This is a genomic window from Arthrobacter saudimassiliensis, assembly GCF_059090665.1.
Map to the genome: position 1 here is coordinate 1 of NZ_JBNHFX010000005.1, position 55,242 is coordinate 55,242.

The window sequence follows — 55,242 nt, forward strand, 5'->3', positions numbered from 1 at the left end:
TTTGTTGGGGTTGGCCGCCATGCTTCGGGCGCTTTTCCAGCGTCCCGGCCGCGGCGACTTCCAAAACATTACACGCCCTCCGGCACCCGCGCAAATCCGGATCCTGCCGCCTGTTCGACGGCCGTCTCCTCAAGGCGGCGGACCCTCAAGTGGAGCAGGTGTCCCAGCAGCAGCGTCAGCTGTCGGCGCGGGGTGCTGCCCTGTCCGTGGGGCGTCGAAGCCGGCAGGCGGTCCTGGAGCAGGCGGCGCCGGGCCCAGTGCCGTTCGGCGTCCTGCGCCCGCTCGCGGACAATCTGCTGCGCCAGCTGCATCTCCATCAATCCCATGCCTCTTCCTTTCCGTTGTGCCGCGCCGGCGTCTGGCGGTGCCGTTTGCATCACCGGGGCCCTCCGCGCGGCGGCCGCCCCCGCTTTCCACCCACGCTAGAAAGCGGGCCGAGCGCGGGCCACCGCTTTGCGGACAGGTGCGGTCCTCGGGCAGCTGTCGCCCAACGGGCCTTTCCCCGGCCCTCGCCGGGCACGTACATTCGGTGCTACGGATGCACCCGCCACGCCAAGGAGGCGACATGGCCAAGACCAGCACCGAAGCGCAGGACGCCGCTGCCCGCAGCGACGGCAGGGACCCGGCACCGCGTTCCAGGAACGGCAGCCGCGGCGGAAAGGGTCCAAAGGCCGTAGAGGCGCAGCCCTCACAGGGGCTTGCCGTGGATTACGCCGGCGAGCTGGACGAGATGCAGGAGCTCACGGCCAAGACCCGCAAGCTGGACAGCAGGCAGCGCGAGGAGGCGTGGCGGCAGCACTATCCGTACGACACCAAGCTCGGACGCCGGCCCTACGAACGGCAGAAGCGGGCCCTGCAGATCGAGCTGCTGAAGATGCAGCTGTGGGTCAAGGAGACCGGGCAGAAAATGCTCATCATCTTCGAGGGCCGGGACGCCGCCGGCAAGGGCGGGGCCATCAAGCGTTTCGAGGAGCATCTGAACCCCCGCGGTGCCCGGATCGTGGCGCTCGAGAAGCCCACGCCCCAGGAAAGCTCGCAGTGGTATTTCCAGCGCTACGTCTCCCAGCTGCCCAGCGGCGGGGAGATCGTGATGATGGACCGGTCCTGGTACAACCGCGCCGGCGTCGAACGCGTCATGGGCTACTGCACCCCGGCGCAGTACCTGGAGTTCATGCGGGAAGTGCCCGAGCTGGAGCGCATGCTCGTCAACTCGGGCGTGATCCTGTTCAAGCTCTGGTTTTCGGTGAGCCGGGCGGAGCAGCTGGCCCGCTTTGCCGCCCGGGAGACCGATCCCGTCAAGCAGTGGAAGCTCTCCCCCACCGATCTGGCCAGCCTGGACAAGTGGGACGCCTACACGGAGGCCAAGGAAGCGATGTTCTTCTACACCGACACCGGTGACGCGCCGTGGACCGTGGTGAAGTCCAATGACAAGAAACGCGCCCGCCTCGAAGCGATGCGCTTCGTCCTGCACAGCGTGGACTACCCCAACAAGGACCCGCAGGTGGCGCACGCTCCCGATCCGCTGCTGCTGGGCCCGGCGTCGAGCCTCTTCGAGGAAGAGGAAGGCCACGACCTCGGCGCCTTCCCGGTGGTGAAGCCGCAGCCGTAGGCTGTCCCGGCGGCGGCGCCGGCCTCCCTGACGCGGCACGCAGCACACACCGGAGCCTCAGGGACTGCGGCGCAGGTTACATACAATGAGCGGATGACTCCTACCCCCGCCGCAGCATGAGCTCACGCCTGCACAGCCTCGTGGTGGAGAGCCTGGGCCGGCGGGTGGTCTCCGGCGAGCTGCCCCCGGGACACACCATGCTCTCCGAGCAGCTGGAGGCCGAGCTGCAGGTCTCCCGCTCCGTGGCCCGGGAGGCGGTCCGGGTGCTGCAGTCGCTGGGGCTGGTGGAGACCGTCAAGCGCGTCGGCATCCGGGTGCTGCCGGCAGCCGGGTGGAACGTCTTCGATCCGTCCGTCATCCGCTGGCGGCTCGCCGCCGACGGCAAGGGGGCCCAGCTGCGCTCACTCACCGAGCTGCGCTCCGCCGTCGAGCCCGCCGCCGCCGAACTCGCGGCCCGGTACTGCCCGGAGGACCTCGCCGCGGAGCTGATGGGGGTCGCCGCGCAGATGCGCGCCGTGGGCCGGGCCGGTGACCTGCAGCGCTTCCTCGACCTCGATATCCGTTACCACGCGCTGGTCCTGGCGGCCTCCGGAAACGAAATGTTCACCCGGATGGAATCGATGATCGCCGAGGTGCTGCGCGGCCGCACCGACTACGGGCTGATGCCCGACCGCCCCCACGAGGAGGCGCTGCAGCTGCACGTGGACGTCGCCTACGCCATCCAGGGCCACGATCCCGACACCGCGCGGGAGGCCATGGACCGGATCATGCGCCGCACCGTGGCGGAGGTCGAGAGCGTCTGGGCGGACGAGCCACGGCTCTTCACGGAGCCCGACGCCGCCGTCTGATTCGAGCTGCCCCACCCGAAAACCGATAGTGTGAGCTGGGCTACGCGCAGCCGCGTGCCACGGCGCAACGCGAAAGGGTAAGGGCATGTTCCTTGGCATCGATATCGGGACCGGCAGCAGCAAGGCCGTTCTGACGGACGCGGAGGGCACGGTTCTGGATCAGGCCGCCATCCGTCACGAAATGTCCATGCCGCGGCCCGGCTGGGCCGAATTTGACGCCGACGGCGTGTGGTGGGCCGAGGTCTGTCAGCTCAGCCGGACCCTGCTCGCGGACCGTGACGCCGCCGCGCTGCAGGGCGTATGCGTCAGCGGCATGGGCCCGTCGCTGGTCGTCACCGACGCGGACTTCCGCCCCCTGCGCCCGGCCATCCTGTACGGCATTGATACCCGCGCGCACCGCGAAATCGAGGAACTGAACACCGAGTTCGGCTCCGAGGCGCTCTTCGCCCTGGGCGGCAAGATGCTGTCCTCGCAGTCCGTCGGCCCGAAGCTGCGCTGGCTGCAGAACCGGGAGCCGGAGGTGTTCCGCGCCGCCACGCACTGGTTCGGCCTCAATTCCTTTATCGTCGCCAAACTGACGGGCGAGTACGTGCAGGATCACCACTCGGCAAGCCAGTCCGACCCGCTTTACGACATGCATGCCGGCGACTGGTCGCGACAGCACTACGGCGCTGTGGCTGGACACCTTGAGGTTCCGCGCCTGGCCTGGCCGTTGGAAGTCGTCGGCCGGGTGCACCGCGCCGCTGCGGAGGCGAGCGGCATACCGGCCGGCACTCCCGTCTGCGCCGGCACCATTGACGCCTGGGCAGAGGCGTTCAGCGCCGGTGCGCGGAAGCCGGGCGACACCATGCTGATGTACGGGTCAACGTTCTTCTTCGTACAGAACCTGCACGATTACCGGGCGCACGAAAAACTGTGGACCACGACGGGCGTAGACAAGGACTCGCTGTGCATCGCCGCCGGCATGTCGACCTCAGGCAGCCTCACCACCTGGATGCAGAAGCTGTTCGGCAACCCCTCCTTCGAGGAGCTGCTGGCCGAGGCCTCCACGGTGCCGGCCGGCTCGGACGGGCTGCTGGTGCTGCCCTACTTCGCCGGCGAGCGCACGCCGATCTTCGACGGTGACGCGCGGGGCACCATCACCGGACTGACCCTCAGCCACACGCGGGGCCACTTGTTCCGGGCCACCTACGAGGGCGTGGCCTACGGGGTGCGGCAGATCCTCAGCTTCATGGGCGCCGCGGCGGAAGAGACCAGCCGCCTGGTCGCCGTCGGGGGCGGCACGCAGTCCCGGCTCTGGCTGCAGATCGTCAGCGACGTCACCGGACGCGAGCAGTCCCTGCCCCGGCAGGCCATCGGCGCCAGCTATGGTGACGCGCACATGGCGGCCATCGGCACCGGCGCGGTCAGCGCGGAGACCGACTGGGCGGTCATCAAGGAGACCGTAGAACCGAATCCGCAGACGGCCGAGCTGTACGACGAGCTGTTTGACGCCTACGACGCGCTGTACCCCGCCACCCGGGAGACGATGCACCGGCTCGCAGCCGTCCAGCGGCGATAGCTGCAGCGCCCCCGGCAGCCCCGCAGATTTCAGGAGGCGAGGATAGCCTCCAGCGCAGCCGCGGCGGCCAGCACCGCGTCATCCTCCTGCGCGCCGCCCTGCAGGGTGATGCCCTGCGGGCGACCGTCCGATGCCGGGAGCATCGGCTGCGTCAGCATGGGGCAGCGCAGGACAGTCCCGGCCGTTGTATTGCGGGTCATCAATGGAAAGACCTCCTGTTCGAAGCCCAGGTGCATCACGGTGCCCCCTGTCCCAATCGGTGTTGCCGGCCGCGGTGCGGCTGGAAACAGCAGCAGCGAGACCCTGTGGGCATCGAGCAACGCCCGGTAGCGTGAGCGTGCCTGCCACAACATGCCAACGGCGCGCCGGTAGTCCTCCAGCTGCGGTGGCTCCTGGTCCAGGGCTTGCAGCAGGCTCTGGACATCCGCGGACGCCACGCCTTCCACCAACGTTTTCCAAGCCTCGCCGCCGGGCAGGTCCAATGCCTCTGCCGCGGCGGCTTCCAGCAGTTGCCGGGATTCCCAGGCCACGAGGTGCCACTGTACTGCGCCGACCAGTTCAAGGACCGACCCCAGGCTCAACGGAACGAGTTCGACTCCTGCGCCCGCAAGCCTCTCCTGCGCCGCAGCAAAGGCAGCCGCGGTGTCCGGATCCAGCGCTGCCGTCAGCTCCGCGGGAACGCCCAAACGGTGGGGCAGCGACGCCTGCAGATCCCCGGTGCGTTGCCGCGCCGCAGTGCCCGCGATCCAACCGTCTACGGTGGCGAGGTCGGCCACGCTGCGGGCAAAGGCTCCTGGTGTGTCGCGGCTGTGTGACAGCCCGACCAGCCCCTCGCCCGGCCACCGTCCCACGGTCGGCCGGAAACCGACCACCCCACAAACTGAGGCAGGAATGGAGACGGATCCCCCCGTATCCGTGCCGAGGGCGACAGGAGCATAGCCGCGCGCCACCGCCGCCGCACTGCCCCCGCTGGACCCGCCCGCGGAGAAACCGGGAACAACGGGGTTGCGGACAACCCCGAACCCGCCGTTTTCGCTCGTAATGCCGTAGGCAAGCTCATGCATATTGGCGGTGCCGGTGACCACGGCTCCTCGGGCCCGCAACGCCGACACCACCGGCGCGTCGATGCGTCTGCGGTTTTCGGCCAGCACCGGGCTGGCGGCCGAGAGGGCGTATCCGGCCACCGAAATGTTCGCCTTGACCACCAGCGGGAACGGCCGTGTTGGTGCATCCGCCAGCTGGCCGCGCAATGCCGGTGCCTCGGGCCGTTCGCACCAGGTGCCCTCCTGGTCGTCTGCACCGAGCACGTCCAGAGCCGCCGGATCTTCATCCGCTGCCCGGCGCAGCAGCTGCCCCCATTGGCGGGAATCAATGAGGGTGGATGACATAACGCTGTCCATGGCTGTGTTCCTCCGGTTTGGATCTGCTGTCTGCGCCCAGAATGGCAGAAAGGCCGGGCACTACGGCATCGGCACTATTGCCGATACCACCGGACCATGGCGGCTGTTACCTGGCTTCGATTGGACGCATCCAGCTTGGTGAAGATCCGGCTTGTGTGTGTGCGCAGCGTGCCTTGGGCCAAGCCCAGCTCGCGCCGGATCTCCTTGTCCGACGCACCGGTGCTGATGAGGCGCGCCACCTCGGCCTCCCTGACTGTGAGGGTCCGAGTCCTGGCCGCCATACCCCTGGACCAGGTGCGCTCCAGCAGGTCGCCGGCGCGCTGCAGCAACCGCAGCTCCCGGTCGCCAAACGGCCGGCCGCCCGCGGAGCGCCAAATCCGAAAGTCGAACGAGCCCGGACCAGGATCTGCGGGAAAATAGTTCATCCCGTACCACAGGCCGTTGGCCTGCAGGAAGTCGCGGCCGAACTCACGCCCGGCGGTATCGGCAGCCACCCGGCGTGCATCTGCGGCGACCGCTCCGCCGCAGCGCATCAGCTCCGGGGTCAGCGTGTCGCGGTGCCGGTAATAGGACCGGTACCTGCCGAAGAGCTCCGGCGGCATGTTCAAGGACTGGACTTCGGCGAAAGGGCCGGATTCGTCCACAAGAAAGGAACAAAAGTAATCAGCCTGCAGCGACTCGAGCAGCAGCCGACCAATCACAAGACGCCGCTCGTCATCATCGGCGCCGGACAGGGCAACATCCACGATATCGCCGAGCCGCGCGTCCAGGAGCACCGCGCTACCCCCGCTGCTGGCCCACCGTGGCCAGAATCGCCTCCGCAGTGTGCTCGTCGGTGACCAGCCGGTTGATGACGCCCAGCCGCGCCGCGGCCAGGATGCTCAGCGCCTTGTGCCCGCCCACGGCCACCGCCACGCAGTGCTCGATCCTCCGCAGGACCTGCACCGGCGTGCGGATCATCCGCTCATGCCCGGGGAAGTCCAGCGCGCGGCCGGAAATGTCGAAGAAGTTCAGGCAGACGTCGCCGACGGCGTGGGTCAGGGCCTCGCTGTCGGTGGGAATGGCCGGGGAGATGGAGCTGCGGGTGCTCGTCGGCGCGCCGATGCCGACCAGCGCGGCCGCGGCGCTCTCCCACAGCCGCTGGATGCGCTGGAAGCCGGGATCGTGCTGCAGCGCCTCGAACATCACCGGCGAGGGCTTGGCCTCGGCGAACAGAAAGGTGGGCTGGGCCTGCGTCTGCTCCGCGACGGCCCGGGTGATTTCATTGGTCTGGTACCAGGGCTCCGGCTCCGCCTGTCCCCCCACCGTGGGGGCGACGACGACGCCGTGCAGCGAGGGCAGCTCGGTCCGGCTGACCTCATAGACGGTCCGCCCTGACGAAACCAGCAGGACGTCGCCGGGCACCAGCTGCATGTCCACCATGGCCTGGCGCACCTGCGGATTCAGTCCACGGCCCAGCTGGTGGGACTGATTTCCGGACGCCACATAGACCCGGGGCAGGCCAAGAGCGGCGGCGGTGCGCGCGGCCAGGTCCTCCATGCCCTGCTGGTCCGGGTTCACCACCCGGATGCGTACGATTCCGTTCTCCCTGGCCTCCGCGAGCAGCCGGCTGACGGTTGCCCTCGAGACGCCCATCCTGGCCGCAATCTCGGCCTGGGTCTCGTTGTGCTCGTAGTAGGCCCGGGCGGCCTCGTAGGCCGGATTGGCTCCGGCGGCCTCCGCAGGCCTGGACTGGGCGGGCACACGCACACCTTCCGTGGAAGTAGACAAATCGAATCGCACTGTAGCACCCGCGGGACGGTGTGCCCTCTGCCGGGAAACAGCTGCCAACCTACCCGGATATGAACATGTGTTCACTGTGAACATTTGTTCTTGACACATGTTCAGATCCCGGTACGGTGGGGACGTTATCTAAATCACGACGGAGTGAGGAGCCCCATGGCTGCAACCGCTGAACTTCCGGAAACCATGTCGGCCGTGGTGTGCCACGGACCGGAGAACTACACACTGGAAGAAGTCCCGGTCCCCCGTATCGGCGATGATCAGATGCTCATCCGGGTAGAGGCCGTTGGAGTCTGTGCCAGCGACCTGAAGTGCTACCACGGCGCCGCGAAGTTCTGGGGCGACGAAAACCGCCCCGCCTGGGCCCAGAAGGGCGTCACCCCGGGCCACGAACTGGTCGGAACCATCGTCAAAGCCACCGATTCGGCGCTGGAACTTCACGGCGTGGCTGTCGGGGACCGCATCGCCTGCGAGCAGATCGTCCCGTGCGGTGAGTGCCGGTACTGCCAGCGCGGCCAGTACTGGATGTGCGGCCCGCACGATATGTTCGGCTTCCGCAACTACAACGGCGCCATGGCCGAATACATGCTGGTTCCGGCCAAGGCCCGCGTGCACAAGGTCTCCTCCGAACTGCCCCCGGCCCACGCTGCCTTCGCCGAGCCGCTCTCCTGCTCCCTCCACGCCGTCGAGCGCGCCAACATCACCTTCGACGACGTCGTGGTCATCGCCGGGTGCGGCCCGATCGGCCTGGGCATGGTCGCCGGCGCCAAGGCGAAGAGCCCCCTGAAGGTCATCGCCCTGGACATGTCCGACCACAAGCTGGAGCTGGCCCGCAAGTGCGGCGCGGACCTGACAATCAACATCTCCCGCGAAGACGCCGTCGGGAAAATCAAGGAACTCACCGACGGATACGGCGCAGACGTCTACATCGAAGGCACCGGCCACCCCTCCGCGGTGAAGCAGGGCCTGAACCTGCTCCGCAAGCTCGGCACCTACGTCGAGTACTCGGTCTTCGGCTCCGACGTCACGGTCGACTGGTCAATCATCAGCGACGACAAGGAGCTGAACGTCTTCGGCGCACACCTTGGCCCGCACTGCTGGCCGGCCGCCATCAAGATGATCGAGTCCGGCGTCCTGCCCCTGGACGAAATCTGCACCGACCAGTTCCCGCTGGAGAAGTTCCAGGACGCCCTGGACATGGTTGCCGATTCCAGCGGCGAATCCGTGAAGGTCTCCATCCTGCCCAACTGACCTCCCCCTCCTCCGCCGCGGCAGCGTTGCCGCGGCGGAGGAAGGCATGGTCCGTCAGAAAGAACACCCATGAGCACTGTTGCGCCCACCCCGGCCCCGCCGGAAACCCGCTTCGACAAGCTGGGCATCCCGAACTCCCTCAAATGGGGCTTCCTGGCCGTCCTGGTCTTCATGACCGGCAACGGCGTCGAGTCCAACTTCATCTCCCCGCACCTGAGCAACGCCCTCGGCTCCGAGGCGTACCTGGTGCCCACCATCATCACCCTCTACGGCGTCTCCGTGACCATCGGCTCCTACCTCTCCGGTGCGCTCGCCGACCTCTGGGGCCCGCGCAAGGTCATGCTGCTCGGCTTCCTGGTCTGGGTCATCTTCGAGGTGCTGTTCATCGGCGCCATCGCCACCGAGTCCGCAGCCGCCGTGATGATCACCTATTTCTTCCGCGGCTTCGGCTACCCGCTGTTCGCGTTCGCCTTCCTGGTCTGGATCAACGCCGTCGCCCCGCAGGAGCGCAGCGGCACGGCCGTCGGCTGGTTCTATGTCATGTTCACCGGCGGCCTGCCCACCCTGGGTTCGCTGGTGGCCGTCGTGGCCATCCCCGCGTTCGGCGGCGGCTTCAGCGGCGAGACCGGTGCCATGTGGATCTCCATCGCCCTGGTCCTCGCCGGCTTCCTGATCGGCTTCCTGGCCGTGAAGGAACCCAAGGGGCGGATGCGCCTGGCTCCCGAAGGCGAGACCGCTTCCGCGGTGATCTTCAGCGGCCTGCGGGTCATGTTCAAGGAGCCGCGCATCGCCGTCGGCTTCGTGGTCCGCCTGATCAACACGGCGCCGCAGTACGGCATGTTCATCATCCTGCCCGCCGTCATGGTGGACCAGCTCGGCTGGAGCCAGTCGCAGTGGCTGATCATGACGGTCATTGTCTACGCGTCCAACATCGCCTTCAACGCGGTGTTCGGTGCCATCGGCGACAAGTGGGGCTGGCAGCGGACCGTGCGCTGGTTCGGCGTCGCCGGGTCCGCCCTGGGCCTGCTCGCCTGGTGGTACGTGCCGCACCTGGTGGAGCCGGGCTCCGACTGGGGCTACTGGCTGTCCGTCCTGGCCGGCGTGACCTTCGGCATCCTGCTCGCCGGCTTTGTGCCGATGGGCGCGATCATGCCGGCGATGACCCCCAACCATAAGGGCGCCGCCATGGCCATGTACACCACCGCAGCCGGCGGCGCGGCCTTCCTCGGCTCCGCCGTGGTGGCTGCCGTGTTGCCCTGGGGCGGGAACGTGGGCGTCGTCTGGGCCTTCGTGGCCCTGTACGCAGTGGCCTTCTACCTGACCCGGTACCTGGCGGTGGAGCAGGCTCCGGCCCGCAGGCAGGCCTGACCCGCACCGCCCACCCCCTGAGCAAGAAAGCAGCGACATGACCAGGATCTTCAACGACCCGAGTGAATTCTGTGAGGACCAGCTCGCCGGTTTCACCGACCTCTACGCGGACCGGCTGCGGGCCGTGCCGGGCGGGGTGGTGGCCCTCCCCTCCGGCGAGCCGCAGGTCGCTGTCATCGTCGGCGGCGGCTCCGGCCATTACCCGGCCTTCGCGGGCCTGGTCGGCCCTGGCTTTGCGACCGGAGCCGTCGTCGGCAACATCTTCACCTCTCCCTCCGCAGCGCAGGTCTACTCCGTGGCGAAGGCCGCGGAGCAGGGCCGCGGCGTCATCCTCACCTTCGGCAACTACGCCGGAGACAACATGAACTTCGGCATCGCGGCCCGCAGGCTGCGCGAGGAGGGCATCGACACCCGCATCGTCACGGTCACCGATGACATTGCCTCGGCCGCCGAGGAGGAGAAACGGCGCGGCATCGCCGGCGACTTCACGGTCTTCAAGGCCATGGGCGCCGCTGCGGCCGCCGGGCTGGACCTCGACGACGTCGAGCGCGTGGGCCGCGAGGCCAACGCCGCCACCCGCTCCCTCGGCGTTGCCTTCTCCGGGTGCACCATGCCCGGCGCCGAGCAGCCCCTGTTCACCGTGCCGGAGGGGCACTTGGGCCTCGGCCTGGGCATCCACGGCGAGCCGGGCATCCGTGATGAACCGCTGCCCACCGCCGATGAGCTGGCGGAAACGCTGGTGTCCTCACTGCTGGCGGCGGCGCCCGACGGCGCAGGCTCCCGGGTGGGCGTCATCCTCAACGGCCTGGGCACCACCAAATATGAGGAGCTGTTCCTGCTCTGGGGACACGTCGCTCCCCGTCTGCGGGATGCCGGCCTTCAGCTCATCGAGCCTGAGGTCGGTGAGCTGGTCACCAGCCTGGACATGGGCGGCTGCTCGCTCACCCTGTTCTGGCTCAACGATGAGCTGGAAACGTACTGGCGGGCCGATGCCGACACGCCCGCCTACCGCAAGCAGGCTGCCCCGCTGGCCGCACTGGACACCTCGGTGCTGACCCGCGGGCAGGCAACCGGTGAAGCGGAGCAGGTTCCCGACGCCGGCACGGCCTCCCGTACCTTGGCCGGGCATGTGCTGGCCGGCCTGCGGTCCGCGGACCGGCTGCTGCGCAGCCACGAATCCGAGCTCGGCGCCATCGATGCCGTCGCCGGCGACGGCGACCACGGCCGCGGCATGGTCAAGGGCGCCGCCGCCGCGCTCGCCGCCGCCGAAGCGCTGCCGGAACACGCCGGCGCCGGCTGGCTGCTTCGCACCGCCGGACGCGCCTGGGCCGCGCAGGCCGGCGGCACGTCCGGGGTGCTCTGGGGCGCCGCGCTGGAAGCCGCCGGATCCTCATTGGACGAAGAGGCCGCAGCGTACGAGGCCGCCGACGCCAGCCGCGCCGTGGACGCCTTTACCCGGGCCATCCAGGAACTGGGCGGCGCCAAGGCCGGGGACAAGACGCTGCTGGACGCGCTTATTCCTTTCGCCGACCAGCTGCGCTCCGCCGTCGGACAGGACAGCGCGGGGCAGGACCGCGCTGTCCGGAACAGTTCCGGCCAGGAGCTGGCGGAGGCCTGGCGGGCAGCGGCACAGACGGCAACCGATGCCGCCGCTGACACCGCGCGCCTGCGCCCCCAGGTCGGCCGGGCCCGCCCGCTGGCCGAAAAGAGCATCGGCACGCCCGACGCCGGCGCCACCTCCATGGCGCTTCTCCTCACCGCCGTCGGGAGCGAGGTTCTCACCGATGATTCAGCTGCCGCGACGGATCCGACGGATCCGACCGATTCGACGGCCACCACTACAGAGAAGGACAAGGTGCAGCAGTGACTACTCATGGACTCCGCATCGTCGTCGGCAGTGACGACGCCGGCCTCAGCTACAAGCAGGTTCTCAAGCAGGACCTCGAGCAGGACGACCGTGTGGCCGGCGTCGTGGACGTGGGCGTCACCGGCGATGAAAACACCGCCTATCCGCACGTAGCCGTGGAAGCGGCCCGGATGGTCGCGGACGGGCGGGCGGACCGTGCCCTGCTGATCTGCGGGACCGGTCTGGGCGTGGCCATTTCGGCCAACAAGGTTCCCGGCGTCCGTGCCGTCACCGCCCATGATTCCTACTCCGTGGAGCGCTCGGTGCTGAGCAACAATGCGCAGGTGCTGTGCATGGGAGAGCGCGTGGTCGGCCTCGAGCTGGCGCGCCGCCTGGTCCGCGAATGGCTGGGCTACACCTTTGATCCCACCAGCGCCTCCGCCGCCAAGGTGGACGCGATCTGCTCCTACGAGGCTGCATGATGGCCGGGCAGTTTGCCGGCCGCACGGCGCTCATCACCGGGGCGGCACAGGGCATCGGCCAGGCCACCGCCGCGTGGTTCGCCGCTGAAGGCGCCGCAGTGGTGGGCGTGGACCGCAGCGAGACAGTGCAGCAGGCGGTCCAGGCGCTTCCGGGCAGCGGACACCACTTCATTGTGGCCGATCTCTGCGAAGCGGGCGCTCCGGCGAGCATCGTCGCCGACGCCGTCTCAGCCTCCGGCCGCATCGACATCCTGGTCAACTCGGCGGGCATGGCCCTGCTGGACGCCGCACTGGACCTCAGCGAAGATGCCTGGCGGAAGACCCTGGACCTGAACCTCACGGCCACGTTCCTAATGTCCCAGGCCGCGGGCCGGGTGATGACCGAGCAGGGCTACGGCAGGATCGTGAACCTTGCCTCGCAGGCCAGCGTGGTGTCCTTGGACCGGCACGTGGCCTACTGCGCCAGCAAGGCCGCCGTCGTCGGGATGACCAAGGTGCTCGCCGCGGAGTGGGCCGCCAGCGGGGTGACGGTCAACGCCATCTCCCCCACGGTGGTGGAAACCGAGCTGGGCCGCAAAGCGTGGGCGGGCGAGGCCGGCCGGAAGATGCGGGAGCAGATTCCGGTGGGACGCTTCGCGCAGCCCGAGGAGATTGCGGCGCTGATCGGCTACCTCGCGTCCGAGCAGGCAGCCATGGTCACCGGTGAGAACATCGTCATCGACGGCGGCTACACCATCGTCTGACTCCCGCCGGCCCGCGCAGGGCCGGACACGAACACAGCGACACACGCAGGAGGCTCCCGCCGCGGCGGGAGCCTCCTGCGTGTCTTCTGTTTGTGGCCCGCCGGCCCTGGACAGGGCGGGCCAGGGCCTAGAAGTTCGTGGCGACCAGGAAGATGGCCAGCGCGAAGACGAAGCCGACGACGCCCAGCAGCGCCTGGCCGACGGTCCAGGTCTTCAGCGTCGTCTTGGTGTCCATGCCGAAGAACCTGCTGACCAGCCAGAAGCCGGAGTCGTTGACGTGGCTGGCGAACACCGAGCCGGCAGCCAGGGCAAGCACGATCGCCGCGGTCTCCACGGGGTTGTAGTCGGGGTTGCCCGCCACCACGGGAGTCAGCAGGGCAGCGGCCGTGGTCAGTGCCACGGTGGCCGAGCCCTGGGCCACCCGGACGACGGCGGCGATCACGAAGCCGGCCACGATGACCGGCAGCCCGATGGCATCCAGCGAGTCGGCGATGGCGGTGCCGATGCCGCTGGCCCGCAGGACGCCGCCGAACATGCCGCCGGCGCCGGTGATCAGGATGATGGTGCAGACCGGGCCCAGGGCGCTGTCCACGACCATTTCGGTGAGGCTGCTCGGCTTGCCCTTGCGGGCACCGAGCAGGAACATGCCCAGCAGCACGGTGATCAGCAGCGCCACCGGGGTCTCGCCCAGGGCGCGGAGGACCTGCACCCAGGTGTCGTCCGTGGAGACCAGGCCGGCGGTGTTGGCCATGTTGAGGCCGGTGTTGAGGAAGATCAGGAGCAGCGGCAGCAGCAGCAGCGTCAGGATGGTGCCCAGCTTCGGGGTGGAGCGGAACTCGTCCAGCTCCGAGCCCTTCGGGGCGTCCAGAATGGCCGGGACGGGAATGTCGAACCTGCGGCCCAGGAACTTGCCGAAGAGGTAGCCGGTCAGGTACCAGGTGGGGATGGCAATGATCAGGCCGAAGATCAGCACCAGGCCGACGTCGGCGCCCAGCAGGCCGGTGGCGGCCACCGGTCCGGGGTGCGGGGGCACAAAGATGTGCATGGCGGAGAACGCGGCGGCGGCCGGGAAGGCGTAGGTCAGCAGGGAGCCGCCCATCCGCCGTGCCACGGCGAAGATGATCGGCAGCATGACGACCAGCCCGGCGTCGAAGAAGATCGGGAAGCCGAACAGCAGCGAGGCCACGGACAGGGCCAGCGGAGCGCGCTTCTCGCCGAACCGGCGGATCAGCGCGTCGGTCAGCACCTGGGCGCCGCCGGAGATCTCCAGCATGCGGCCGAGCATCGCGCCCAGGCCGACCAGCAGGGCCACGCTGGCCAGGGTGCTGCCGAAGCCGCTTTGCAGGGTGGGCACCAGGTCCGCAGCCGGGATGCCGGTGGCGACGGCGGTCAGCAGGGACACCAGGATCAGCGCCAGGAAGGCATGCACACGGAACTTCATGATCAGCACCAGCAGCAGCGCAATGGCCGCGACGGCGATGAGCAGAAGCCCGGACGTGCTCAGCGTCCAGTTCAACTCGAGATCGGTCATCTTCGTCCTATCAGGGTGGGGGTGATGCGGCCGCGCGTCAGCGCCCGGCCGGTGCGAGGGCCGAGGCGACAGCCTCGGCGATCTCTTCGGGGGAAAGCGTGATGTCCAGCCGGATACCGGCCTCATCCTGCGCCAGGGGCTCCAGGGTTTCAAACTGAGAGTCCAGCAGGGCCGCGGGCATGTACTCATGGTTCCGCTGCGAGAGACGGTCGGCGATCAGGGACTGGTCGCCCTGCAGATGCACAAAGCGGACGTCCGGCGCCAGGTCGCGGATGAGGTCGCGGTAGCGGCGTTTGAGCGCGGAGCAGGCGATGACGGTCGGCTGGTTTTCCGCCAGCCGGTCCGCGAGCGTCCGGCCGATGGTGGTCAGCCACGGATGCCGGTCCTCATCGTCCAGGGGCTGGCCGGAGGCCATCTTCTGCTTGTTCTCGACGCTGTGCAGGTCATCGCCGTCGATGAAGGGCAGTCCCAGCCGGAGGGCGATGGCCCGTCCGGCTGTGGATTTCCCGCAGCCCTGCACGCCCATGACGATCAGAGGCGGCAGCTGTTCCCGGGTGGACGGCATGGCGATACTCCCTCAGACGCTCCATTACATCTGATTTGGTGTGGCCGCGGCAACAATAAATCAGATTTATCGCGTCAAAGATAGCACAGGCAGCTGTGAGCGCCGTCGCGCTTGCGGGCTGCCGGCTCCGGCGACGCCGGCCACGGGGGGCCGGCCTGCCCGGATGCGCGCCCGTCCGCGGCTGCCGCCCTGTCAGCGCACCGCCTCCCTGTGGAAACGTGGCCCCATGGGCATGCTGCTGCTCGCGGTCCTCGTGGGCATCGTGGTGGGAGCCGTCGTCGGGCTGGTGGGTGCCGGCGGCGCGATCATTGCCGTCCCGGCGCTCGTCTATCTGGTCGGGCTGGCCCCGCATGAGGCGGTGCCCACCTCGCTGATCGTGGTGGGACTCTCCGCCCTGGCCGCGGTGCTGCCCCGGGCCCGCACCGCCGTCGACTGGCCCCTGGCACTGATCGTCGGCCTGGCCGGCTTTCCCGCCTCCTGGGCCGGCGCCTGGCTCGGCCGGCGGCTGGACCCGGATGTGCTGATGCTCCTGTTCGCCGCGGTCATGGTGCTGGCCGGGCTGCGGATGGCCCTGGCCCCGCGCGCCAGGCCCGCCCCGGCGGTGTCAGGACCCCGGCGCACGGCGCAGGGCATCGCTGTGGGGCTGGCCGTCGGTTTCCTCGCCGGACTGCTCGGGGTCGGCGGCGGGTTCCTCATCATTCCCGCGCTCACCCTGGTCCTGCACCTTCCCATCCACCGCGCGGTCGGCACGTCGCTGGCCGTGATCGTGCTGAACTCGGCGTCGGGGTTCGCCGCCCACGTCCCGGAACTGGACCTGGACTGGCCGCTGACGGCAGTGTTTGCCGGCACGGCCGTGCTCAGCTCCCTGGCCGCAACCTCCGTGGCAGCCCGTTTGGACGACCGCCTGGTGTCCAGGGCCTTCGCCGCGGTCATCTTCGCCGTGGCGGCGTGGGTGGGAATCACCGCGGGTGCCGGGCTGGTCTCCGGCAGGGCCTCCGGCCCGGTGCCCGACGACGCCGCGCCGGCCACCTGGGCGACCCCGCCGTCTGCCCGGCCGCCGAGCGATGCCGAGGCCGACGCCGCGCCGCTCACCGCCGCTCTGGCGGCCAGCCGCCTGGATGCCGGTGAGCGGAAGATCCAGGCGACCGTGCGGAACCACACCGGCGAGGCGCTGGTGCTCCGTTCGGCCACCCTGCGTTCGGTGCTGCTCGCCGCGCCGGCCGCGTGGACCTCGCCTCGGCCCGAGGGCAGCCTGCTGCAGGCCGGCGGGTCGCTCAGCCTGCCGATCCGGCTGGGCGCGCCGGACTGCGGCCCGACCGCTGATTCCCCGGGCCCCGGGGAGCCCGACGACGGCGGCGGGCCGGCGGCCGAGCTCGAGCTGACGCTGGCCGACGGCACCGGGCGGACGGTCCTCGCCGGCGATGTGTTTGGCGACCTCGCCGAGCTGCAGGACGCGGCCTGCCTGCGCCGGGCCGCGGACGCGGTGGCGTCGCTGTCCCCGGATCCGCTGCTGGAGATCGCCCCCGACGGCCGCAGCGCCGTCGTCCGGCTGCGTTCGATCCCGTTTGCCGGCCCGCCCCTCCCCCGGTCCGCGGCCGGTGTCGGGCCGTCCGGCACCGCGGGTTCCGGACTCACCCTGCGGCAGGTCGGGGAAACGACGCTGCTCCGCGAGGACCCCGCCCGCCCGTGGCCGAGCGGGGTTCCGGTTCCCGCTGACCGTCCCGCCGTGTTTGACCTCGGGGTGCTGCCGGCGCGCTGTGATGCGCATGCGCTGGCGGAGGACAAACTGGGCACCCGGATTCCGGTTCGGCTGGAAGCCGGCGGGCGCACCGGCACCCTGCGGCTGGATCCGGCTCCCGAGTTCACCGCAGCGGTGTACACCTTCGTGCGCGGGGCCTGCGCCCTGCGGGAACAGGGCCCATGAAAAACGGCTCATGAGAAACGCAGGCCACCCCATTGTGACCTGCGTTACGTCGATGCTAGCGAGGTCGCTGCCGGAAAGCGAAACGTGCCCGGGGCCGGGCGTGGCAGCCTTCCGGGGCAGGCCGGAACGTCGGTGCGTGAGACGATGGGCGCATGGTCCACTCCCCGCCGCTTGTCGATGTTCAGGACATCATCCGGGTGGTCGGCGGAGCGGCGTTTCAGCGCGGGCAGGCGTATGCGCGCACCGGTGCCGTCGAAGGCCTGGACTGGGACGCCGCCGCCGGAGTGCTGCGCGCCCGGGTCCAGGGCGGGGCCTCCGTGCCGTACCGGACGCTGCTCCAGCTCGAGCGCAAACGCCAGGGCGACTACCGGCTGCAGGACAACCACTGCAGCTGCCCGGTGGGCTTCGACTGCAAGCACGTGGCCGCCGTCGCCATGCAGAGCAACACCTCCCATCTGCTGTCCCGGCACCGGCCCGCGGCGACCGAGGCCCGGGTACCGGAATGGCAGGCGTCCCTGCAGGGGCTGCTCGACGGCCGCCCGCCCGCCGGCGCGGAGCCCGCCGTGCCGCTGGCCCTGCAGTTCGAGGTGCGTTCCCAGCCCTCGCCCTCCATCTGGGGCGCCCCGAAGCCGATGGGCACCTCGCCGCTGCGCCTGGGCGTGCGGCCGGTGGTGCGCAACAAGCGCGGCAACTGGGTGAAGAACAACCTGGCCTGGTCCAACATCGCCTACCAGACCCACGGCCTGAAACTGGACCCCGACCAGCACCGCTGGTTCTCGCAGTTCCCGGCCCTGCACCGGGCCACCGGGGTGACCTACTTCGGCCAGAACGATTCCTGGCTCTATCTGGACGACTTCGCGAATCCCCTGCTGTGGGAGCTGCTGCGGGAGGCCCGGCGGCTGGGCATCGACTTCGTCGGCACCCGCAAAGACGTCCAGGTGCTCCTGGCCGACGGCGCCACGCTGTCCCTGGACGTGCGCGCCGACGACGGCGGCGGCGGGCCGGCCCCGCTGCGCCTGGACCCCATCCTGGAACTGGACGGCGAGCAGTACCCGCCGGAACGCACCGGAACCATCGGCAGCCACGGCGTCTACGTGCATTATCCCGACGACGTGCTGCGGCTGGCCCCGCTGGACCGGCTGCTGACCGATCAGGACCGGGCCCTGCTGCACGGCTCCACGGCGCTGCGCGTCCCGGCCTCGGACGCCCCGGTCTTCCTGGAAAAGTTCTACCCGCGGCTGCGCCAGGTGCTGCCCGTGCAAAGCCGCGACGGATCCGTGGCCTTCCCCGAGATCCTGCCGCCGCGGCTGGTCCTGGCCGCGCACTTCCAGCCCGAGGACGTGCTGGCCCTGGACTGGTCCTGGGAATACCGCCAGGGTGGGCAGGCCGAGAGGCTGCCGCTCACCGCCGCAACCGGGCCGGCCGCCGATGACGGCGCGTACCGGGACACCGCCGCGGAGGCGGACGTGCTCGACGTCGTACGCCCGGTCCTCGGCGAAGCGCCCCGGCCGCGGACCCTGCGCGGCGTCGACGCCGCCGAGTTCACCGAACACCTGCTGCCGAAGCTGGAGAAGCTTGAGGACGTCCTGGTCGAGGTGCACGGCGAGCGCCCCGACTACCGGGAACTCACCGGCCTGGCCACGCTGAAGGTCACCACGGTGGAGAGCGAGCGCCGCGACTGGTTCGACCTGCACATCATGGTGCGGATCGACGGGCGGCTGGTGCCCTTTCCCGACATCTTCAAGGGCATCGCCCAGGGCAAATCGAAGATCATCCTGCCGGACCGCAGCTACCTGTCCCTGGACCGGCCGGAGTTCGAGCGGCTGCATGCCCTGGTCGCCGAATCCCAGACCCTCGACGAGTGGGACACCGGCGAACTGGGCATCAGCCGCTACCAGGCCGGGCTGTGGTCGGAATTCGAAGAGCTCGCCGAGGAAACCGAGGAAGCCGAGGCATGGCGGGCGGCCGTGGGCGGCCTGTTGGACCTCGCCGGGCGCGACGGCGCCGCCGTCGAGCCCGTCCCGCTGCCCGCCGGGCTGAAGGCCGAGCTGCGCCCCTACCAACAGGAGGGTTACAACTGGCTCGCCTTCCTCTGGGAACACGGGCTCGGCGGCATCCTCGGCGACGACATGGGCCTGGGCAAGACCCTGCAGACCCTGGCGCTGATCGCCCACGCCCGTCAGCACGCCCCAGGCCGGCCGCCGTTCCTGGTCGTCGCGCCCACCTCCGTGGTCCCGAACTGGGTGGCCGAGGCGGCCCGGTTCGTGCCCGGGCTGACCGTGCAGGCGGTGCCGGACACCTCCGCCAAGTCGAAGAAGCCGCTGGCCCAGGTGATCGCCGGCGCCGACGTCGTCGTCACCTCCTATGCCGTGTTCCGCCTGGACTTCGCCTCCTACCGGAACCAGCCGTGGGAAGGCCTCATCCTCGACGAGGCGCAGTTCGTCAAGAACCGCACCACCCGCGCCCATCAGTGCGCCCGCGACCTGCCGGCCCCCTTCAAGCTGGCGATCACCGGCACGCCCATGGAGAACAACCTGATGGAGCTGTGGGGCCTGTTCGCGATCACCGCCCCCGGGCTCTTCCCCTCCCCCCGCCGCTTCGCCGAGGAGTACCAGCGGCGGATCGAGCAGGGTGAGGATACGGAGCGGCTGGCGCAGCTGCGCCGCCGGATCCGGCCGCTGCTGATGCGCCGCACCAAGGAGGCCGTGGCCGCCGACCTGCCCGAGAAGCAGGAGCAGGTGCTGGAGATCGAACTCGGCCCCAAGCACCGGCGCATCTACGAGGCGCACCTGCAGCGGGAGCGGCAGAAGCTGATGGGACTGATGCAGGACCTGGACCGGAACCGCATGATCGTCTTCCGTTCCCTGACCCTGCTGCGCATGCTCAGCCTGGATCCGGCCCTGATCGACGCCGAGGAGTACGCCGACGTCGGCTCCGCCAAACTCGATGTGCTGTTCGAACAGCTCGAGGACATCACCGCCGAGGGCCACCGCACCCTGGTGTTCAGCCAGTTCACCTCCTTCCTGAAGAAGGCCGCGGAGCGGCTGGACGCGCAGGGCATCGAGTATGCCTACCTGGACGGCAGCACCCGCGACCGCGGCGGGGTGATCGGCCGCTTCAAGGACGGTGATGCCCCGGTGTTCCTGATCAGCCTCAAGGCCGGCGGGTTCGGACTGAACCTCACCGAGGCGGATTACGTCTTCCTGCTCGATCCGTGGTGGAATCCCGCCGCCGAGAACCAGGCGGTGGACCGCACGCACCGGATCGGCCAGCACAAGAACGTCATGGTCTACCGGCTGGTCGCCGCCGGCACCATCGAGGAAAAGGTCATGGCGCTGAAGGAGCAGAAGGCCCAGCTGTTCAGCTCGGTCATGGACGACGACGGCGCGGCCTTCAGCTCCGCCCTCACCGCCGAGGACATCCGGGTCCTGCTGGAGTAGGAGTGCACGGCTGCCTCCGCGGCGCCCGACCCCCTGCCCCTGCCCTGCCCTGCCCTGCCCTGCCCTGCCCTGCCCTGCCCTGCCCTGCCCTGCCCTGCCCTGCCCTGGGGCAGTGTTGCCCGGGCTACAGGAGGCCGTGAATCGCCTAACCGGAGGCGCCGGGTACACCCCGTCTGACCTGCTGCTTTGCCGTCCGGGCGGCGTATCCGCCCGCGGGGCGGGGACTAGCGTGGAAGATCATGAGCACGATGGAAGCGACGCTGACCCGTCCCGTTGAGGCTCCTCCCCGGGACGAGGATGAGCTGGTGCATATCTTCTGCACTCCCTGCAAGCGCCAGGCCATGCGCCGCGCCCGTCGCCCGGTGCCCTACTGCGGCAAGCAGATGCCGGCCCGCCCGCTGCGCGACGACAACGGCGGCCTGCCCGTCTGCGTGGTCTGCATGGAACTGGCCCGCTCCGGCCCCTGCCCCCGCTGCGGCATGCAGGCCCGCTTCGACTAGCGCCGGGCCCGCCGCCCCCCCGTCCGGCCCCTGCGGCCGGTGACGGTTCCCACGGCCGGTTCCCGTTTGTACAGTGGGGGACATGGCTGACGAACGCCCCATCGGGTACTGGCTCAAACTTGTGGACCAGCTGGTCGATGACCAGTTCGGAGCAAGCTTCGAGGAACACGGCGTCACCCGTCGGCAGTGGCAGATGATGAACATGCTCGAACGCGGCCCCGCCACGGAAAAGCAGCTGGTGGACGGGCTGCGTCCCTTCTTTCCCGCCGCCGAGGTCGGCACGTCCGTGGAACTGATCGATGAACTGCGTGAAAGCGGCTGGCTGGAACGCAGCGACGACCGGTACGGCCTGACCGACCTGGGCCGACGTGCCCTGGAAAACCTGCGGGAAGCCGTCGAACGGATCCGCAGCGACCTCGCCGTCGGCATCAGCGACGACGAGTACCGCACCCTGATCGACCTGCTGCAGCGGATGGCCCGCAACCTGGGCTGGACCGACACCGACGAGGCTCCGGAGCCTCCCGGCGCGACCGCCTAAGGAGTGCCGGCCGCCGGCGCAGGTGGCGCCGGCGGCGCAGACGGGTCTAAGCTCGTGCACTGTGTCGATGAGTTGCATGCGCCGGGCGCGCACGGAAGGGCAGGTGGGCCGCACGGCCTGCACTGCGCCGCAGGCCTAGCCCTCCACCTTTTTCCCGCCGGTTGTCTCCGGCTCTTTCGCCGCCGATTCCTTTTCGGCCGTCGGTCAAACCCCCTTTCCATGCCCGCCGCCTTTGCCTGCGGCTGCCGAGATTCCGGGCTGCTCCGACGCATCGACCCTGCAAGGACTTTTGCCATGACCACGTTTTCCCCCCTGTCCGAAGCGACCCTCCGCCGTTGCTTCATCAACGCCTCCCGCTCCGAAAGCGCGGCGATCACCTTTCCCGCCGGCTTCACCGCGCCGGACCTCAGCACGACGCCGGTGTTCGGCTGGCGTGATCCCAAGCTGCCGCTGCGTGCCTATCTCGTCGTGGAGGACCCGGCGTCGGGGGCACCCGCCGGCGTCCTGCTGCGGGCTCCGGACGCGTCCGCCGGCCGGAAACGGCGCGTCGTCTGCGCCCTGTGCGAAGACATCCGTTCCGAGGACGAAGTCCTCATGTACGTGGCCCGCCGTGCCGGATCCCGGGGGCGCAACGGCGATTCCGTCGGCACCTTGATCCACGCTGACTTCGGCTGCGCGCAGAACGCCGTCGCGGAGCCGCCGGCCAACGCCCTGGTCACCGACCCGGAACAGGCCGCCGCCGAGAACCTCGCGGCCCTGCGCCGTCGGGCCGGAATGTTCCTGGACCGGGTGCGCGGGTAACGGGCGGCCGCACAGGAATAGCCCGCCGCGGGGCGTGGTTGCGTCGGCATGGATACTTCCCGTGACAATGCCCCGATGCCGCCCGCCCCGCCGGTCCGCCAGCTGCGCCTGGTGGTGGCCGCCGAGGACTACGCCGCAGCGTTGGCCTTTTACCGCGACACGCTGGGCCTGCCCGAGCAGGCCGCCTATCAGGGCGGCGACGGCGCCGAGGTCACCATCCTGGACGCCGGACGCGCCACCCTGGAGATCGCCAACGCCGCCCAGGTCCGCATGATTGACGAGGTGGAGGCCGGCGGCCTGCCCAGCCGCAAGCTGCGGGTGGCCTTCGAAGTGGCGGACGCCGCGGCGGCCACCCGGGCGGCGGTCGACGGCGGAGCGCACCTGGTCGCGGAGCCGCGTGAAACGCCGTGGCGGTCGCTGAACTCCCGGCTGGACGGCCCCGAGGGCCTGCAGCTGACCCTGTTCGAAGAGCTCGACTGACCGGCCGGTCCCCCGGGCGCTGCATCAACGCCCCGGGGGCCGGCCCGGCCGGAGCAGGGTCAGTGGCCTTTGAAGGCCTCCGCCAGCCACCACGCGCCGCCGTCGGAGGCGATCTTCGCGTCGATGACCAGCGGCGCGGTGCGGGGCCCGGCCAGCCAGGCCTGCACCGGGGCGAGGTCGGCAACCGAGCGCACCGTGACGCCGTCGGCCCCGTAGCCGCGGGCGACGGCGGCCAGGTCCGTGTCCGGGAAGGTCACGGTGTCCATGGGCACCTGGTCCATGGACCCCGTACCCCCCTCCCCCGGTTCGCCGCCGCCGAAGTGGTGCACCTCGGCGCCGTAGGCGGCGTCGTTGTAGATGATGACCACCAGCGGCAGGCGCAGCCGCACCGCGGTTTCCAGCTCGGAGATGCCCATCAGGAAGCCGCCGTCACCGGTGCCGAGCACCGGCAGCCGGTCCGGCCGGGCCGCTGCGGCGCCGATCGCCGTCGCCAGGCCCAGCCCCACGGACTGGAAGGCCTGGGTGAAGCAGAAGCCGAACTCATCCGGCACCCGCAGATGGGTGGAGGGGTAGCCCATGAAGTTGCCGGAGTCGATGGAGACGATCCGCTCCCCGGGCAGCAGCCGGTCCAGTTCGAGCGTCAGGAGCCGGGGATCGATCCGGTCCGCGGTGGAGATGTCCTGCACCGGCACCTGCTGCCAGCGGGCCTCGGCGGCAATGCGCCGGCCTGTCTCGAGGGTGCGGTAGTTGACCGCGGGGCGCTGCGGCAGGGCGGCCAGCACGTCGGCGGCGGTCAGCGCGGAGTCACCCAGGACGCCCAGGTCGATGGGCCGGTTGGCGCCCAGCGCCGGTTCCTCCACATCCACCTGCACCACGGTTGCCTCCGGACCGATCAGCGCCCCGTGCCGCATGGTCCACATGTTCAGCGTGCAGCCCCAGCCGACGATCAGGTCCGCGCCGGCAATCAGCTCCGCGGTCAGCGGCGAGGAGAAGCCTCCCGAAATGCCCAGGTTCCATTCGCTGCCTTCGAACAATCCGTTGGCGACGGCGCTGGTGGCCAGCAGGGCGCCGGCCTTTTCGGCGAGCGCGGCGATCTCCGGCCCGGCCCCGCGGGCGCCGCGGCCGGCCACGAAGACCGGGCGCCGGGCCCGGCGCAGGGCAGCGGCCAGGGCGGCAACGGCCTCGGGTTCCGGGCGCACCCGGGGTGCGGGCGGCGGCGTCGGCACCGGGCCGGGCCCGGGGACCGCCGGGGCAGGCGCTGCCTGGACATCCAGCGGCACGCTCAGCACCACGGTGCGGCGTTCGTTGACGGCGGTGCGCCAGGCCCGGACCGTATCCGCGACGGCGCTTTCCGGGGTGTGGATGCGTTCGGGCACGGCTCCGAGGCTGCGGGCGAGCCCGTCCTGGTCGATGCGGAAGTTGGAGCGGACGGCGGCGGCGGCGGTGTCGGCGGTCAGCACGATCAGCGGCGTCCGGGATTTGGCGGCCTCGCCGATGCCGGTCGCCGCGTTGGTCAGGCCGCAGCCCTGATGCGTGGTGACGACGGCGGGGCGCCCGGACATCCGGGCATAGGCGTCGGCCATGGTGGCGGCGCCGCCTTCATGCCGGGCGGCGGTGAAGGGCACACCGTGACGGATCAGGGCATTGGTCAGGTGGAAGTTGCCGCTGCCCACCACCCCGAACACGTGTCCGATTCCCAGCTCCGCCAGCGTCCGTCCGATCACCTCGGCCACGGTCTGCCCGGTCCCCTGCTTCGCCACGCCTGCTCCGTTCCACCATTGATGATGCCGCTGCCGTCCAGCGTTTCCTCCTCACGACTCTAGGCCGTTCCCGCCGCCGGACGGGAACGGCTGAGGAGGCCGGGCCGTCCGGGGACCGGGCGGCGCCGGCCCGGCCGCGGGCGAACACGTGGCGCGGGGGCGCGGTCCGCTCCGCCATGTGACGCCGTGCGCGGCGCACGACCCGGACGGCGGGTATTCTTCCTGCACACCCACCGGCACGCACGAGGAGAGCACATGAGCCTGAACGGCACCGAACCGCAGCTGATCGGCTCGTTCCTGGAAGCGCTGTCCTCCGGCGCCCTGGAGGTGCTGGACCTGACCGCTCCGCTGAGCAGCGGCACGCCGTCGCTGAAGCTGCCCGAGCCCTTCGTGAACCTCATCGACTTCCGGCTGGAGGAGGTCGCCGCCTTCAACGAACCCGGCCCGTTCTGGCGGCACAACAACATCCACACCGGTGAGCACATCGGCACCCATCTGGACGCCCCGGCGCATTGGATTTCCGGCCGGGACGGCGACGATGTCTCCCAGGTGCCGCCGCGGCGGCTGATCGGGCCCGCCGTCGTCCTCGACTTCAGCGAGCAGGCCGCGCTGGACCCGGACTTCACGGTGGAGGTGGCGGACATCCAGGCGTGGGAGGCCGAGCACGGGCCGCTGCCGGACGGCGCCTGGCTGCTGCTGCGCACCGGCTGGGACAAGTTCGCCGACGATGAGGCCGCGTTCCTGAACATCGACGACACCGGCTCCCACACCCCCGGCATCTCCGCCGAATGCGCCCGCTGGCTCGGCGAGGAGCGCCCGATCACCGGGCTCGGCGTCGAGACGGTGGGGATCGACGCCGGCAACGCCGGATCCTTCAATCCGCCCTTCCCGGCGCATTACTACCTGATGGGAAACAACAAGTACGGCCTGACCCTGCTGCAGAACCTGGCCCAGCTGCCGCCCACGGGAGCGATGCTCATTGTCGCGCCGCTGCCCATTGTCGGCGGTACCGGTTCCCCGGCCCGGGTGTACGCCCTGGTGGAGCGCAGGCCGGAGCCGGTGCTGGCGGAGACTCTGGGGGCCGAGCCCGCCCTCTGACCGGGCGGGAAACACAGCCGCCGGGCCGGAACTTCCCTCCGGCCGCGGCGGGTCCGCTCCCTCCGCGAAGGCGCAGGTGCGCGTTTTCAGGGCAGGTCGGGCGGCGGCGGCATCTCGGAGTACGTCACCGTCGCCCCGGCCAGGGCCGGCGGCTGCGGCAGGACCCCGGTCTCCCTCCACTCCTGGATCGCGCCGATGGGCTGGTAGGCCACCTGCGCGGCTACGGGCAGGGCGAGGAGAACCGCCAACACCGGCACCGCCGTCTTGGCAACGGGTCCGGTAGGGCGGTCACGCGCACGGCGGTGCCGGATCCAGAACAGTGCTGCCGCCATGATTGCCAGCAGCAGAAGCATGACGACGGGCAGCGGCCCGTACTCGATCTGCACGCACTGCGGCACGGTGGCGGTGGGATTTCCCCGGGAGTCGGTAAACCCGCCGTCGGACGTATAGCCGCCGGCGCATCCGCCGGCACTGCCCCGGCCGGTGAACAGGAAGTAGCAGAGCGCGGCGATGGACGTCGCGGCGACCACCGTGCGGGCGGCCGGGTCCGGCGCCGCCCGGGTGGCGGTCGCGCCGTCGTGCTGATCCCGGACGTCCGGATCCTGCCCGTGTGCCATGGTTCCCCCTGCCGTGCGGTGTCCGTCCCAGAGCCTACCGGCCCCGGCCTGCCGGACGGCGCAGGGTCAGTCTGCGAGCGAGGCGAAGACGACGTAGTTGTCGTTAAAGGTCCCGGTCGCCGGGTCGTAGCCGTCGCAGGTGATCAGCCGGAGTTCGGCGCCCTCCGTGTTGCCGTAGACCTCCAGCGTGGGGAAGCTGTCCTTTCCGTACTGCTCGCCCCGGTCCACCAGGAAGACAGCCGTGGTTCCATCACCGCGGGCGACCTCGATCCGGTCCCCGGGAACCAGGCTGCGCAGGTCAGCGAAGACGCCGGGGCCCCCTCCCGTGGCGTTGACGTGGCCCAGCAGCACGGCAGGTCCACGCGCTCCGGGGGCAGGTGAATCGGTATACCAGCCGGCCGGGGACCCGGGGCCCTCGGGCGGCACCTCCAGGGTCCCGTCCTTGCGCAGCCCCAGCTGAAGCAGGTCCGACTCCGTGCCCGTGACGGGAATCCGCAGGGAGACGGGGATCGCCTCCGGGAGCACCGGCGAAAGATCGGATTCGTCTGCCCCCGCGCCCTCCGTACCCGCAGGAGCCGACCCCGACGGGCCCGGCACTGCGGGAACAGACGGGGACACCGCCGTCGGGGCTGCGGACGGAGGCGGGGCCGTCGACGGTCCCGCCTCCGTATCCGGTGCGGCGCACCCGGCCAGCAGGACCAGCGCGGCCGCTGCCCAGGGCATCAGCCCTGCGCGGCGGCCGTCCCGGGATGCACTCATGATGACGCTCTTCCCCTCTCCGGCCCCGCCGTGCTCAGGCCCGGGCGCGGCGTCGGGCCACCAGGGCAGCTGCTGCCACAGCCAGTCCCCCGGCCCCGACCCCGGCTGCTGACATGCCCGCGCTCACGCCCTGATCGCCGGCGGCCTGCACACCGGTGTCGGCGCCGCCGTCAGGCATAGCCCCCATCTGCGAAACCGCAACCGTGCCGCAGGCTGCCGGCAGAGTCGCGGCGGCGGGCAACGTCGGGTCAAGGTCGGACATCTTCTCGGCGGCGGCCGTTGGCATCAGTGCGGGGTCGACGCCATGCACCACGATCACCGCGCTGCCGTCCTCCAGCGAGGCGGCCGTTTCGGGATCAAGCTGGAAGGTGCGCTCGTAGGAATATGCGGAGCCGCCTGGGAAACGTTCCACAGCCAGGGCGGAGTCGGGGCTGGTGTCGCCCTCGGTGGTCAACGACGTACCGATCATGCCGTAGAACGGATGGCCCTCGGTGGTGTTCACGACGCCGTCGCCGTCGGTGTCGGCGCCGGGGCCCGGACAGCTGCCCTGGGCACCGATATGGATGTGCTGGGCGTGCGGGAACGGCCCGTCCATGAAGGTCTCGGCCGCACCGGACACATCAACCGTCACCGTCGCCTCGGTGCCGTGGACCTCGACCATCGCCTGGCCGCTGGTGCCCGAGTTGTTCAGGGTATTCAGGGTGGCCTGGCCTGACCAGGAGTCCTCGCCATGGGCCAGCGCCGGTGCGGCGGACAGCGCCAGGGCACCCAGCGCGAGGGTGGGAACAGCCAGCAGTCGCATCTTCGTGTTCATTTTCGGTTCCTCCAGCGTGTCGGGCCGCACAACGGATGCACGGCGTTCAGGTGACATGGGCTATTCGGAGCCGCCCCCGTTCCGGATGGGTCCACGGACCGGATTCCTTCCCCGCTCGGGCGGAAGCGGCGATGTTTGACGACGGCTGGCGGCCGTGGCGCCGTTATGGCAGGGTTCAGACCGAAACGCTCCGTGTCCTCCCATCGGGGCGTCAAGGTCGAAGGGACTGCAGTGGACGCCGATGACTGATGCGGATGCGGGCCCCGGCAGGAGCCTTGGCCGAGGGCAGGAGCGTCCCGACCGCACGGATCCCGCCGTTCCCGCAGCCAATCATGAGGTGCCGGCGCCCGCCGTCGCAGCGCACGAGCCGGAAGCGCACGAGCCGGAAGCGCACGACGGCCTCCAGGACCTGGTCCGCCGCTCCGGGCAGGGCGACCAGGCAGCCTTCGCTGCCCTCTACGACGCCACTTCCGCCACCGTGTACGGCCTGGCCATGCGGGTGACGCGCTCCCCCGAACTTGCCGCGGAGGTGGTCCAGGAGACCTACCTGATGGCCTGGCAGCAGTCCGACCGCTTCGATGCCGCCCGCGGTTCAGTGCCCGCGTGGCTGTGCACCGTGGCCCACCGCCGGGCTGTGGACCGCATCCGCCAGGCAGCCCGGGAACGGGAGCGGGAGCAGACGTATGAGCAGCGCCGGGCGGAAACGCCCGCGGACCAGACCTGGCAGGAAGTGGAGCAGACGATGGACACGCACGAGGTCCGGGCGGGACTGGGGCAGCTTACGCCCCTCCAGCGGGAGGCGGTGGCCCTGGCCTACTACCAGGGCTTCACGCACCAGGAAGTGGCCCGGCGTCTCGACGTTCCCCTGGGCACGGCAAAGGCGCGGATCCGCGACGGCCTCACCCGCCTGCGTTCCGCGCTGGGAGGTCAGCCATGATCCGGCCGGAAGGCAGCGGCATCGACTTCGGGAACCTCCACGACCTGGCCGCCCTGTACGCCGTGGATGCCCTCAGTCCGGAGGAGCGCGCCGCCTTCGAACAGCACCTCGCCGGCTGCCGGACCTGTCGTGACGAGGTCGCCGGCTTCTCGGAGGCCGCTGCCGGACTGGCGGCCGGAACTGCCCTCGCCCCGCCCCCGGAGCTGCGGGCTTCGGTCCTGGCCGCGGTCCGGAACGCCCGGCCGCAGCCCGGACAGCAGGCACCCCACGGGCTTCCGTCATTGGTGTCGACGCCTGTGCCTGCCGGGCCGGCCGCGCGGCGGCAACGGCGGACCCGCCGGCTGCTGGCTGCGGCCGCCGCCGTCGTGCTGGTGCCGGGAATCGCCCTGGCGGGCTGGGCTCTTGGGGCCAGGAGCGCGGAACAGGAACAGGAACAACTCGCGGCCGCGGAACAGGAACGGCTCAGCGCGTTGCTCGCCGCCCCCGACATCGCAGCCCGCAGTATCGATGTCGACGGCGCCGCCGCAACCGTGCTGTTCTCCGAGAGCCTGGACGAAGGCTTGTTCGTCGGCCCGACCCTGCCGGCGCCGGAGCCCGGCAGCGAGTATCAGCTCTGGCTGGTGGAGGGCGGGACGCCGGTCCCCGATGCGCGGTTCAAGAATGGCGGGGAGCGCGGAGTGTGGCTGCGCGGGGACTTGTCCGCCGCCGACGCGGTGGCGCTGACCCTCGAGCCCGAGGGCGGGTCGGTGACCCCCACCTACCCGTTGCTGGCGGTCGCCCCGATCGACGGGTGAGGCACCCCGGGACCGTCCGGGGCGGCGGCGACAGGCGTCGGCATCAACCGTGGTCGCAGGGCCGCTGTCACAACTCGGAGCCGGTCGGTGTCCTATGGACAGACCGGCAGCGGGCCGGCCCCGAATGACAGGAGCGAAGACCATGAGCGTCGACACCACAGTCCTTATCCTCGGCGGCGGCTACGCGGGCGTGATGGCGGCGAACCGGCTGGCCGCAGCGTCCAGGCCCGGCCTGGCGGTCCGCCTGGTGAATCCGCGCCGGCAGTTCATTGAACGGATCCGGCTGCACGAGTACGCAGCTGGCACCCGCTCATCCGTGGAGGTGCCCTTCGATCGGCTGCTGCATCCGGATGTCCGCCGGGTGCCGGGTACCGCCGTCGCCATTGATGCCCGGCGGCGCAGGGTCAGCCTCGCCGACGGCGAAACGCCGCCCTACGACTATCTGCTCTACGCGGTGGGCAGCACCGGCCCGGCAGCCCCTGCGGGAGCGCTGGCGGTGGCCGGTCTCGGGGACGCCGCGACGGCGCGCGTTTCCCTGCGCTCGCTGCCCGCCGGGGCGGCGGTCGCCGTCGTGGGCGGCGGGCTGACCGCCCTGGAGACCGCGGCGGAGACCGCCCGGGCCCATCCCCGGCTCCGGGTCCATCTGTGGTGCTCGGCCCTCCCCGGTCCGCTGCTGCCGGATTCCTCGCGCGCCGGCCTGCTGCGCAGCCTGCGCCGTTCCGGTGTGCAGGTCCAATCGGAGGCGCCGGTGTCTGCTGCGGCGGATCCCCGCGGGCAGCTCGGCGCGGACCTTGTCCTGTGGTGCACCGGATTCAGTGTTCCGGACCTGGCCGGCCGCAGCACGCTTCCGGTGGACGGCACCGGCCGCCTGCGCGTGGACCCGACGCTTCGGGCCGCGGGAGAAGACAGGGTGTTCGGGGCCGGTGACGCCGCAGTGATCGAGGACCCCGGATATGCCTACCTGCGGATGAGCTGCGCGGCGGCGATGCCGATGGGAGCGGAGGCCGCCGGGAACATCCTCCGCGCGATGGAGGGGCTGCCCCCGCGCCGACACGACAGCGGTTTCCAGGCGCAGTGCATCAGCCTGGGGCGCAGTGACGGACTCGTGCAGTTCCTCGGCGCTGACGACACGCCGCGGAGCCTGCACCTGCACGGTCGGACGGCTGCGGTCCTGAAGGAAATAATCTGCCGAATGACCCTGCGGTGGATCCGCAGCGAAGCGAAGAGAAGCGGAGCGTACTCATGGCCGAAGGGACCGACGGCGCTGCGGCGGGAACCGGCGGCCAGCCGTCCCTGAGCGGACCGGCCCGAGGCGACAGGACGACGAGCGGAGGAACCGGGTCCGCGGGCGCGAGGGGAGGCCCGGATGCGGCGCGGACCCGCGACGACGATTTCGTCGCCCACCGGCGCCTGCTCTTTGCCGTGGCGTACGACATCATCGGCTCCGTGGCGGACGCGGAGGACATCGTGCAGGAGACCTACCTGCGCTGGCGGTCGGTGCCGGGCGACGTCGGCAATCCGCGTGCGTACCTCGCCCGGATCGCTGCGCGGCAGGCGCTGAACGCCGTCCGCGCCGCTGAGCGGCGGCGGGAGGACTATCCCGGCGAGTGGCTGCCGGAGCCGCTGCTGACCGGCGCTGCGGCCGGACGGCAGGACCCGGCTGCTGCGGACTCCGCCGCGTCGTGGCGGCCGGGCGCGGATCCCGAAGCCGCGGCGCTGACCGCGGCCGAGGTCTCGACGGCCCTGCTGGTGGTGCTGCAGACCCTCGCCGCTCCGGAGCGTGCGGCCTTCCTCCTGCGCGAGGTGTTCGGCTTCGGCTACACCGAAATCGCCGGGGCACTGGACGTCCGCGAGCCCGCGGCCCGCCAGCTGGTGCATCGGGCACGGGAACGGGTGCAGGCCCGCGTGCCACGGATCGCGCCGGACCCGGCGGAGCACCGGGCTGCGGTGACGCGGTTCCTCGAAGCCGCCTCGAACGGGCGGGTCCAGGAACTGCTGGATGTGCTTGCCCCGGACGTGGTGCTGATTTCCGACGGCGGGGGCAAGGCGGCCGCCGCGCTGCGCCCGGTCGCCGGCCCGGAGAAGGTGGCCCGCCTGATGCTCGGGCTGGCCGCAAAGTACGGTGCCGGGGTGGAGCCGTTCTTCCTGGAACTGAACGGGCTGCCCTCCGTGGCTTTCCGCGAGGCCGACGGCGCGGTGACCACCGTCTTCCAGCTCAGCGTGGTCGACGGGCTGGTGCGGGGTGTGTACACCGTGCGCAACCCGGACAAGCTGATGCGGCTCCAGGCCTAGGGGACGCGTCATCAAGTTAAATCTGTGTTTCCCGCGTACTTCCACTTTTTGTCTTCGGCCGGCAAAACACGCGGAATTCCTGAGGACGGGCCACCGGCATCAGTTTTTTCGATGACTTACATGAGAGAAGAGCGATTGCGCCGGTTTTGAACACCAAACCATACTTGATTCGCCCCCCACAGGTCCGGCTTCTGCATCCAAGCAGAAGCCGGACGCGCACCAAGGAGAATCAATGAACCGACGCCGTCTTTCAGCCGCGCTGGGCGCTTCCGCACTGGCCTTCGCGCTGGTTTCCTGCAGCAGCGCGGAAGCCACCAACGAGGGCTCGCTGCCCGGCCTGACGGAGGCTGGAAAGCTGACCGTCTGCAGCTCCGACTCGAACTACGCGCCCATGTATTCCATGCAGGACGGCGAGTTCGCCGGCGTGGAGCCGTCACTGACCGAGGCGCTGGCCGATCGCCTCGGCCTTGAAGTCAGCTTCACCCGCATGGCTTTCGCCGGCGTGATCCCCGCTATCCAGTCCGATCGCTGCGACCTGGCCATGGGAGCGTTCTTCCTGACCCCGGAGCGGCTGGCAACCATGAAGGGACTGCCCTATCTCGCGGCGAACGTGGCGCTGATCTTTCCCGAGGGAAACAGCTACGCGGAGCCCGAGGACCTGGCAGGCAAGACCGTCGCCGTCCAGCGCGGGTCGGTCCAGGCCAGCACCGTCGAGGCGGTTTCAGCGGATCTCGAGGCAGCCGGAAAGGAACCGATCACGGTCCAGAGCTACGACGACCCGGTGACGGCCATCAACGCGGTAATGAACGGGAAAGCGGATGCAGCCGGAGAGACGGAAATCTTCGCCAGCAATTTCTTCAGCGAAGAACGCGCCAGCCTCGATTTCGAGCCGACGTTCTTCCCCACCGGATCGGTGACCGGCTTCCTGTACAAAAATGCAGAACTGGAGGATGCACTCACTACCGCCATGGATGAACTGCGCACCGACGGCACCCTCGCGGGCATCCTGGAGGAGTTCAATCTGAGCCCCGAGTCCATCTCCGACGGCAAGTAGGGGCTCGTCGTGCAATTCGATGTCTCCCTGTTCCTCGAGGCCCTGACCTCTCAGGCTTACCTGTCGGGTGCCGCCCTCGCCGTCGGGCTTGCCTTCCTCGCACAGTTCCTGGGCTCGGTGCTGGGACTGGGCGTTGCGATGCTGCGGCGCAGCTCCTTCCGTCCGCTGAGGCTCTTCGCCCTCGGCTACGCCTGGGTCTTCAGGGCCCTCCCGGTCCTGCTGCTGCTGATCCTCGCCTGGAATGCACTGCCCCAGATGGTTCCCATACTCCGCGAGTCCTGGTACACGCCCTTCCTGGCGGCGCTGCTGGCCCTGACAATCCATGAGACAGCCCTGATGTCCGAGGTCTTCCGGTCCGGCCTGGGCTCGGTCAGCGACGGGCAGCGGCTTGCGGGACGGGCCCTCGGGTTCGCACCTGCGGGCACCTACCGCTGGATCATCATGCCGCAGGTCATCCGCACCATCCTTCCCCCGCTGGGGAACCGGATCATCCTGCAGGTTCAGATCACCAGCCTCACCAGCGTCATCGCCATGGAGGAACTGATGACCGCAGCTCAGGACGAGGTGACGCGGACTTTCCGTTACGCCGAGTTCTATACCGCGGCTGCGGTCTATTACCTGGTCATCGTGAGCCTGCTGATGCTGGCACAGCACTACGTGGAACGTCGCTACAAGTGGACCTCTTCCCGATCTGCCGCCCAGCCGAAGAAAACAAAAGCGAGTGTGTCCGCATGAGCCAAACAGTTTTGTCCCACACCGGAACCGCCGTCTGCGAAGTGCGCGGCCTGCGCAAGGCCTACGCCGGCACCGAGGTCCTGAAAGGCGTCGACTTCTCCCTCCGACACGGTGAGGTGAAGGCGGTTCTGGGCCCCTCCGGCTCGGGCAAGTCAACCCTGCTGCGCCTGGCCGCCCTGCTCGAGCATGCTGACGGAGGAGAAATCCTCCTCAACGGAGAGCGGATGGGAGTTGACGGCCGGGGCAGGCCCCTGCCGGAGGGCCGTCTTGCCTTGCAGCGCCGCCCCATGGGCATGGTGTTCCAGTCCTTCAATCTGTTCCCGCATCTCAGCACCATCGACAACGTGATGCTGGCCCTGCGCCGGGTGAAGGGGACGGCCCGCTCGGAGGCCCGGGAGATCGCCGAGGCCATGCTGGAGCGGGTTGGCCTGACGGAGCGCCGCTTCGCGTTCCCCTCCGAACTCTCGGGCGGACAGCAACAGCGGGTCGCAATCGCCAGGGCGTTGGTGATGTCGCCGCAGGTCCTGCTGTTCGACGAACCCACTTCGGCCCTTGACCCTGAACTCGTCCGGGAGGTGCTGGCCGTGATGGAGTCCTTGGCCGCCGATGGCATGACGATGATGGTGGTGACACACGAGCTGGGCTTTGCCCGCCATGTTGCCGACACCGTAGCTGTGTTCCACGAAGGCCGCATCCTGGAGGAAGGACCGCCGGAACAGATCTTTACCGATCCGGCTGAGGAAATCACCCGACGGTTCCTGCTTCAGGCGTTGTAGCAGCGCTCCGTGTGGTCCCTGCCGGCCATCGGCGGGGACCGGGGAAACGATGAATCCAGCTCCCGGCTCTCCCTTTGCCTGCCCTGTTGCAACGATTTTCTCGATAACCCTTTCATCTTGAATCCGCTTTATTTCTTCAGGAACGACCGTGAGGATTAAATCATGAGCCTTGCCCCAACTGTTTCCCCCTCGGCCGCGCCAATCGCACAGATGGACGAAACCATCGCCCGCAACTCCTTTGTCCGCGCCATGGGAATGGCCGCCACCGGAGTCACCATCGTCTCTACAGACGGTCCGGCCGGCCGGTTCGCTCAAACGGTCAGCGCCATGGCCTCCGTCTCCGCGGATCCGCCCTGCCTGCTGGTGTGCGTACATGACAAGAGCCCCCTCGCCCAGGCCGTGATCGGCAACGGCACCCTCGCCGTGAACGTGCTGGCCACCGACCAGGCAGACGCCGCGCTGACCTTCGCCGGGCAGGGTCCCGACGGATCGGCCCCGTACGACTTTTCCCGCCACGACTGGCGGTCCGGCGTCCTCGACCAGCCGCTCCTGAGTGCGAGCGCTGCCGTTTTCGAATGCCGGTTGATCGGCCACCACCGCTACGGCACCCATCACGTCTTCGTGGCGTCTCCGGCCCAAAGCCTGCCTGGGGCCGCCGATGCCGCACCCATGACCTACCACGCCCGCTCGTTCGGTTCCCACACCCCCGCTGCCTGAAACATATCCCTGCTTCAACCGGTCAGCAGCGCAGCAGTTTTTATCGAGAAAGAGAGAAACCCCATGATCCGCACAGGTGACGAATACCGCCACTCCATCAATACCGGCCGTGATATCTGGATTGATGGCGAAAAGGTGGAGGACATACTCAACCACCCGGTTTTCAAGCCCGCGATCGATGTCCGTGCCCGCATCTATGACATGGCGCATGAGGATAAGACCCGCAGCATCATGACCTATGAGGCAGACGGGGAGACGAACTCGATCGCCCATAAGCGCCCGTATTCCGAGCAGGACTGGCTGGACAAGCGCCGGGCGGTCGAAGCCGTCCTGGACGATGTCAAGGGTGTTGTTACCAGGGTCGGCGACGCCACCATCGGTGAAATGTGGTCCCTGTACGACGGCCGCGACGTCCTTAACGAGGTCAACCCCGCCTACTCGGACAACATCAGCCGTCATCTTGACGATGCCGTGACCGCCGACCTTTTCCAGGTGTCGGCCAACACCGATCCCAAGGGCGACCGCTCGCGCCCGCCGCACGAGCAGGATCCGGACATGCTCCTGCACGCCGTGGCCGAAACTCCGCGCGGCATCATTGTCCGCGGCGCCAAGTACGAGACGGCTGCCGCCTACGCCAACCGCGCCTTCGTGAAGCCCACCATCGCCAACTGGGGCAACTCGGAGCTCTCCGAGTACGCCCTCGGGTTCTCCCTGGACATGAATACGCCGGGGCTTAAGTTCATCTGCCGCTCAGGTTTTGCCGGCCGCCAGAAGCCCGAGGACTACCCGCTGTCCAACCGGGTGGATGAGGTTGACACGCTGGTGGTTTTCGACGACGTCGAGATTCCCTGGGAGGACGTGTTCTTCTACCAGCACACCAAGGCTGCCACCTACATCCGCCAGACCCTGCACCGCTACAGCGCCTACCCGTTCGTCCTGCGCGTCATCCGCCTGGCCGACATGCTGATCGGCACCGCCCTGTGGAACGTGAAGCAGACCGGTCTGGACAAGGTTCCGGCCGTGCAGGAGAAACTTGCCCGGCTTGCCTGCTACCGCGAAGGAATCCACGCCCATCTGACGGCCGCGGTGAAGCTGGGCGAGACCAGCCCCGGCGGCCTGTACATGCCCAACCAGTCGCTGCTGTACTCGGGCCGGATCCTGGCCTCCAGCCAGCTGCCGGAAATGATGCACCTCGCCCGTGAGCTCTGCGGCGGCCAGATGGTCCTGACCCCGGACTACGCGTCCTTCCAGCACCCGGAAACCGGCCCGTGGCTGAACAAGTTCTACAGCGTCAACGAGAACTGGGTTGCGGAAGACCGCCGCCGCCTGCTCGCCTACGCCCGCGACCTGCTGAACAGCGATTACGCCGGACACCGCGTCACGTTCCAGCTCTTCGCCCAGTCCCCGCCCTTCGCCAACTCGGACGCGCTCTACCGCTCCTTCGACTGGAACCACTCGCTGGACGTCGTCAAGGAAGCCGCCGGGCTTTCGGACAACATCCTGCCCGAGCGGTACGCCAAGGACCTGGCACTGTCCGGTCCAGGGGCATAGCCGGAAATGACCATTTCCATTGTTGCCCGCTGCTCCAACGGCACGTCCGTTGGAGCAGCGGTCACCTCCTCCAGTTTTTCCGTCGCCGCCCGCTGCCTGCGCTGGGATCCCGCGGTCGGCATTTCCTGTTCCCAGAGCATCACCGATCCACGGCTGGGCGAAAGCCTGCTGGCCCGCCTCGGCCGGGGCCAGGACCCGACGGCGGCCATCGCAGGCCTGCAGGCCGAAGAGGCCCACTTTGAGTACCGTCAGCTGACCGCCATGTCCTTCGCCGGAGCCCATGCGGGCTACAGCGGCCCGCTGGTGCTGGGCACCCATGCGGTGCTCGACGCCGGCGACCACGTCGTCGCCGGCAACATGCTCGCCCACGGGCAGGTCCTTGAAGCGGTCTCCGCCGGTTACCGGGAAGACCCGCACACCCCGTTGGCCCTTCGCCTGGTCCATGCCCTGCAGGCAGGTGAAGCGGCCGGCGGTGAAGTCCGTGAGCTGCGTTCGGCGGGGGTCTTGGTCCTGGCCGGCGATTCCTGGCCGCTCGCCGATGTGCGTGTGGACTGGCACGACCACCCGTTGGATCAGCTGGCCGACCTGACCGCCCGCTGGTTGCCCCAGGCGGATGCCTACCGAGACAGGGCATATGATCCCCGGGAGGCATATGAACTGGTCAGCGGCCAGTTGGAGTCCGAGAACCAGGTGTTAGGGGACGTGTTCGGATGATCGGTTCACAGGACGCAGGAGCACCCCAGCGGGGCACCCAGGATGACCCGGGGTTCACGCTGACCCAGCTGCGCTACTTCTCGATCGCAGCGGAGACCGGCAGCATGACGGCGACGGCGCGTGCCATGCATGCTTCCCAGTCCGCCGTCTCGAACGCGATCGCCCAGCTGGAACGCCATGTGAAGGTCCAGCTGTTCATCCGGCACCATGCCCGGGGACTCACGCTGACCCCGGCGGGCAGGGAGTTCGTGCTGCAGGCACGGGACCTGCTTGCCCGCGCGAACGACATCCTCTCCCTGGCCGGAGGACTCGGCGACAGTGTGGAAGGCGAGGTCAAGCTGGCCTGCTACCACACCCTCAGCCCCTTCTACCTGCCCCGCATCCTGGAACGGGTGGCCGAACAGTATCCGCTGCTGTCCATTCGGGTTGTGGAAGGGGAAAAGGCCGAAATCTTCGAGTCCCTGCTGACCGGCGATGCCGAAGTCGCCCTCACCTACGAGAGCGAAGTTCCGGGAATGATCGCCACGGAGCAGCTGGCCGTTTCCCCTCCCTACGTCATCGTCAGCGAGCGCCATCGCCTGGCCCGGCGGACGCCGCGGCGCCGCATAACGCTGCAGGAACTGGCGGAGGACCGCATGATCCTGCTCGACATCCCCTTTCCCGGCCGATACTTCCTGGACATCGCCGAAAACAGCGGAATCAGTCCCCGGATCGCGTTCAGCAGCCCAAACTTCGAGACGGTCCGCTCGATGGTGGCGGCAGGGCTCGGATACTCGGTCCTCAATCAGCGCCCCGTCCATGACCTCACCTACGACGGCGGCCGGGTCGTCGCCTTGGAGCTCGAAGGCACGTTTGCCGACATCCCGGTGGTCATGGCCACCGTGCGCGGTTCCCGGCTGACCACCAGGGCTGAGGCCGTGGCCGCCCTGCTGCGGGACGCGGTCCCCTCCATCGCTGCGGAGTTCAGTCCCCGCCGCCCTGCCCGCCGGGCCTGACAGACCTGCGCCGGCTGCGGCCGGCACCGAAGGAGATCACTGTGCACCTGTCCGCTGTCCACGATTTCTGGGCCCACAGCCAGGCCGAGCTGGCCGCACGGCTGGAACGCTACGTGCGCGCCGAAAGCGGCTCCGACGACAAGGCAAAGGTCGACTCGGCAGCGGAGCTCTTCGCCGCCGAGCTTCGGCTGCTGGGCTTTGCTCCGGCCATCATCGACAACCCCGACGGCGGTAACCATGTCGTCGGGCACCGCGCTGGAACCGGAACCGGCCATGTCGTCATCCTGCTGCACCTTGACACGGTCTGGCCTGGCCGGACCTACCCCGGCCCTGTCTTCCGGATCGAGGACGGGCGCGCACTGGGCCCGGGCGTGCTGGATATGAAGGGCGGCTGGGTCGTCGCGCTGGCCGCCCTGGAGCATCTTTTCCGGGACGGTTGGGACGGACCACGCAAGCTCACGGTCATCGCCACGGGTGACGAGGAGCTGGGCAGCATCCACGGCCGGCGGATCGTGGAGGAACACGCCGACGGGGCCGACTTCGCCCTGGTCATGGAACCCGGGCGGGCGGACGGCTCACTCGTTGGGCAGCGCGGCGCCGTCGGGGCCCTGCGTATCAGCGTGGTCGGACGCAATTCCCACGCTTCCTCGGATGACCCGGGAGCCAGCGCCCTCATTGCCGCAGCGCACATGGCCATCGCCCTGGAGTCCGCGAGTGACCGGCCCGCGGGCCGGATCCTGAACGTGGGAGAACTGCACGCGGGAACGGCACGCCAGGTGGTTCCGTCCCACGCCGAGCTCAACATCGACCTTCGCGCCACCACCGGTCCGGACGCCGACCGCCTCCTTGCGCACATCACGGAAGTCTCCTCCCGTCCGGCCGTGCCAGGCGTCGAAGCCTTCGTCCGGGGTGGGATCACCCGCCCGGCCTATCCTGACCACCTGGCCCTGGCTCCCCTGCACGACGCGGTACGGCGAGCCGGCGCGGGCATCGGGCTGCCCGTCCGGTTCGTCACCACCCGCGGCGGCTCCGACGGCAACTTCACCGCCGCGCTGGGCATACCCACCGTGGACGGGCTCGGCGCCGCCGGCGGCGGAATCTGCACTGCCGACGAGTATGTCGACCTCGACGCCCTGCCGGGAAAGATCGCCCTGCTGTGCGGAATCCTGGACCAGCTCGCCGGCACCGCACGGTTCGATTTGAGCAGGTCTCCGGCAGCAGAATGCGCACAGGGAGGATCCCAGCTATGAGGATCGCCTACTGCTCCCTCGGCGGCACCATCTCCAGCACCTCCGCCGCCGAGGCAGGAGCCGTTCCCACCCTCGACGCCGCCGGTCAGCTGGCAGCCGTGCCGATCGCCGAACACATCAGCATCGAAGCGCACAGCCTCGACCTGCTGCCTTCGGTGGAACTGACCCTGAGCCGCATCGCCGACGTCGCCCGGTTCTGCGCATCGCTCGTGCGGGACGGCGTCGACGGCGTTGTGCTGTCCACCGGAACGGATGCACTGGAGGACGTGGCCTGGGCCCTGCACCTGACCTGGGACGCGGACGCGCCACTGATCGTCACCGGTGCCATGAAGACCGCCTCGGCACCATCTGCCGACGGCCCGGGCAATGTGGCGGACGCCATCACCGCGGCAGCATCCGCCTCGCTGCGCGGGCTGGGGGTGCTGGTCTGCTTTGCCGGCGAAATCCACGGCGCGGCATACGTGGCCAAGGCGCACAGCGGCAGCGTGGCTGCCTTCACCTCCCCCGGGTTCGGACCGCTGGGCCTGGTCAGCGAGGGCAGTGTCCGGTTGGCGGCGCGGCCTGCGGCACGGCCTCTCCGGCTCGAACTGCCGGCGTCCCACCCTCCGGTTGCCCTGGTGCCCTTCAGCCTGGGCGACGACGGGCGGATCCTTCGTGCGCTGCCGGACCTGGGATTCGCCGGCGTCGTCGTGCAGGGCTTCGGAGCCGGCCATGTCTCCCAAGCCTGGGCGGAGGCGGCCAAGGACCTGGCCGCGGCGCAGCTGCCGGTGGTCCTGGCGTCCCGCGTGTCCGCAGGCCCCGTCTTCCGCCGCACCTACGGGTTTCCCGGCAGCGAACAGGACCTGCTCGGGGGCGGGCTGATCGACTCGGGTTTTCTGGGCGGCCACAGGAGCAGGCTGTTGCTGGCGGTTTTGCTGGGCAACTGCGGCTCGCCGTCCGTCATTCGTGAGGTTTTTGCCGCGGCTGGTGCCTAGCCGGCGTCGTCCGGGGTCCGGCCTCAGCGTTGGGTCCGGGCCAGCAGCTGCTCGAACGGCAGCGACTGCCAGGGGTCTGTGCCCGGATCGGAGCTGACGGCGGGGCGCGGCCCGTCCGCCGGGGAACCGGCATCGCCGGCTGCCGCCCCGCTGCCCTGCCCGGGCGCCGGCTGCCCGCCCCGGCGCAGGACCAGCTCGGCGGCGAGTTCGCCTGCCGCCCTCCGCACCCGCTCGTCCAGGGCGGTGCTGCCATCACTCCCGTCCCCGCCGCCGGCCCAGTCCTCGGGGGCGGCGAAGACCGCCGTCGGCATCATCCGTGCGCGCAGGTAGCCGAACATCGGCCGCAGCGCGAAGTCCAGCACCATGGAGTGCCGGGCGCTTCCACCGGTGGCCCCGATGAGCACCGGCTTGCCCTGCAGCGCCTTGTTGTCGAGGACGTCGAAGAAGGATTTGAAGAGCCCGCTCATGGACGCGGTGAAGACCGGTGTCACGGCGATCAGGGCGTCCGCGCGGACGACCGCCTGGATAACCTCCTCCAGCCGCGGCGGCGCGAAGCCCGAGACCATCGCGTTCGCGACGTCCACCGCGACATCGCGCAGTTCGAAGGTTTCCACCTCCGCCTCCCCGTGGCCTGCGGTTCCGTGCTCGGCGAGCTGCCGGGCAACGTCCGCCGAGAGCAGGTCCGCGAGCATCCTGGACGACGACGGCGTCCCCAGCCCCGCCGTCACCACCGCGATCCGTGCTGTTCCCGTGCCGGCCATAACGCGCTCCTGCTTCTCCCTAGATTCATGCATTTGCATGCTTCTTTCAACCGGCCGGAATGCGCGGCTATTCCCGGGCCGGCGGGCCCGAAGCAGCGAGCGCCGCGGACGCCGTCCGGCGCCGCGGCTGCACCGCCCCGTGCCGGGCTTCCGCCGGCGGCTCCCTATGATGGAGCCATGACTCCCCCGCCGCCGGCCTTCGCCGTGCCCGTGCCCCTGGCCGGCCGCACCGTCGCCCTGGAGCCGCTGGCCCGGGCCGACGCCGTGCCCCTGGCGGAGGCGGTCCGCGACGGCGAACTCTGGCGGGCCTGGTACACCCATGTGCCCGAACCGGAGAACGTCCCCGCCGAAATCGAGCGGCGCCTGGCCCTGCAGGCGGCCGGGACCATGGCCCCGTGGACGATCCGCCGGCAGGACACCGGCGCAGCCTGCGGAATGACCACCTACATGAACATCGACGCCGCGAACCGGAGGCTGGAAATCGGTTCCACCTGGCTCGCCGCCTCCGCACAGCGCACCCCGATCAACACCGAAGCGAAACTGCTGCTGCTCACCCGGGCCTTCGAGGAACTCGACTGCATTGCGGTCGAGTTCCGCACGCACTGGCACAACCGGCAGTCCCGCGCCGCCATCGCCCGGCTGGGCGCCAAACAGGACGGCGTGCTGCGCAACCACCAACTCGGCGCCGACGGAAGCCTGCGGGACACCGTGGTCTTCTCCATCATCGCCTCGGAATGGCCGGCCGTCCGGCTGAACCTGCACCATAAACTCGAGCTGCTGCTCGAGGGAAAGACACGAGCACCCAAGTAATGCCCACCAAAATCATCCTCGACTGCGATCCCGGCCACGACGACGCCATTGCCCTGCTGCTGGCCCACGGGAATCCGGAGATCGAGCTGCTGGCCGTCACCACCGTCGTCGGCAACCAGACGCTGGACAAGGTCACCCGCAACGCCCTCTCGGTGGCCCGCGTCGCCGGCATCACCGGCGTGCCCTTCGCCGCCGGCTGCGCCCGGCCCCTGGTCCGGACCATCGAAACCGCGCCCGGCATCCACGGCGACTCCGGCCTCGACGGCCCGGTGCTGCCCGAACCGGCCATCGCCCTGGACCCCCGGCACGCCGTCGACCTGATCATCGACACCGTGATGTCCCACGAGCCGGGCACCGTCACCCTGGTGCCCACCGGCGGACTGACCAACATCGCCCTGGCCGTGCGGAAGGAACCGCGCATCGCGGAACGCGTCAAGGAGGTCGTCCTGATGGGCGGCGGCTACCACACGGGCAACTGGTCAGCGGTGGCCGAGTTCAACATCATCATCGATCCCGAAGCGGCGCATATCGTCTTCAACGAGCGCTGGCCGCTGACCATGGTCGGCCTGGACCTGACCCACCAGGCGCTGGCTACGCCCGACGTCGTCGAGCGCATCGCCGCCGTCGGCACCGCGCCGGCCCGCTTCGTGGGCGAGCTGCTGGCATTCTTCGAGAAGGCCTACCAGGACGCGCAGGGCTTCGACCATCCGCCGGTCCACGATCCCTGTGCCGTGGCCTACGTGATCGACCGCGCCGTGATGACCACCCGCCGGACGCCCCTGGACGTGGAGCTCACCGGCACCCGCACGCTGGGCATGACGGTTGCCGATTTCCGTACCCCCGCTCCTGAGGACTGCACCACCTCGGTTGCCGTGGACCTGGACCATGAGCGGTTCTGGAACCTGATCGTGGATGCGCTGGAGCGCATCGGAGAGGTGGAACCGTGAGCGCTGCGGCCTCCCGCGTCGTCGTTGTCGGCTCCCTGAACGCCGACCTCACCGTCCGCACCGACCGCTTTCCGCAGCCCGGGGAGACCCTGGCCGGCTCCGAGCTGGTCATCGTTCCCGGCGGCAAGAGCGCCAATCAGGCCGCGGCCGCCGCCATGGTGGGCGCCGACGTCGTCCTCTTCGGCGCGGTGGGCGCCGACCCGCACGGCGAGCTGCTGGTGCAGGCCGCCACTGACGCCGGCGTGGACGCCTCGCGCGTGCTGCGCCGTAACGGCACGGCCACCGGAACCGCGATGATCGTGGTCGACGCCGCCGGGGAGAACACGATCATCGTCTCCCCCGGTGCCAACGGCACGCTGGCTCCCTCGGATCTGTCGGCCGACCTGTTCGAGGCGGCGGCCGTGCTCTGCCTGAGCCTGGAGGTGCCGCTGCCCACCGTGCAGGCCGCGGCCCGGCAGGCCCGCGCCGCCGGAGTTCCGGTGCTCCTGAACCTGTCGCCCTACCGCGAGGTGCCGGCCGACCTGCTGGCGGACACCAGCGTGCTGCTGGTCAACCGACACGAGGCGGCACAGGTGACCGGTTCGCCCGACGCCGACTGGCCGGGCACGCTGCAGGCGCTGACGGGGCTGGGGGTGCGACGCGCCGTCGTCACCCTCGGCGCAGACGGTGCCGTGGTGCTTGACGCGGACGCCGACGCCGGGTCCCGGGTGCGCTCCGTCCCGTCCGTTCCGGTGGCCGCGGTGGACACCACCGGGTGCGGAGATGCGTTCACCGCGACACTGGCTGCCTGCCTCGCCGCCGGCGCCGACCTGCACGCCGCCGCGGTGGTGGCGGCCCGGGCGGGCGCCCTCGCTGCAACCGGCCACGGGGCGCAGTCTTCCTACGCGCCCCTGGCGGACCTGGCGGACGACGTCCGCAGGTCCGGACGGTAATCCCCGCCCTGCGACGGAGGGTCCGCGGCTCGCAGCATCCGTCGTAAAGGGGATCCGCCGCGCGCCCGCCCCGGCTAGGCTGGCAGCAGAGCATCCGCCCCCCTCCATGGAGGGCGGCACCACAGCGTCCGGTGCGGGCACCGGACCCTAACCCAGGGGGTCACCGATCATGACTGAACCAGGCCAGCCGGACAACAACGCAGGGCAGGGCGGCACCGGCAGCAACCCCGGAGCGGGCCAGCCCGGCAATCAGGCCGGTCAGCCGGGCCAGCCTGGCGGCTACGCCTACCCGGGTCAGCCGGGCCAGCCCGGCGGCTACGCCTACCCGGGCCAGCCGGGCCAGCCCCAGGGCGGTTACGCCTACCCGGGCAACCAGCCGGGCCAGCCCGGCCAGCCCGGCGGCTACGCCTACCCGGGCAACCCCTACGGGCAGATGGCCCCCGCGCAGGATCCGGCACGGCCCAAGGAAGTCAACCTGGCGTTCTGGCTGCTGATCGCCACTGCCGTGCTGGGGCTGATCGCGCTGCCGTTCACCATCTCCTACTTCAACTCGCCTGAGTACCTGGACCTGGTGGAGCAGACGGCACGCGACGCCGGCCTGAGCGTTGACCAGACCTACCTCTCCGCCACCATCGCCGGCGCCACGGTCGGCGCCGTCCTGGGCAGCCTCTTCAGCCTCGGGGTGAGCGTGGCCCTGGCCTTCCTGGTGCGCGCCGGATACAACTGGGCACGCATCGTGGTCACCGTGTTCGCGGCGTTCTCCCTCTTCGGGCTGATCGGGATCTTCTCGGCGGGCCCGGCGGTGGGCATCCTGACCCTGCTCTCGATCCTGGCCACGGTGGCGGCGGTGGTCCTGCTGTTCCTCAAGCCCGCGAACGACTACTTCACCCGGAAGAAGGCCTACCGGCAGGCACGGAAATTCGGCGCTTACTAAGGTAGCTGCCAATCTCCGAAAATCCGGCTACGCTGACTGCGGGTGTCCCTTGAGGGGGCACCCGCACTCGTACACCAGGCATGCCGTATCAGAGGGGGAACCAGCATGAGCGAACCTATCCAGTCCAACACCAACCAGCCCGGCCCCGCTGCCGGGAACAACCCCGGCGCTCCGGGAGCAGGCGGCTACCCGGGCGCCCCGGGAAGCAGCTACAACTACGGCGGGAATCCCTACGCCGGGATGCCGCAGGCTCCCGCGGCAGAGCCGGCCCGGCCGCGCACGGTTGAGCTGGCCTTCTGGCTGGTCATTGCCTCGTCGGTGCTGAACATCCTCAACTATTTCCTGACCCTGGACTACGTCAACGAAATGTCGGGCGGGGCCGTGGTGACCGGAGCCGCGGCCGGCGGATTCATCTTCGGCACTGCCATCAGGATCGCCCTGGCCGCTCTGGCCCGGCAGGGACAGAACTGGGCGCGGATCGTCCTGACGGTTCTGGCCGTCCTGTCGCTGACCGGCCTGCTGGGCGGCCTCTTCCTCGCCGGACCGCTCGCCGGCCTGACCGGCCTGCTGTCCATCGCCACCTTCGTGGCTGCCGTCGTCCTGCTGTTCCTGAAGCCCTCCAACGAGTTCTTCACGGCCAGCAAGGCCTACCGCCAGGCCAGGAAGTTCGCCCAGCCCCAGGCCTAGCCGATGCGCCGGCGGCCGGCCCGGGTCAGCCCGGGCCGGCTGCCGGCCGGCCCGCCCGTTCACGCAGGCCCGGGCCGCTACAGCGGTGCCGGCGTACCTGTCCTACGGCAATCCGCCTCTGCCCGTCCTGCTCCATCACCTTCTGCCGAAGGAGAACGATCAGCGTGAGCGATCCGACGCCGCCGCCCGGCGATCCGTCCGGCACACCGGGACCCGAGAATCGCCTGTCCGCCCGCGGCTCCTGGCAATGGGTGCCGGATCCGGCGGGACCGGGCCTGCCGGGCCAGGGCGCTGCCCCACAGCTTCCGCCCTTTCCCCCGCCCGCCTATCCGCAGCACGGTTACCCCTACCCGGGCCATCCGCCCATGGGCTATCCGCCGCCGCCCGTCTTCGCCCCGCCGCGGCCGCCGCAGGTCACCCACGCCTTCCGGCTGCTCCTGCTGTCCTCGGTGCTGCAGGTCGTCGTCCTGGCCCTGACCTTCGCGGCCTTCACGACTGCACCGGACACAGTCTTCACGGCCCTGCTGCCGGCCCTGGCCGGATCCCTGTTCGGCATGCTGGTCAGCATCGGCATGGCCTTCCTGGTCCGATCGGGCTGGCGGTTCGCCCGGATCGCCGTCTCGGTCCTCGCTTTCCTCACCCTGATGGGTACCGTGGACAACTTCCTGATCGGGCCCCTGGTGGGCATTGCCTCCGTCCTGGCGGTGGCGCCGTGGGCGGCGGCGGTATTCCTGCTTTTTCGGAAACCGTCCAACGAGTTCTTCCACGGCACCTGGGCCTACCGGCGGGACCGCCTGCTCCGTCAGCTCTGAGCAGCCCTATCCTGCCGCGGCCCGTCCTGCCGAGCGGCCGCTGAACAGGCACCCGCCCAGGAACGTCCCTTCCAGGGACCGGTACCCGTGCATGCCTCCACCGCCGAACCCCGCCGCCTCGCCGGCGGCGAACAGCCCGGGAACCGGCTGCCCGTCTGTTCCAAGGACGCGGGAGTCGAGGTCGGTCTCCAGGCCCCCGAGGCTCTTGCGGGTCAGCACCGAGAGCCGCACCGCGATCAACGGTCCAGCCTTGGGATCCAGGATGCGGTGCGGCGGGGCGGTGCGGATCAGTTTGTCGCCCAGATAGCTGCGGGCCCCGTGGATGGCGGTGACCTGGGCGTCTTTGCTGAACCGGTTGCCCACTTCCCGGTCCCGCGCCTCGATCTCCTGGCGGAGCGCTTCGGCTGACAGCACCGGAGCCTGCCCTCCGGTGTCCTCCTTGGCCAAGGCGTTCATGCCGGCCACCAGTTCCTCGGGACTGTCGGCGGAGATGAAGTCCTCCCCATGGTCCAGGAAGGCCTGCACCGGACCCGGCACCCCGGCCGTGGCCCGCTTGAGCACGTCACGGATCGACTTGCCGGTCAGGTCCGGATTCTGCTCCGAGCCCGAGAGCGCGAACTCCTTCCGGATGATGGCCTTGTTCAGCACGAACCAGCTGTAGTCATGGCCGGTGGTGCGCAGATGCGCGAGGGTGCCCAGGGTGTCGAAGCCGGGGAACAACGGGACGGGCAGCCGGTTCCCAGCGGCGTCGAGCCAGAGCGATGAGGGCCCCGGCAGGATCCGGATTCCGTGGTTGGCCCAGACCGGATTCCAGTTGCGGATGCCCTCGACGTAGTGCCACATGCGGTCCGGGTTGATCACCCTGCCGCCGGCATCAGAGGCTGCCGCGATGCCCCGCCCGTCCACGTGTTCGGGAACGCCGCTGAGCATGCGGCCCGGGGCAGCGCCCAGCCGGTCCGGCCAGGCGGCGCGCACCAGTTCATGGTTGCCGCCGATCCCGCCGGTGGTCACCACCACCGCCGGCGCGGAGAATTCGAACTGCCCGACGGCGGTGCGGGGCGAGGCGGTGCCGCGCGGCGCCGTCGTCGGCTCCAGGATGCTGCCGGCGACCCCCGTGACCGCGCCGCCCGCGGTGGTCAGCGCCTCCAGCCGGTGCCGGAAGGCGGTCCGGACCAGTCCCCGCTCAATGCCTTCGCGCAGCTTCGCCTCGAAGGGGGCGGTGACGCCCGGACCGGTGCCCCAGGTGATGTGGAACCGCGGCACCGAGTTGCCGGGGCCGGTGGCGCCGTATCCGCCGCGCTCGGCCCAGCCGACGACGGGGAAGAACCGGTGGCCCATCTGCTGCAGCCAGGCCCGCTTCTCTCCCGCGGCGAAGTTCACGTAGGCCTCGGCCCAGCGGCGCGGCCAGTAGTCCTCGGGGCGGTCGAATCCGGCGGTGCCCAGCCAGTCCTGCCAGGCCAGCTCCACCGAGTCCTTCACCCTCAGGCGCCGCTGCTCCGGAGAATTGACCAGGAAGAGCCCGCCGAAGGACCACCAGGCCTGCCCGCCCAGTGATTGCCCGCCCTCCTGCTCCACAAGCAGGACCCGCCGGCCGGCGTCGATCAGCTCTGCGGTGGCGACCAGGCCGGCCAGGCCCGCGCCGACCACGATGACATCTGCGTCTGTAGGGTGCACGCGGCACACGCTACCCAAGGACTGCTCCCGCTGCCTAGGGCTGCCTCCGCGGCCCGGTTCCGGCCGGCAGCGCCCCCGCCCCTGTCCTCCGCCGCTGCCGGTTCCTAGACTGGCAGGTACGGGCGCGCCGATCGCGGGCCTGCGCCAGGAGGAACCACCAACGACTGGAGAGACCCATGAGTGAGACCGGAACATCCAATCCGGACCCGGACGACAAGATCCGGACCCGGCCCGAAGAACCTGCCGAGGGTGACACGGAAGCGGGTCCCACCCAGGAGCGGGAACATCCCGAGGAGCCGGCTGAGGGCGGCGAAGACCAGACCTGACCCGGCCGCGCCGGACCGACAGACACAATAAACGGAGCCTGCCTCCCCACCCACTGGGCGGATCGGCAGGCTCCGTTGATGAGGCGGGGCCGGTCTCCTAGGAGGCCTTGGCCGGGCCCTTGCGCCGTGCTTCGGCCAGGACGTCGACGTCGCTGCTTTGATCGACCACCGGGCCGGTCCCGGCAATCTCCCGGAGGGCCTCGATGCCGGCAACGGCAGCCTGCTTTGTGGGGAACATCGCCGATACGGCCATCAGGGCACCCTCGCCGGAAATCAGCTTGATCCGGTAGGCGCCGTCATGGGCATCCACCAGCTTGAAGTAGCCCGACATTCTTCTTACCTCCTTGTAAGGGGTACCAACGTAGGGTCAATCATAAGCTCACTTAGGGAGCTGCGAACCCGTAGTCGCAAAAATGCGTAGGAATCACCCTTCCCTACTGGCGTTCAGGCTCCGCCTGTGGTGAGCGCCCGGCGGATTTCCTCGTGTGCGGCCGGCGCCGAAGTCAGCAGGGCGGCCAGCATCCGCACCTGGGCCGCCCCCAGCTCACCGGAGGGCATGCCGCCGGCTGCGACGAGTTCGGGCGCCACGAGTTCCCCATATCCGGGAAGCACCAGTGAAGAGCACCAGCTGCTGAGCATCACCGGGCACCCGGCGGTCACCGCGTCCTGGACCGCTGCCACCAGGTCCTCGGACGGTTCCGCCAGCTGCGAGCCCGTGAGCACCACGGCGTCCGCCTCTCCCGCCGCATGCCGCAGCAGCGAGGTGTCGGCACCCAGCGGGCAGTCGACGATGTCGACGCGGGCCCGGTCAAAGTCATCGGAGGGCACCGGCAGCGGAGCGGACCGCACCGGCCGGGCGGTGACGTGGAGGCGGTCACCCAGGAAACGGCCGACCTCGGTTCCGCCCCGGACCGGCGGGCCCATGGACGCTCCGCGGGCGGTCCGGACGGTCCCGCCCATCGCAATCAGGGCACCGGCTCCGTGCAGGTCCTCAGCGGCGGCTGCCTCCACGGCCTCGGCAAGGTTCCGCAGCCCGTCCGCGCCCGGCCGGCCCGGGGCCCTCCGCGCTCCGGTGAAGACCACCGGCTTGGGCGAGGCCAGCACCAGGTCGAGCAGGAACGCCGCCTCTGCCATCCCGGCGGACGGATAGGTGACCACGACCCCGTCGACCCGGGGCTCCTCCAGGGCTGCGACGGCGGCCAGCACCACCCGGCGCAGATCGGCCAGGCGCGGCATCCGTCCGGCGGTGCCGACCTGCCGGGTGGAAACCGTGTGCCGTCCGGCCAGCCCCGTCTCCGGGTCCTCCCGGGTGCCCGGCTCGGCCCCGGCGGCCACCGCCGCGCCGTCGTCGCCGGCCGTGGAGGCGATCGTCGCGCCGGTGCCCAGTATCCGAATGTGCGCCATCCGCCGTGTCCTTTCGCAGATCACCTTCTACCAAAGCAGGACGGCCCGGCATGCACCAGAGCCGCAGGCTTCACCGCGCCGCGCGGAGCCACTCTAGGCTGGAACCATGGACACCGTCTCGCCGGAGCAGCGCAGCCGGAACATGGCGCGGATCCGCGGCCGGGACACCAAGCCCGAGCTGCTGGTGCGCCGCCTGCTGCACGCCGCCGGCTACCGGTTCCGGCTGCACGGCGCCGCGCGCGGCGGGAAGCTGCCCGGCCGCCCGGACCTGGTCTTCGCCGGCCGGCGCAAGGTCATCTTCGTCAACGGGTGCTTCTGGCATTCACACACCTGCCGGGCGGGACGGGCGGCGCCGGGCACCAACGCCGCGTTCTGGGCCGAGAAACGCGCCCGCACCGTGGCACGGGACGAGGCAGCGGTCCAGGCGCTTGCGGCTCAGGGATGGGAATCCTTCACCGTGTGGGAGTGCGAACTGAAGGAAACGTCCCTCCTGGAGGCACAGCTTCAGGCCTTCCTCGGACCGGCGGGCCCGGCCGGGCGGGCACTAGACTCGGAAACCACGAACCACCACGGCGGCAACGAAGGCAGGTAGGCATGGCAACGGAGACTTCAGGCAGGCGCGGCGTCCTCTTCGACGTGGACGGAACGCTGGTCGATTCGAATTACCTGCACGCAGTCGCCTGGTGGCAGGCGTTCCGCCGGTACGACCATGACGTGCCCATGTCCGCCATCCACCGGGCGATCGGCATGGGCGGGGACAAGCTGGTGGCGCATCTGCTCGGTGAGGACCGCGACGCCGGCCAGGACGAGGAGCTCGACGCGACGCACGGCGCGGTGTTCTCCACCTGGTGGCCGTCGCTGCGCAGCTTCGACGGCGCCCGGGAGCTGGTCCGGGAGTGCGCGGACCGCGAGCTCGTCGTCGTGCTTGCCTCCTCGGCGTCCAAGCCGGAGCTGAAGGTGCTGCGCGAGGTGATCGACGCCGACTCCGCCATCACCGCCGCCACGAGTTCAGGCGACGCCGAGGAGTCCAAGCCCTCCCCCGACATCCTGCAGGCGGCCCTGGAGGCGGCTGAACTGGCTGCCGAGGACACCGTCTTCGTCGGCGACTCCGTCTGGGATGTGCACGCGTCCGCCGAGCTCGGCATCCCGACCATCGGCCTGACCTGCGGCGGCACCAGCGAGGCGGAGCTGCGTGAGGCCGGCGCGGAGGAAGTTTACGGCGATCCCCGGGAGCTGCTGGAGAAACTGGATGCCAGCCTGCTCGGCAGGCTGCTGGACCGGGGCTGAGGGTCACGGCGGGCGCGGACATATGACGCCCGGGGCTTCCACCGGCGGCACGCTGCGCTGCTAGGGTCGAAGCACCCTGCAGGAAGGACTTCTTTCGTGAGCAATGAATCCACCGGCCCGAAGAGCGACGCCGCCGATCCGCTGGGCCCCAGCATCCGGGTCCCCGAGGCCACCGGCGAACCGCGGCTTGTCGGAGAGCAGCACGACCCGGAGGCACCCAGGCCGGGCGACGGCCCGGGCACTGACCGCCACGCCGGCAACATCCGCGAGGAACAGGGCACCCATGCCGGCGGCACCGTTCCCGCCGCCTACATCGGCGACGAGGCGCGCGACGGCGCCGCCGATCCCGGTGCCCCGGAGGAAGCGCTGCTGGATCCGGACGCGGCGGATGAGGAGCCCGGGCGCTGAGCCTGTCCCCGGGCCGCCAATGGACCTGGCCGCGTTGAGGCCGGCCCGGTGCCGGAGCTTCCCGCCCGCCGGCGGCCCGGCTGCCGGCGCTGGATGCCCCTAGGCCAGGCCTGCCCGGCGCAGCGCCTCGGCCATGGCGCCCTGCGGCTCCGGCCGTCCTGCACCGTCCTGTGCACGCGGCGGTTTTCCTCCCTGCCGGGCCGGCTGCCCGCCGCGGCCGGCAGGCTGGCGGGCTTCCCTGCCCGCGCCAGCCGTGGTTCCACGGTCCGTGGTCTTGCCGTCCCGGTTCCGGCTCTTCCCGTTGCCGGCGGCTGCGCCCGCCCCGGGCCGGCGGCCGTCCGCCCGCTGCCCCTCGCGTCCGCCGCGCGGAGCACCGCCGGGCGCGGCGTCGTCGTCCAGCCGCAGGGTCAGGGAGATGCGCCTGCGCTCCGGGTCCGCCTCCAGGACCTTCACCTTGACGACCTGCCCGGACTTGACCACTTCCCGGGGATCCGAGACAAAGCTGTGTGACATCGCGGAGATGTGCACCAGCCCGTCCTGGTGCACGCCCACGTCCACGAACGCACCGAACGCGGCCACGTTGGTGACCACGCCGTCGAGCACCATGCCCGGCTGCAGATCGGAGATCTTTTCGATGCCGTCGGAGAATTCGGCGGTCTTGAACGCCGGGCGCGGATCCCGGCCCGGTTTGCGCAGTTCGGCCATCACGTCCAGCACGGTGGGCAGCCCGAAGGTGTCGTCGACGAACGCTGCCGGGTCCAGCCCGGCCAGCTCGGCCCCGGCCGGGCCCATTTCGGCGCCGGCGGCGGTCAGGATGCGGCGGGCCAGGCTGTAGGACTCGGGGTGCACGCTGGAGCCGTCCAGGGGCTCCGGCCCGCCGGTGACCCGCAGGAACCCGGCGCACTGCTCAAACGCCTTCGCGCCGAGCCGCGGCACCTTGAGCAGGTCCTTCCGGCGGGTGAAGGGGCCGACCTCGTTGCGGTAGGCGACGATGTTCTCGCTCAGCAGCGGGCCGACGCCGGCCACCCGGGCCAGCAGTGCGGGCGAGGCGGTGTTCAGGTCCACCCCGACGGCGTTGACGCAGTCCTCGACCACGGCGTCCAGGGAACGTTCGAGCTTGGCCTGGGTGACGTCGTGCTGGTACTGGCCCACACCGATCGACTTCGGGTCGATCTTGACCAGTTCGGCCAGCGGATCCTGCAGCCTGCGGGCGATGGACACCGCCCCGCGCAGCGACACGTCCAGCCCGGGCAGTTCCGCGCTGGCCAGGGCGGAGGCGGAGTACACGCTGGCCCCCGCTTCGGAGACCACCAGCTTCTGGAGCCGGGTTTCGGGCAGCAGCCGCAGCAGCTCCGCGGCGAGCCGGTCGGTTTCGCGCGACGCGGTGCCGTTGCCGATGGCGATCAGCTCGACGGCGTGCCGGCGGGCCAGGTCGGCCAGCCTGCCCAGCGCCTCGTCCCAGCGGCGGGCGGGGGCATGCGGATAGACGGTGTCCGTGGCCACGACCTTGCCGGTGCCGTCCACCACGGCGACCTTCACGCCGGTACGCAGCCCCGGGTCCAGGCCCAGGGTGGCACGGTTGCCGGCCGGAGCAGCCAGCAGCACATCGCGCAGATTGGCGGCGAAGACCCTCACGGCTTCCTCCTCCGCCTCGGTGTACAGCCGGACCCGCAGGTCCACCGACAGTTTGGCGAGGATGCGCCGCCACGCCTGCTGCACGGTCTGCGCCAGCCACGCGTCGGCGGGCCGGCCGCCGGCACGCACGCCGAGCCGGGCGGCCACTGCGGCCTCGAACCGGGCCCGGGCGGCGGCCAGGGCCTCGGCATCGGCCGGATCCGCTTCGGCCAGGGTCAGTTCCAGCACCCCCTCCTTCTCTCCGCGCAGCAGGGCCAGCACCCGGTGCGAGGGCATGCCGGAGGGCGACTGCGCGAAATCGAAGTAGTCGGCGAACTTCTGCCCTTCGGCGTCCTTGCCGGGCCGGACCCGGGACCGCAACCGCCCCTGCTTCCACAGCCGTTCGCGCTGTTCGGTGAGCAGATCGGCGTCCTGGGTGGCGCGCTCCACCAGGATGGCGCGGGCCCCGGCGAGCGCCTCGCCGGCATCCGGGACGGCATCGGAAACGTAGCGGGCGGCCTCCGCCTCGGGGTCGAGCCCGGGATTGGACAGCAGCGCCTCGGCGAGCGGCTCCAGCCCGGCCTCCCGCGCGGCCTGCGCCTTGGTCCGCCGCTTGCTCTTGTAGGGCAGGTAGATGTCTTCCAGCCGGGCCTTGGTCTCGGCGGCGAGGACAGCCGCGCGCAGCTCATCGGTCAGCTTGCCCTGGCCCTCGATCGCCTCCAGAACGGCACGGCGCCGGTCCTGGAGCTCACGCAGGTAGCGCAGGCGCTCCTCCAGTTCGCGCAGCTGCGCGTCGTCGAGCGCCCCGGTGGCCTCCTTCCGGTACCGGGCGATGAACGGCACGGTGGAGCCGGAGTCCAGCAGCTCGACGGCGGCACGCACCTGGCGCACGGCGACGCCCAGTTCAGCGGCAATCCGGGCGAGCACGGATTCTTCGGCGGTTTGGTCAGCGGTCTCGGATGCGGTTGGGCTCACCCGCCCAATTGTTCCCCATGGCCGGCCGGGCGGCGCAAACGCCGCGGCCGATCTCAGTCCTCCGCCGTGAGCATTTGACGGCGCACGGCCAGCAGCTGCACCTCCGGCCGGGCGGCCACCAGCCGCTCCGCGGCGTCGAGCACCTGGGACACGTGGGCGCGGTCGGCGCCCACCAGCCCGACGCCGATCGCCGCCCGGCGATGCAGGTCCAGGCTGCCGACCTCGGCCGCGGAAACGTCGAACTTCCGCTTCAGTTCAGCCAGGATGGGGCGCACCACCGAGCGCTTGGCCTTGAGCGAATGCACGTCGCCGAGCAGCAGGTCGAATTCCAATGCACCGATCCACATGGGCCCATCCTCACCCGGTTGCGGTGTCGGGAGCCAGCAGGCCCGCCGGCCGTGTCCGGCAATCATCAGCAGTGTTATGTTCGATTAATGGCCCCCGAGACCGCGACTGCCCTCACCGCCCGCCGCCGCAACCTCCTGTCCGGGCTCCTGCTCGGCATCGGCATTGCCGGATTCGTGGACGAGGTCGTCTTCCATCAGCTGCTGCACTGGCACCACTTCTACGACCGGGCGACGCTGGCCGCCGGCCTGGTCTCCGACGGCCTGTTCCATGCCTTCAGCTGGTTCGCCACCGTGGCGTCGCTGTTCCTGTTCGCGGATCTGCGCCGGCGGCAGGAGCTGCTGCCCGCCCGCTGGGCCGGGGCCGTGCTGCTGGGCGCCGGCGCGTTCCAGCTCTACGACGGCATCGTGCAGCACAAGCTCCTGAACCTGCACCAGATCCGCTACAACGTGGACCTGCTGCCCTACGACGCCGTGTGGAACGGCGTCGCCGTGCTGCTGATCCTGGCCGGCGCCCTGCTGCTGTACCGCACCCGCGGCGCCGTGCCGGCCCACCGTGTGACGCACGGGACCGATGCATAACCACGGCGGCGGGACCGCGGAGTCCCTGTTCCTCATCCCTGCCGTGGTGGCGGTGATCGCCTACGGCAGGGCTGCGTTCTCCGCCCGTTCCGGACGCTGGCCCTGGTACCGCACCGCGTTCTTCACGGCCGGCGTGCTGACGGCCCTGGCCACTGTGCTGCAGCCGATGGCCAATGCGATCCATGACTCCTTTACCGTGCTGAGCGTCGCGCACCTGATGGCCGGGATGGCCGCCCCGC

The 55,242-nt window shown here is 70.1% G+C and carries 56 protein-coding genes (1 of these 56 only partly in view); 40 read left to right on the forward strand and 16 right to left on the reverse strand.

From position 1 onward, the window contains the following. Nucleotides 1–68: 68 nt before the first annotated feature. Nucleotides 69–326, reverse strand: a complete 258-nt coding sequence (locus AC5RV6_RS16055) for a hypothetical protein (RefSeq protein WP_494008362.1) — start codon at nt 324–326, stop codon at nt 69–71. A gap of 239 nt (nt 327–565) precedes the next feature. Here AC5RV6_RS16055 and ppk2 point away from each other — a divergent pair, with 239 nt between their 5' ends. From ppk2 to AC5RV6_RS16070, 3 genes are all read left to right on the forward strand, one after another. After that, nucleotides 566–1,609, forward strand: a complete 1,044-nt coding sequence (gene ppk2, locus AC5RV6_RS16060; protein ID WP_494008363.1) for a polyphosphate kinase 2 — start codon at nt 566–568, stop codon at nt 1,607–1,609. A gap of 116 nt (nt 1,610–1,725) precedes the next feature. Then, entirely contained in the window at nt 1,726–2,457 is a 732-nt protein-coding gene (locus AC5RV6_RS16065) for a FadR/GntR family transcriptional regulator (RefSeq protein WP_494008364.1), read from the forward strand. A gap of 85 nt (nt 2,458–2,542) precedes the next feature. Next, nucleotides 2,543–4,018 carry an FGGY-family carbohydrate kinase gene (locus AC5RV6_RS16070; RefSeq protein WP_494008365.1) on the forward strand — a complete coding sequence of 492 codons (1,476 nt, stop codon included), beginning with the start codon at nt 2,543–2,545 and terminating at the stop codon, nt 4,016–4,018. Between the two features lie 29 nt (nt 4,019–4,047). On the opposite strand, the gene AC5RV6_RS16075 is transcribed toward AC5RV6_RS16070, so the two are convergent. The 3 genes from AC5RV6_RS16075 to AC5RV6_RS16085 all read right to left on the reverse strand — a co-directional run bounded on the left by AC5RV6_RS16075 (nt 4,048) and on the right by AC5RV6_RS16085 (nt 7,161). Further along, nucleotides 4,048–5,325 carry an amidase family protein gene (locus AC5RV6_RS16075; protein ID WP_494008366.1) on the reverse strand — a complete coding sequence of 426 codons (1,278 nt, stop codon included), beginning with the start codon at nt 5,323–5,325 and terminating at the stop codon, nt 4,048–4,050. A gap of 167 nt (nt 5,326–5,492) precedes the next feature. Further along, the gene (locus AC5RV6_RS16080; protein WP_494008367.1) at nt 5,493–6,194 is read right to left on the reverse strand and encodes a response regulator transcription factor; all 702 of its coding nucleotides are present in this window, start codon (nt 6,192–6,194) and stop codon (nt 5,493–5,495) included. A gap of 4 nt (nt 6,195–6,198) precedes the next feature. Beyond that, on the reverse strand, nt 6,199–7,161 hold the full coding sequence (locus AC5RV6_RS16085; protein WP_494008368.1) for a sugar-binding transcriptional regulator: 963 nt from the start codon (nt 7,159–7,161) through the stop codon (nt 6,199–6,201). Nucleotides 7,162–7,356: 195 nt separating this feature from the next. Between AC5RV6_RS16085 and AC5RV6_RS16090 the strand changes: the two genes are divergently transcribed. From AC5RV6_RS16090 to AC5RV6_RS16110, 5 genes are all read left to right on the forward strand, one after another. Continuing rightward, nucleotides 7,357–8,451 (forward strand): zinc-binding dehydrogenase, encoded by a 1,095-nt coding sequence (locus tag AC5RV6_RS16090; RefSeq protein WP_494008369.1) that lies wholly within the window; start codon nt 7,357–7,359, stop codon nt 8,449–8,451. Between the two features lie 69 nt (nt 8,452–8,520). Then, entirely contained in the window at nt 8,521–9,819 is a 1,299-nt protein-coding gene (locus AC5RV6_RS16095; RefSeq protein WP_494008370.1) for an MFS transporter, read from the forward strand. A 37-nt stretch (nt 9,820–9,856) separates the two neighbouring features. Then, nucleotides 9,857–11,686 (forward strand): dihydroxyacetone kinase family protein, encoded by a 1,830-nt coding sequence (locus AC5RV6_RS16100; RefSeq protein WP_494008371.1) that lies wholly within the window; start codon nt 9,857–9,859, stop codon nt 11,684–11,686. Then, the gene (locus tag AC5RV6_RS16105; protein WP_494008372.1) at nt 11,683–12,147 is read left to right on the forward strand and encodes a ribose-5-phosphate isomerase; all 465 of its coding nucleotides are present in this window, start codon (nt 11,683–11,685) and stop codon (nt 12,145–12,147) included. Before AC5RV6_RS16100 ends, AC5RV6_RS16105 begins: the two co-directional genes overlap by 4 nt. Further along, the gene (locus tag AC5RV6_RS16110; RefSeq protein ID WP_494008373.1) at nt 12,147–12,890 is read left to right on the forward strand and encodes a GolD/DthD family dehydrogenase; all 744 of its coding nucleotides are present in this window, start codon (nt 12,147–12,149) and stop codon (nt 12,888–12,890) included. Before AC5RV6_RS16105 ends, AC5RV6_RS16110 begins: the two co-directional genes overlap by 1 nt. 127 nt (nt 12,891–13,017) lie before the next feature. On the opposite strand, the gene AC5RV6_RS16115 is transcribed toward AC5RV6_RS16110, so the two are convergent. Beyond that, nucleotides 13,018–14,421, reverse strand: coding sequence for a GntP family permease (locus AC5RV6_RS16115; protein WP_494008374.1), 1,404 nt, complete (start codon nt 14,419–14,421; stop codon nt 13,018–13,020). A 37-nt stretch (nt 14,422–14,458) separates the two neighbouring features. After that, on the reverse strand, nt 14,459–14,986 hold the full coding sequence (locus AC5RV6_RS16120; RefSeq protein WP_494008375.1) for a gluconokinase: 528 nt from the start codon (nt 14,984–14,986) through the stop codon (nt 14,459–14,461). A 226-nt stretch (nt 14,987–15,212) separates the two neighbouring features. Here AC5RV6_RS16120 and AC5RV6_RS16125 point away from each other — a divergent pair, with 226 nt between their 5' ends. The 6 genes from AC5RV6_RS16125 (at nt 15,213) to AC5RV6_RS16150 (ending at nt 22,669) form a co-directional block, all read left to right on the forward strand. Continuing rightward, the gene (locus tag AC5RV6_RS16125; RefSeq protein WP_494008376.1) at nt 15,213–16,910 is read left to right on the forward strand and encodes a sulfite exporter TauE/SafE family protein; all 1,698 of its coding nucleotides are present in this window, start codon (nt 15,213–15,215) and stop codon (nt 16,908–16,910) included. Nucleotides 16,911–17,062: 152 nt separating this feature from the next. Beyond that, complete coding sequence (locus AC5RV6_RS16130; protein WP_494008377.1) at nt 17,063–20,350, forward strand: DEAD/DEAH box helicase; 3,288 nt, start codon at nt 17,063–17,065, stop codon at nt 20,348–20,350. Nucleotides 20,351–20,589: 239 nt separating this feature from the next. Continuing rightward, nucleotides 20,590–20,850, forward strand: coding sequence for a hypothetical protein (locus tag AC5RV6_RS16135; RefSeq protein ID WP_494008378.1), 261 nt, complete (start codon nt 20,590–20,592; stop codon nt 20,848–20,850). Between the two features lie 82 nt (nt 20,851–20,932). Then, nucleotides 20,933–21,388, forward strand: a complete 456-nt coding sequence (locus tag AC5RV6_RS16140; RefSeq protein WP_494008379.1) for a MarR family winged helix-turn-helix transcriptional regulator — start codon at nt 20,933–20,935, stop codon at nt 21,386–21,388. A 294-nt stretch (nt 21,389–21,682) separates the two neighbouring features. Continuing rightward, on the forward strand, nt 21,683–22,189 hold the full coding sequence (locus AC5RV6_RS16145) for an FBP domain-containing protein (protein WP_494008380.1): 507 nt from the start codon (nt 21,683–21,685) through the stop codon (nt 22,187–22,189). Nucleotides 22,190–22,237: 48 nt separating this feature from the next. Then, the gene (locus tag AC5RV6_RS16150; RefSeq protein WP_494008381.1) at nt 22,238–22,669 is read left to right on the forward strand and encodes a VOC family protein; all 432 of its coding nucleotides are present in this window, start codon (nt 22,238–22,240) and stop codon (nt 22,667–22,669) included. Between the two features lie 59 nt (nt 22,670–22,728). Here the strand turns inward: AC5RV6_RS16150 and AC5RV6_RS16155 are convergent, their stop codons facing one another. Continuing rightward, a complete protein-coding gene (locus tag AC5RV6_RS16155) occupies nt 22,729–24,429 on the reverse strand; it encodes a thiamine pyrophosphate-binding protein (RefSeq protein ID WP_494008382.1) in 1,701 nt (566 codons plus the stop codon). Nucleotides 24,430–24,684: 255 nt separating this feature from the next. On the opposite strand from AC5RV6_RS16155, the gene AC5RV6_RS16160 reads away from it, so the two are divergent. Continuing rightward, nucleotides 24,685–25,527, forward strand: coding sequence for a cyclase family protein (locus AC5RV6_RS16160; RefSeq protein ID WP_494008383.1), 843 nt, complete (start codon nt 24,685–24,687; stop codon nt 25,525–25,527). 86 nt (nt 25,528–25,613) lie between these two features. Here AC5RV6_RS16160 and AC5RV6_RS16165 read toward each other — a convergent pair whose 3' ends face one another. From AC5RV6_RS16165 to AC5RV6_RS16175, 3 genes are all read right to left on the reverse strand, one after another. Beyond that, nucleotides 25,614–26,144: a hypothetical protein gene (locus AC5RV6_RS16165; RefSeq protein ID WP_494008384.1), complete on the reverse strand. Its 531-nt coding sequence runs from the start codon at nt 26,142–26,144 to the stop codon at nt 25,614–25,616. 66 nt (nt 26,145–26,210) lie between these two features. After that, a complete protein-coding gene (locus AC5RV6_RS16170) occupies nt 26,211–26,903 on the reverse strand; it encodes a class F sortase (protein WP_494008385.1) in 693 nt (230 codons plus the stop codon). A 34-nt stretch (nt 26,904–26,937) separates the two neighbouring features. Continuing rightward, nucleotides 26,938–27,717 (reverse strand): hypothetical protein, encoded by a 780-nt coding sequence (locus tag AC5RV6_RS16175; protein WP_494008386.1) that lies wholly within the window; start codon nt 27,715–27,717, stop codon nt 26,938–26,940. A gap of 241 nt (nt 27,718–27,958) precedes the next feature. Between AC5RV6_RS16175 and AC5RV6_RS16180 the strand changes: the two genes are divergently transcribed. The 13 genes from AC5RV6_RS16180 to AC5RV6_RS16240 all read left to right on the forward strand — a co-directional run bounded on the left by AC5RV6_RS16180 (nt 27,959) and on the right by AC5RV6_RS16240 (nt 40,506). Continuing rightward, nucleotides 27,959–28,654, forward strand: coding sequence for a sigma-70 family RNA polymerase sigma factor (locus tag AC5RV6_RS16180; protein ID WP_494008387.1), 696 nt, complete (start codon nt 27,959–27,961; stop codon nt 28,652–28,654). Further along, nucleotides 28,651–29,448 (forward strand): anti-sigma factor, encoded by a 798-nt coding sequence (locus tag AC5RV6_RS16185; protein ID WP_494008388.1) that lies wholly within the window; start codon nt 28,651–28,653, stop codon nt 29,446–29,448. The genes AC5RV6_RS16180 and AC5RV6_RS16185 overlap by 4 nt, the downstream gene beginning before the upstream one ends. Nucleotides 29,449–29,590: 142 nt before the next feature. Continuing rightward, a complete protein-coding gene (locus AC5RV6_RS16190; protein WP_494008389.1) occupies nt 29,591–30,745 on the forward strand; it encodes an NAD(P)/FAD-dependent oxidoreductase in 1,155 nt (384 codons plus the stop codon). Next, nucleotides 30,691–31,740: an RNA polymerase sigma factor SigJ gene (sigJ, locus tag AC5RV6_RS16195; RefSeq protein WP_494008390.1), complete on the forward strand. Its 1,050-nt coding sequence runs from the start codon at nt 30,691–30,693 to the stop codon at nt 31,738–31,740. The genes AC5RV6_RS16190 and sigJ overlap by 55 nt, the downstream gene beginning before the upstream one ends. 232 nt (nt 31,741–31,972) lie before the next feature. Beyond that, nucleotides 31,973–32,794: a transporter substrate-binding domain-containing protein gene (locus tag AC5RV6_RS16200; RefSeq protein WP_494008391.1), complete on the forward strand. Its 822-nt coding sequence runs from the start codon at nt 31,973–31,975 to the stop codon at nt 32,792–32,794. 9 nt (nt 32,795–32,803) lie between these two features. Next, nucleotides 32,804–33,529 (forward strand): amino acid ABC transporter permease, encoded by a 726-nt coding sequence (locus tag AC5RV6_RS16205; RefSeq protein WP_494008392.1) that lies wholly within the window; start codon nt 32,804–32,806, stop codon nt 33,527–33,529. Continuing rightward, nucleotides 33,469–34,305 (forward strand): amino acid ABC transporter ATP-binding protein, encoded by an 837-nt coding sequence (locus AC5RV6_RS16210; RefSeq protein ID WP_494008393.1) that lies wholly within the window; start codon nt 33,469–33,471, stop codon nt 34,303–34,305. Before AC5RV6_RS16205 ends, AC5RV6_RS16210 begins: the two co-directional genes overlap by 61 nt. A gap of 162 nt (nt 34,306–34,467) precedes the next feature. Then, on the forward strand, nt 34,468–35,022 hold the full coding sequence (locus tag AC5RV6_RS16215) for a flavin reductase family protein (RefSeq protein WP_494008394.1): 555 nt from the start codon (nt 34,468–34,470) through the stop codon (nt 35,020–35,022). Nucleotides 35,023–35,085: 63 nt separating this feature from the next. Continuing rightward, nucleotides 35,086–36,573, forward strand: a complete 1,488-nt coding sequence (locus tag AC5RV6_RS16220; protein ID WP_494008395.1) for a 4-hydroxyphenylacetate 3-hydroxylase family protein — start codon at nt 35,086–35,088, stop codon at nt 36,571–36,573. A 6-nt stretch (nt 36,574–36,579) separates the two neighbouring features. Further along, complete coding sequence (locus AC5RV6_RS16225; protein WP_494008396.1) at nt 36,580–37,287, forward strand: DUF1028 domain-containing protein; 708 nt, start codon at nt 36,580–36,582, stop codon at nt 37,285–37,287. After that, nucleotides 37,284–38,282, forward strand: coding sequence for a LysR family transcriptional regulator (locus AC5RV6_RS16230; RefSeq protein WP_494008397.1), 999 nt, complete (start codon nt 37,284–37,286; stop codon nt 38,280–38,282). Before AC5RV6_RS16225 ends, AC5RV6_RS16230 begins: the two co-directional genes overlap by 4 nt. A gap of 41 nt (nt 38,283–38,323) precedes the next feature. Next, complete coding sequence (locus AC5RV6_RS16235) at nt 38,324–39,532, forward strand: M20/M25/M40 family metallo-hydrolase (protein WP_494008398.1); 1,209 nt, start codon at nt 38,324–38,326, stop codon at nt 39,530–39,532. Beyond that, a complete protein-coding gene (locus tag AC5RV6_RS16240) occupies nt 39,529–40,506 on the forward strand; it encodes an asparaginase (RefSeq protein WP_494008399.1) in 978 nt (325 codons plus the stop codon). The genes AC5RV6_RS16235 and AC5RV6_RS16240 overlap by 4 nt, the downstream gene beginning before the upstream one ends. A gap of 23 nt (nt 40,507–40,529) precedes the next feature. On the opposite strand, the gene AC5RV6_RS16245 is transcribed toward AC5RV6_RS16240, so the two are convergent. Next, on the reverse strand, nt 40,530–41,306 hold the full coding sequence (locus tag AC5RV6_RS16245; RefSeq protein ID WP_494008400.1) for an FMN reductase: 777 nt from the start codon (nt 41,304–41,306) through the stop codon (nt 40,530–40,532). A 138-nt stretch (nt 41,307–41,444) separates the two neighbouring features. Here AC5RV6_RS16245 and AC5RV6_RS16250 point away from each other — a divergent pair, with 138 nt between their 5' ends. The 6 genes from AC5RV6_RS16250 to AC5RV6_RS16275 all read left to right on the forward strand — a co-directional run bounded on the left by AC5RV6_RS16250 (nt 41,445) and on the right by AC5RV6_RS16275 (nt 46,389). Further along, the gene (locus tag AC5RV6_RS16250; RefSeq protein ID WP_494008401.1) at nt 41,445–42,077 is read left to right on the forward strand and encodes a GNAT family N-acetyltransferase; all 633 of its coding nucleotides are present in this window, start codon (nt 41,445–41,447) and stop codon (nt 42,075–42,077) included. Continuing rightward, nucleotides 42,077–43,024, forward strand: coding sequence for a uridine-preferring nucleoside hydrolase UriH (gene uriH, locus AC5RV6_RS16255; protein WP_494008402.1), 948 nt, complete (start codon nt 42,077–42,079; stop codon nt 43,022–43,024). The genes AC5RV6_RS16250 and uriH overlap by 1 nt, the downstream gene beginning before the upstream one ends. Beyond that, a complete protein-coding gene (locus AC5RV6_RS16260; RefSeq protein WP_494008403.1) occupies nt 43,021–43,956 on the forward strand; it encodes a ribokinase in 936 nt (311 codons plus the stop codon). Before uriH ends, AC5RV6_RS16260 begins: the two co-directional genes overlap by 4 nt. Nucleotides 43,957–44,125: 169 nt before the next feature. Further along, a complete protein-coding gene (locus tag AC5RV6_RS16265) occupies nt 44,126–44,890 on the forward strand; it encodes a hypothetical protein (protein ID WP_494008404.1) in 765 nt (254 codons plus the stop codon). A gap of 105 nt (nt 44,891–44,995) precedes the next feature. Continuing rightward, entirely contained in the window at nt 44,996–45,577 is a 582-nt protein-coding gene (locus AC5RV6_RS16270) for a hypothetical protein (protein WP_494008405.1), read from the forward strand. Between the two features lie 164 nt (nt 45,578–45,741). Further along, nucleotides 45,742–46,389: a hypothetical protein gene (locus AC5RV6_RS16275; RefSeq protein ID WP_494008406.1), complete on the forward strand. Its 648-nt coding sequence runs from the start codon at nt 45,742–45,744 to the stop codon at nt 46,387–46,389. 6 nt (nt 46,390–46,395) lie between these two features. Here the strand turns inward: AC5RV6_RS16275 and AC5RV6_RS16280 are convergent, their stop codons facing one another. Continuing rightward, nucleotides 46,396–48,063 carry an FAD-binding dehydrogenase gene (locus AC5RV6_RS16280; protein ID WP_494008407.1) on the reverse strand — a complete coding sequence of 556 codons (1,668 nt, stop codon included), beginning with the start codon at nt 48,061–48,063 and terminating at the stop codon, nt 46,396–46,398. A 176-nt stretch (nt 48,064–48,239) separates the two neighbouring features. Between AC5RV6_RS16280 and AC5RV6_RS16285 the strand changes: the two genes are divergently transcribed. Beyond that, the gene (locus AC5RV6_RS16285) at nt 48,240–48,389 is read left to right on the forward strand and encodes a hypothetical protein (RefSeq protein WP_494008408.1); all 150 of its coding nucleotides are present in this window, start codon (nt 48,240–48,242) and stop codon (nt 48,387–48,389) included. Nucleotides 48,390–48,486: 97 nt separating this feature from the next. Here the strand turns inward: AC5RV6_RS16285 and AC5RV6_RS16290 are convergent, their stop codons facing one another. Further along, on the reverse strand, nt 48,487–48,720 hold the full coding sequence (locus AC5RV6_RS16290; RefSeq protein WP_494008409.1) for a YegP family protein: 234 nt from the start codon (nt 48,718–48,720) through the stop codon (nt 48,487–48,489). Between the two features lie 113 nt (nt 48,721–48,833). Continuing rightward, entirely contained in the window at nt 48,834–49,793 is a 960-nt protein-coding gene (locus tag AC5RV6_RS16295; RefSeq protein ID WP_494008410.1) for an asparaginase domain-containing protein, read from the reverse strand. 106 nt (nt 49,794–49,899) lie between these two features. Here AC5RV6_RS16295 and AC5RV6_RS16300 point away from each other — a divergent pair, with 106 nt between their 5' ends. The 3 genes from AC5RV6_RS16300 (at nt 49,900) to AC5RV6_RS16310 (ending at nt 51,488) form a co-directional block, all read left to right on the forward strand. Continuing rightward, complete coding sequence (locus tag AC5RV6_RS16300) at nt 49,900–50,385, forward strand: very short patch repair endonuclease (protein WP_494008411.1); 486 nt, start codon at nt 49,900–49,902, stop codon at nt 50,383–50,385. A gap of 2 nt (nt 50,386–50,387) precedes the next feature. Then, nucleotides 50,388–51,080, forward strand: coding sequence for an HAD family hydrolase (locus AC5RV6_RS16305; RefSeq protein WP_494008412.1), 693 nt, complete (start codon nt 50,388–50,390; stop codon nt 51,078–51,080). 96 nt (nt 51,081–51,176) lie between these two features. Then, nucleotides 51,177–51,488, forward strand: coding sequence for a hypothetical protein (locus AC5RV6_RS16310; protein WP_494008413.1), 312 nt, complete (start codon nt 51,177–51,179; stop codon nt 51,486–51,488). Between the two features lie 99 nt (nt 51,489–51,587). Here AC5RV6_RS16310 and AC5RV6_RS16315 read toward each other — a convergent pair whose 3' ends face one another. Further along, a complete protein-coding gene (locus AC5RV6_RS16315) occupies nt 51,588–54,077 on the reverse strand; it encodes a Tex family protein (protein WP_494008414.1) in 2,490 nt (829 codons plus the stop codon). A 53-nt stretch (nt 54,078–54,130) separates the two neighbouring features. After that, on the reverse strand, nt 54,131–54,424 hold the full coding sequence (locus AC5RV6_RS16320) for a DUF503 domain-containing protein (RefSeq protein WP_494008415.1): 294 nt from the start codon (nt 54,422–54,424) through the stop codon (nt 54,131–54,133). A gap of 87 nt (nt 54,425–54,511) precedes the next feature. Between AC5RV6_RS16320 and AC5RV6_RS16325 the strand changes: the two genes are divergently transcribed. Beyond that, complete coding sequence (locus tag AC5RV6_RS16325; RefSeq protein ID WP_494008416.1) at nt 54,512–55,003, forward strand: DUF2243 domain-containing protein; 492 nt, start codon at nt 54,512–54,514, stop codon at nt 55,001–55,003. Further along, nucleotides 54,996–55,242 carry the 5' end (the start) of a cytochrome c oxidase assembly protein gene (locus AC5RV6_RS16330; RefSeq protein WP_494008417.1) on the forward strand. It continues 533 nt past the right edge of the window, so only the first 247 of its 780 coding nucleotides appear in the window; it begins with the start codon at nt 54,996–54,998; the stop codon falls past the right edge of the window. Before AC5RV6_RS16325 ends, AC5RV6_RS16330 begins: the two co-directional genes overlap by 8 nt.

Excerpts from the sequence above, each read along its gene's own strand:
- AC5RV6_RS16055 (WP_494008362.1), bottom strand. The coding sequence starts at position 326 with ATGGGATTGATGGAGATGCAGCTGGCGCAGCAGATTGTCCGCGAGCGG.
- ppk2 (WP_494008363.1), top strand. The coding sequence starts at position 566 with ATGGCCAAGACCAGCACCGAAGCGCAGGACGCCGCTGCCCGCAGCGAC.
- AC5RV6_RS16065 (WP_494008364.1), top strand. The coding sequence starts at position 1,726 with ATGAGCTCACGCCTGCACAGCCTCGTGGTGGAGAGCCTGGGCCGGCGG.
- AC5RV6_RS16070 (WP_494008365.1), top strand. The coding sequence starts at position 2,543 with ATGTTCCTTGGCATCGATATCGGGACCGGCAGCAGCAAGGCCGTTCTG.
- AC5RV6_RS16090 (WP_494008369.1), top strand. The coding sequence starts at position 7,357 with ATGGCTGCAACCGCTGAACTTCCGGAAACCATGTCGGCCGTGGTGTGC.
- AC5RV6_RS16095 (WP_494008370.1), top strand. The coding sequence starts at position 8,521 with ATGAGCACTGTTGCGCCCACCCCGGCCCCGCCGGAAACCCGCTTCGAC.
- AC5RV6_RS16100 (WP_494008371.1), top strand. The coding sequence starts at position 9,857 with ATGACCAGGATCTTCAACGACCCGAGTGAATTCTGTGAGGACCAGCTC.
- AC5RV6_RS16110 (WP_494008373.1), top strand. The coding sequence starts at position 12,147 with ATGGCCGGGCAGTTTGCCGGCCGCACGGCGCTCATCACCGGGGCGGCA.
- AC5RV6_RS16115 (WP_494008374.1), bottom strand. The coding sequence starts at position 14,421 with ATGACCGATCTCGAGTTGAACTGGACGCTGAGCACGTCCGGGCTTCTG.
- AC5RV6_RS16120 (WP_494008375.1), bottom strand. The coding sequence starts at position 14,986 with ATGCCGTCCACCCGGGAACAGCTGCCGCCTCTGATCGTCATGGGCGTG.
- AC5RV6_RS16125 (WP_494008376.1), top strand. The coding sequence starts at position 15,213 with ATGGGCATGCTGCTGCTCGCGGTCCTCGTGGGCATCGTGGTGGGAGCC.
- AC5RV6_RS16130 (WP_494008377.1), top strand. The coding sequence starts at position 17,063 with ATGGTCCACTCCCCGCCGCTTGTCGATGTTCAGGACATCATCCGGGTG.
- AC5RV6_RS16135 (WP_494008378.1), top strand. The coding sequence starts at position 20,590 with ATGAGCACGATGGAAGCGACGCTGACCCGTCCCGTTGAGGCTCCTCCC.
- AC5RV6_RS16140 (WP_494008379.1), top strand. The coding sequence starts at position 20,933 with ATGGCTGACGAACGCCCCATCGGGTACTGGCTCAAACTTGTGGACCAG.
- AC5RV6_RS16145 (WP_494008380.1), top strand. The coding sequence starts at position 21,683 with ATGACCACGTTTTCCCCCCTGTCCGAAGCGACCCTCCGCCGTTGCTTC.
- AC5RV6_RS16150 (WP_494008381.1), top strand. The coding sequence starts at position 22,238 with ATGGATACTTCCCGTGACAATGCCCCGATGCCGCCCGCCCCGCCGGTC.
- AC5RV6_RS16160 (WP_494008383.1), top strand. The coding sequence starts at position 24,685 with ATGAGCCTGAACGGCACCGAACCGCAGCTGATCGGCTCGTTCCTGGAA.
- AC5RV6_RS16165 (WP_494008384.1), bottom strand. The coding sequence starts at position 26,144 with ATGGCACACGGGCAGGATCCGGACGTCCGGGATCAGCACGACGGCGCG.
- AC5RV6_RS16170 (WP_494008385.1), bottom strand. The coding sequence starts at position 26,903 with ATGAGTGCATCCCGGGACGGCCGCCGCGCAGGGCTGATGCCCTGGGCA.
- AC5RV6_RS16175 (WP_494008386.1), bottom strand. The coding sequence starts at position 27,717 with ATGAACACGAAGATGCGACTGCTGGCTGTTCCCACCCTCGCGCTGGGT.
- AC5RV6_RS16180 (WP_494008387.1), top strand. The coding sequence starts at position 27,959 with ATGACTGATGCGGATGCGGGCCCCGGCAGGAGCCTTGGCCGAGGGCAG.
- AC5RV6_RS16185 (WP_494008388.1), top strand. The coding sequence starts at position 28,651 with ATGATCCGGCCGGAAGGCAGCGGCATCGACTTCGGGAACCTCCACGAC.
- AC5RV6_RS16190 (WP_494008389.1), top strand. The coding sequence starts at position 29,591 with ATGAGCGTCGACACCACAGTCCTTATCCTCGGCGGCGGCTACGCGGGC.
- sigJ (WP_494008390.1), top strand. The coding sequence starts at position 30,691 with ATGGCCGAAGGGACCGACGGCGCTGCGGCGGGAACCGGCGGCCAGCCG.
- AC5RV6_RS16200 (WP_494008391.1), top strand. The coding sequence starts at position 31,973 with ATGAACCGACGCCGTCTTTCAGCCGCGCTGGGCGCTTCCGCACTGGCC.
- AC5RV6_RS16215 (WP_494008394.1), top strand. The coding sequence starts at position 34,468 with ATGAGCCTTGCCCCAACTGTTTCCCCCTCGGCCGCGCCAATCGCACAG.
- AC5RV6_RS16220 (WP_494008395.1), top strand. The coding sequence starts at position 35,086 with ATGATCCGCACAGGTGACGAATACCGCCACTCCATCAATACCGGCCGT.
- AC5RV6_RS16225 (WP_494008396.1), top strand. The coding sequence starts at position 36,580 with ATGACCATTTCCATTGTTGCCCGCTGCTCCAACGGCACGTCCGTTGGA.
- AC5RV6_RS16230 (WP_494008397.1), top strand. The coding sequence starts at position 37,284 with ATGATCGGTTCACAGGACGCAGGAGCACCCCAGCGGGGCACCCAGGAT.
- AC5RV6_RS16240 (WP_494008399.1), top strand. The coding sequence starts at position 39,529 with ATGAGGATCGCCTACTGCTCCCTCGGCGGCACCATCTCCAGCACCTCC.
- AC5RV6_RS16245 (WP_494008400.1), bottom strand. The coding sequence starts at position 41,306 with ATGCAAATGCATGAATCTAGGGAGAAGCAGGAGCGCGTTATGGCCGGC.
- AC5RV6_RS16250 (WP_494008401.1), top strand. The coding sequence starts at position 41,445 with ATGACTCCCCCGCCGCCGGCCTTCGCCGTGCCCGTGCCCCTGGCCGGC.
- uriH (WP_494008402.1), top strand. The coding sequence starts at position 42,077 with ATGCCCACCAAAATCATCCTCGACTGCGATCCCGGCCACGACGACGCC.
- AC5RV6_RS16265 (WP_494008404.1), top strand. The coding sequence starts at position 44,126 with ATGACTGAACCAGGCCAGCCGGACAACAACGCAGGGCAGGGCGGCACC.
- AC5RV6_RS16270 (WP_494008405.1), top strand. The coding sequence starts at position 44,996 with ATGAGCGAACCTATCCAGTCCAACACCAACCAGCCCGGCCCCGCTGCC.
- AC5RV6_RS16285 (WP_494008408.1), top strand. The coding sequence starts at position 48,240 with ATGAGTGAGACCGGAACATCCAATCCGGACCCGGACGACAAGATCCGG.
- AC5RV6_RS16290 (WP_494008409.1), bottom strand. The coding sequence starts at position 48,720 with ATGTCGGGCTACTTCAAGCTGGTGGATGCCCATGACGGCGCCTACCGG.
- AC5RV6_RS16295 (WP_494008410.1), bottom strand. The coding sequence starts at position 49,793 with ATGGCGCACATTCGGATACTGGGCACCGGCGCGACGATCGCCTCCACG.
- AC5RV6_RS16300 (WP_494008411.1), top strand. The coding sequence starts at position 49,900 with ATGGACACCGTCTCGCCGGAGCAGCGCAGCCGGAACATGGCGCGGATC.
- AC5RV6_RS16305 (WP_494008412.1), top strand. The coding sequence starts at position 50,388 with ATGGCAACGGAGACTTCAGGCAGGCGCGGCGTCCTCTTCGACGTGGAC.
- AC5RV6_RS16320 (WP_494008415.1), bottom strand. The coding sequence starts at position 54,424 with ATGTGGATCGGTGCATTGGAATTCGACCTGCTGCTCGGCGACGTGCAT.
- AC5RV6_RS16325 (WP_494008416.1), top strand. The coding sequence starts at position 54,512 with ATGGCCCCCGAGACCGCGACTGCCCTCACCGCCCGCCGCCGCAACCTC.